This window comes from Colwellia sp. 6M3, from assembly GCF_014077595.1.
In the GTDB taxonomy this organism is placed as follows: Bacteria; Pseudomonadota; Gammaproteobacteria; order Enterobacterales; family Alteromonadaceae; genus Cognaticolwellia.
Map to the genome: position 1 here is coordinate 1 of NZ_JACGWF010000024.1, position 51,102 is coordinate 51,102.

A 51,102-nucleotide genomic window follows, 5' to 3' on the forward strand; every position below is an offset into this window, starting at 1 on the left:
TTGACCTGATCATGATTTTCCCTGCATGGGGTACTGGTAATGGTGCAGAGTTTAGTGTTGATAACGTAGTGTTTAATATTGATCCTGATGCTGTAGCTACTTCACCAGGCGATTCAGGTGATGGTGCAACAACAACAACCGCTATGGGTATTGATTTTGAAGGGCCACAACTAACTTGGGGATCTTTTGATACTAATCCAGTTCAGTATGTTGATAACCCAGCTACCACTGGTATCAACACCTCTGCTACTGTTGCTTTATTAACGGTCCTTCAGGGTGATGGCGAATGGGCTGGAGCTAGAACTGAAGGCATTGATACATTTGCATTAGATGCAACAAACTGTACAGTTAAAATGGATGTTTACCGAGATACCATTGGTTTAACCCATGTTAAGTTTGAAAAAAATAATGGCGATGGTTGGGGATCTGCGGGTACAGTAGCTGTTTCTAATACCGTTATTAACCAATGGGAAACGTTAACTTTCGATACTTGTGGTTGGATTGGTCACGCCGAAACGGGTGTTATTGATGGCTTTGCTATTCATATTGATCAAACAGCAACTAGAAGTCAAGATACCCTGAACCACTTTGATAACATCATGTTCTCGGCACAAGAAGGTAGTGGAACTGCTCCTGATACGGCTCCAGCGATTGCAGCACCAGCACCAACAGCAGCTACGGCAGATGTTATTGCTGTATTCAGTGATAGTTACACAGCTGTTACCGGTGTAAACACAAACCCAAATTGGGGACAAGCAACAGTTACTACTGAAGTCGATATTGAGGGTAATAACACCCTGAAAATGGCTGGTCTAAACTATCAAGGTATTGAGTACTCTGTACAAGACGTATCGGGTAAAACTACCTTGCACCTTGATTATTGGACAGCAGATGCAACCACGTTTGATGTATTCTTAATCAGCGAAGGTCCAGCAGAAACTTCACACACAATCACGACAACTCAGAGTGGCTGGCAGAGTGTTGAGATCCCTTTAAGCACGTATTCAGGCGTAGTAGATCTAACCAAAGCATTTCAATTTAAATTTGTTGGTGCCGGTACCATTTATCTTGATAACTTGTACTTTTATTAAGCGTTGTTATTAACCTTGATTGATTAGTTAAATAGATAAATTAATAAAATAAAAAGGGTTTGCAGTGTTTACTGCAAACCCTTTTTTTATATGTTCATTATGCTATCTGTATGCTTAATACCAATTCCAATAAGTTTCTTCCCACTCAGCGAGATTTAAAAGGCTTAGAGGCACAGGTTCATTGTTCCAGACTGAACCTAAGTACCTACATCCATGTAGGCAAGGCATTGATTGTAGAGAATGGTTATTCTCGGTAACTGCTCCTGCGTTACCCTAATATCCTTCATCCATGTAGGAACCTTATCAAAATCAATAACGCTGACTGTAAACCTTTTAAACTCGCCCTTCGGGAGTTTTCCAGTGATTCGATAACCGCCTATAATTTCTTTCATATACGACTGCATGGATGCAGAAGGTAGAGCGACTCAGGAGACAAAGCCGAGAATAACTATATGCAAAAAAATTTAAACTTGTTCTCAAACCGCTGGCAAGCTCTGAGTGGGAACTAACTTAATGGATTTGGTATAAGGGTATATTTTAAAAACAGTGTATACCCATAAAGAATCATTATAAAAAAACAATATAAAGAACCATCGTCAGTTTATGGAGGTGGTTTTTATTTAACCTAAAGTTTTTAAGTTAAAGTTTTCACTTAATCAACTTACTTTGCAGAACTATTCAATATAGGCAACCAATAACCAAAGCCCCAAAGCATGGTTTGTCCAAAGTTCATTGCTAAGCCACTTTGGCTTTTAAATTTAGTTTTCATGGCAAAAAACTCAACAAAGTGCACCAAAAGAGTAATACAAGCTAGTAGTGAAACATAAAATTGAACTTCTGTTGGCAGTGGTGACAAGGACAATAGACCTAGTATTGCGAAGATCCATAACCCGGTCAGTAAGGCTTTTAGACTAAATACAACTACATTAAACATCTGTAACTTCCTAAACTAATGCGCCAAAATCATATCTGCAGCTTTTTCGGCAATCGCCATCGTGGGCGCGTTTGTGTTACCACTAACAAGCGTTGGCATAATAGAAGCGTCAACCACTCGAAGATTTTCAATACCATGAACTTTTAGCTGATGATCGACCACAGCCATATCATCATTACCCATTTTACAGGTGCCAACCGGATGATAAACCGTACCTAAACGCTCTTTTGCTTTAGCAAAAATTTGCTCATCGGTTTCAAAAGCGTTGCCTGGATGAACTTCGTTATCATAATGTTGGGCTAATGCTGGAGCGGTTAATATTTTACGTAGCTGACGCATACCATTAGTTAATACTGCCTGGTCTTTTCCTGCAGCATCAGAAAAAAAGTTAAAATCGATCTCGGGGGCATCTTTGTAATTAGCTGATTTTAGCGATACTGTACCTGTGCTTTCTGGGCGAAGCACACAAACATGACATGAAAAACCATGCTGTGATAAAAGTTTTAAATCTCTGCCATTATCGTCATATAACAAAGGCAACATATGTAATTGAATATCAGGTCTTTCTATATCATCATTTGATTTAATAAAGCCACCCGCTTCAAGAATACTGTTGGCAAGCTTACCTTTTTTACCTGTAATATATTTAATCACGTCTGGCAGCATTTTTAGTAAACCTGAAACCGATGTGGTAAAGCCGTCTGTTTTTTTACTTTTGACTAACACGCAAGCATCTACATGTTCTCGCAGGTTTTTGCCAACCCCTTTAAGTTCATGTAAACATTCAATACCATGCGGTAAAAGTTCATTTTTGTCACCAATACCTGAAAGCATTAATAACTGAGGCGATGCGATACTACCCCCACTTAAAATCACCTCTTTTTTCGCGGTTATTGTGTTTAATTCACCTTTAACAAGCACATCGACACCATGGGCTTGTTGGTCTTTTATTAGCACTTTTCTTACCTGCGCATCGGTAATTACCGTCAAGTTTTCTCTCGCTAGTACCGGCAATAAGTAAGCATGAGCGGCAGAACAGCGCTTGCCATCTTTTATCGTACACTGGTAATAACCAACACCTTCTTGATCACTGCCATTAAAGTCATCGTTAAACTTAAAGCCAGCTTGTTGACCCGCCTCAATATAACGCTTACTAATATCATAGAAAACCGGTCGGTCAGTAACTTGCAATGGTCCGCTATCGCCATGAAATTCACTTTCTCCGCGTTGATTAGTTTCAGATTTCTTAAAATAAGGCAAAATATCATCAAAAGACCAACCCACATTACCTAACTCGCCCCAATGATTGTAATCTTGTTTCTGACCTCTAAGATAAAGCATGGCATTGGTAGCGGAGCTACCGCCTAATCCTCTACCACGCGGCACAAATAGCGCTTCACCATTGCGAATATCTCGCTTAGGCTTAGCATTGAAGCTCCAATTGAATTTCTTCAAAAACATAAAGGCGGCAAAAGCGCCTGGAGTATTAACTAACATGCTGTTGTTATCACTACCTGCTTCTAATAAACAAACACTATGTTTGCCACTTTCACTTAATCTATTGGCGAGTACACAGCCCGCAGAGCCGCCACCTACAATAACGTAATCATATTCATTATTTGTGCTTGTTTGAGTTTGCATAAAAAGCGCCTCTATTATAACAATCGACTAATTTATTAGGTTACGGAGTAACAACATTAAACCAGAATGGAAATTCATCCATCATCATTAACAGTTGCCCAAAGACTTGCCCGTTCCCATCGAGCTGCACTTTTCCTGATTCAACTAGTTGCTGAAATGACACTTGTTTTAGCAATAAAAAGTTTAAGTCTTTTCGGTTAATCGTTACGGTTAAGTCTGCTTTTTTGTCTTGTACGTTTTCAATATTATTTAAATGCGCGTTCTTAAGTTCTAATAAGAATTTTTCATTGCGGTCAGGAAAAATAACATTAATTTTAAATTGATGAGCCAAGGCTTTATCGCTATTTAAACGTACACCAAGGTAATCAAAAATAAGCTCACTGCTCATTGCTTTGATCATATCTGGTCCACCTTTCGTAGCTTTTGCTGTTTTAGGAATTCCGTGACGTAATTCAAAAGCTGCAGCTAAATAACTATTACGCCAGCCCGCATTTTCAGCCTGATAACCCAACTGTTCTAAGGTATCGGCTTGTAAGTTTTTTGCTTGTGTATTGTCTGGCTGAGCAAAAACCAAATGATTTAATAACTCAGCTACCCAGCGATATTCACCTTTTTTAAATGCTTTTTTCGCCTGAGTTAATACATTTTCTGCCCCACCCATTAACTCAACATATTTCACTGACGACTCAGTTGGGCTCAGTTTATTAAGGTTAGCGGGGTTTGAATCATAAAAGCCTAAATATTTATTGATAATGCCTCTTACATTATGAGAATAAGTGCCATGATAACCACGGTTGTACCACTGATGTGCTAAAACATCAGGTACCGCGAGTTGGTTATGTATCTCATTAATGGTGACACCTTTATTGGCAAGATTTAAGGTTTTATCATGCAAAAAACCATACATGTCGCGCTGTTTTTCCAATACTTCAACGATGTACTCTTTCCCCCATCTAGGCCATGAATGTGAAGCAAACATTACATCGCTGTCATGAGCAAAACGGTAAATAACTTTATTGATAAATTTACTCCACGCTTGCGAATCTCGTACTTCAGCGCCTCGTAAAGTATAAACATTATGTAATGTGCCAGTGACGTTTTCAGCCAACCATAAAGTTTTAAATTGCGGAAAATAAGTATTCATTTCAGCAGGTGATTCAGTACCCGGTGTGTTTTGCATCACCATTTCAATACCATCAACAACAAGGGTTTCTTCATCAGCCAAAATTTCTCTAGTTGGCGTGATCAAACCGATGTAACCCGTTGATAAGCCTTTACCAATTGCCGCATCAACTTGCCCTCGAGCACCTTTTGCTAGCGCATTACCATATTGATAAGTGGCGCGACGTGTCATGGCATTACCGGCTAATACATTTTCTTTAATGGCATGTTCCATAAAACCACGAGGTGCAATAATTTCGACTTCACCTGAGTCAACCTGTGCTTGGCTAACCACGCCTTTTACGCCACCAAAGTGATCAGCATGAGCATGACTGTAAACCACAGCCTTGACTGGAAATTCGCCTAACTCTTGCGTTACTAAAGCCAATGCAGCTCTGGAAGTCGCTGCCGTTAAAAGAGGATCAAAAATAATCCAACCACTATCCCCTTTTATAAAAGTAATATTGGCTAAGTCGTAACCTCTTACTTGATAAATACGGTCGGTCACTTGATACAAGCCATAAGCCATATTTAACTTAGCTTGGCGCAATAAACTGGGATTTACTGTATCAATGTTCTTGTTATCAAGTAAAAATTTATAGTTGCCCAGCTCCCAAACTACATTACCGGCTTGGTCTTTAATAATGAGTTTTTCAGGTCGCTTAATTAAGCCTTTTTCAGCCAAAGTAAAGTCAAGTTTATCGCTAAAAGGTAAGTTTTTTAATAACTCGGCTTGATGAGCAATAGTATATTTACTGGCGGGCTTTAGCTCGGTATTTGTATTGGCATTGGCCGTACTCATCGCGGCTAACAAAATACAATATATAACTCCAAGAAAGGGTAAACGAGGTTTTAACATGCTATTTCTCTTAAAAAAGTGGTAAAAAAAGCAAAAAAAACTGATTAATACTATTGAACATATATTCAACAATATTAATCAGTAAGGTTTTATTTTTGTTATCTACCTAGACGTCTCAGTGCAGAAGTAGAAAAATCAGTACGTTTAACTTTTTCGCCAAAAATCATAAAGGTTGGCTCTTCATTACTTAAACCAGTCACTAAATAACGTCCTGAGTTTAAGTCATGTAAAGTTTCAGCAACCATCCAAGGTGTATCTACATCATAAAACTGAATATTATGTGCTTCTGACAACTTCCAAAGTTCACCGCGACCATCGTATTGATCGATCACTGACGCACCCCAAGTATCTTCGTCAATAAAAAAGGTACGTTTAGCATAAATGTGTCGTGCGCCCTCTTTTAATGTTGCTTCCACTTGCCAAACACGATGTAACTCATATCTTAAGTAGTCAGCATTTAAATGACCTTCTTGTATCAAGTCTTCATATTTTGCGTTGGTATCAAGTAAGTTATAAGAGTTATATGGAATATAAAGCTCTTTTTTGCCAATTAATTTCCAGTCATAACGATCTGGCGCACCATTGTACATATCATAGTTATCTGAAGCTCTTAAGCCATCAGTACCAGCGCCTGGACCATCATAAGCAACATTAGGTGCACGACGCACACGACGTTGGCCTGCATTATAAACCCAAGCTTTACGTGCCTCTTTAACTTGATCAATAGTTTCATGCACTAATAATGCTGTACCGGTTAAACGTGAAGGAGCAGTAATTTCTTGTAAATAATAGAATAAAATATTGTCATCTTTATCGGCATCACGGCCCTCTTTTAAAAACTCAGGCCAAACGAGTTGATCATTCATTTTTACGGGCACAAATGAACCATTTGATTGCACAGGAATCGTGGTTAAAAAGCGCTTAGCCGTGCCTCCTCGATAGCGAGTAATATGATTCCAAATGACTTCTGAACCATTTTTAGCAATTGGAAAAGGGATAGCAGTATCGAAATTTATAATCCCATTGCCCGATTGTACTAACTCGGCAGTAGTGGCATTTTTCTTTATTACACCATATAAATCATCTGAATATGCCGCTGTACGCTTTGTTTTATAAATAGGCATTTTATAATCAGCATATTTTTCAAACATAGCGATTTGGCCAGGGCTCAAATTATTTTTGTAATCACTATAATTTGCAGACGTAATGACCATCAAAGGCTTATCTGCTGAGAAAGGATGTGCAGGTCGTCCTGAGTCTTCACTTTTTGTTGAGTTTTTACTATTTAATCCACCGGTCCAAGCAGGAATAGTGCCTGCGGCATTTGCAGACATTACAGCACCTAACGGTGTTAATGTTGTACCTAACTTGGCTGCTTCTTCTGGGCTAACTTTTGCTAAAACTGAGCTTGATGCTATGGTTAACATCAGTAAACTTGCTGTAGTTATATATTTTTTCATTATAATTCTCTTTTATTAACTTATCTCAAACCTTCATAAGTAAAGGGCCTAGATTAGTATGAAATGCCGAAAGCCAACGAGATTAAATCTTTATCTTCTAAAATATTGTGGCTACCACCTGAGTAATTGTTATAACCCAGTGTTACTGTATATTTTTGCTGATATGCGGCTTGTAAAGAAAAGCCTAAGTTTTTCCGACCTTCATGAAATTGTTGCCCCGGATCAGGTGAATAACCGCTAACATCGTGCGACCAAGATAAAGTCGGCTTTAACGAAACGCCAGCAAACACATCAGAATATTCCCAAACACTACGCAGACGATATCCCCACGCACTATCCGTGGTGTAACCATCACTACGACAGTCGCCAGATAAATTGCCGGCAGCAACTAAGTTAGTACAATTTATGCCTCCACCGGCATCAAAATCGCCTAAACCAAACACTGAATTTCTGCCATAATTTTGGTTTGAATCTTCAACACCATCAGTTAAAATTACGCCGAATTCTGCGATAACAGTAACACGTGAGGCTCCCATAGCATTATCAAAGAACTGAATTGCAGTCACTTGGAATTGGGTAACATCAAACTCGTCCCAACCTTTTGCTTCTTGACCATACCCTACACCTGTAACTCTTGAGGTGTAACGTAAAAAAGGCGCTTCAGATAACACACCATTGAGAATTTCAGGACCACTGATTTGCACTGGAGTATCTGGTTTGTAAGAAAGCTCACCTGATAAGGCAAAGCCAGAAACATTAGTAGCGAAACTTAAACCATAAAACTTTAAATCTTCAGGAAACTCAATATTGTAAGCTGGGTTTAATGCCGCTAACGCTCCACCAGTAGGATCAAATGCCTTAGGGACAAAAACAGGGGTAGCGTCACCAGTGGCAAGTGGAATACTGGTTCGTATAGCATTAATTAACGGTAGGCGCGAATGAATGTTCATATAATACAAACCAAATTCAGTATCATTTAAGGCTTCTGAATAATAACGTGCAGCTAAGCCATATTGACCTCCATCATCAGGTTCACCATCGGCTTGTCGCTCTGCAGCTAAACCAGCGGCTAAACCCGCTTGATCACCTAATGGGCCAACGGAAACAAAGTTACAGCCTGTAGCGGCAAAATCTGCTCCTGAAAAATAGGTACCACAACCATCAATTTGAGTTTTTTCCCACTCATATTGATAAAAAGCTTCAACACTGAGGTTTTCGGTTAAACCAGCATTGACGTAAAGCATACCGACCGGAAGAATACCTTCTTTTAAATCAGCACCTGGGCGTCTTAAAGCAGCGACATCAAATGGGTTTGATGAATTCATACCACCTTGTATAAATGTACTTTCTCCCCAACTAACCACTTGTCTACCTAAACGAACATCAACTGGGGCGTCACCTATATCAAATGAAGCATATACGTAAGCATCTAATAAGGTTATACCTGAAAACTTAGTGTTATCTTCAAAGCCATCATCACTTAAAGGGGTATTAGGCGTGTAACCATTATTAGAGTTACCATGAGGAACATCTTTATCTTTAAGGGCATAGTCATACCAATATTTTACCCGGACAAAGGCACCAAAATTATCTTTGCTTAGCTGAATATCATGCACACCTTTAATTATCTGCGAGTATGCATCACCTTTTTCATAGTTTAAATTACCGTCATCGGTCGTCGATGTACCACCAGTTCCACCATTGGTTTTACCAATAAAGCGAGGATCTGCATCGCCAAGACGCCAACTAGATCCAATATCTAATTGTGAGTTTATTTGCAATAAAATATCTTCGTTTTCACCTAGGTTAAAATCAACAGCATGCGCTGAAGACGTCCCCAAAACCAAGGCAACCATCAAAGCTATCGGCTTGATTTTATAGTTATTTTTCATCATATTATTCGCCTGTTTATTGTCTAGTAAAACATAATGTAATAGTAGTCTCACAATTACATTACGCCAATGATTTAAATAATATTTCGCTAAATGTGCCAACCTATTGTCATTTCGTGCAAATCTCGTAGAATGGGAAACCTTCAAAAATTTGGGCAATGTAGTGCAAGATTATTACTCAACATTAACTGGCTGGATGATCCCCATTTCAAGAGTTATGGACGCCCATAACATTGATATTGCTAACGCGTTAAAAGAATGTGATATTTCGCAAGATGTAATGACAGATCAAGAATCTCGTATTGCTGCTGAAAAACTTACCCATTTACTTGAATACTGTAATAAAGCACTCAATCGTCATGACTTTTCTGTATTAGTGGCGGAACAATTTCATCCGGGGATGTTTCACGCCTTGGGTTACGCTATGATGTCGTCAAATACCCTTTACGATGCCCTAGAACGTATAGCTCACTATAAGCGAGTCGTGTCAAATACATGCCAATTATTTAATCATGAGCGCAATGAACAGTTGATTTTCGAAATGGATGTTTTCACTTATGAATCAACTAACCGCCCTATTTTATCTCAAACAACTGTAGAGACATTTTTAGCCACAATTATTCGCTTTGCGCGTGAGCTTGTTTCGGCAGATTTTGCACCATTAAAGGTTTGTTTCTCGTATCCAACCCCAAACCACGACTTAACATACTTAACTGACTTTTTTAACTGTGAAGTTGAATTTGATAGTAGTCAAACCTCGATCATATTTGATTTAAAGCAAAGCCAAGAAAAATTACTTTGTGGCAACCCTTTAATAACGCATAGCCATGAGAAAATGCTTGACGAGTTTATGGCCAGAGTCGATAAAAATGATTTAAGCCATACAATTAAAAACAAAATTTTTGAATTATTACCACTTGGCGCACCATCACAAACTGAAATTGCAGAATACCTTGGTATGAGTTTGCGAAATTTACAACGTAAGTTGCATGATCAAGGTACAAGTTATAAAGAAATTTTAGAAAGTACACGTAAAAAGTTAGCGATGAATTATATTATTCAAAAACATTTAAGCTTAAGTGAGATTGGCTATTTAGTAGGTTTTTCAAGTGTCGGTAATTTTAATCGTGCTTTTAAACGTTGGACAACTCAAACCCCTGGGGACTATCGACAAGGTAGTAACTCTCCTTAAAAGCCCAAGAAATAACTAACTCAGCGACACCAACGCTAACAAGCTAAATCATTGAAGGTAGTAAATATAAATTAATTTATTACTCCCTTCTTCCACATCTATAGTTCAAAAAAGCCGCAGATAAAAGTATCTGTGTTGCAAAGATAATCATTTGGCACGTTTAACACCTCTCAATTATTTTTTTTTCATCAATACTAGTAAGTAGACATATTCAACTTATTAGGATTTTTATGCGTTTATCCCATATTACGTTCGGCGTGATAAATTTGTTTTTGCTAACTCATATTAATCTCGCCGTGGCAAATAGCAGCTTAGATCTACTTGAGCTTCCCGCAAAACAAAGTTCTTTAGCAAGCAAAAGTGTTTTAATGGCGATAACACCAGCGCAAGGTGCCGTGTTAGCCGTTGGCGAGCGTGGACATATTATAAGTTGGAAAAATAAAGACGACTGGCAGCAGCAGCAATCACCTGTTAGCGTTTCTCTCACCAATGTAACGATTCTATCTGATGGAAGTAAAATAGCGGTTGGCCATGATGGTGTTATTCTAAAAACTGAAAATAACAGCAATGTATGGCGTAAGGTCTTTACAGGCGCAGAGTTAACAAAATTGAAAATAGCGCAACTCACTAAGCAGCAAGCAGCTTTAAAACTAGTAATAAGTGAAACACAAGATGAAGATTTATTAGAAGAGCTAACCTTCCAACTTGAAGACTTTGTCTTTGCACTTGAAGACAACCAAATTGAATTAAAATCTGGACCAAATAAACCGCTATTATCTGTAACCCGAACCGCTAACAATGTAATTTTTGCTAGTGGGGCATACGGAACATTACTGACCAGTAAAGACCAAGGTAAAACTTGGACTTTAATCAATAAACGACTCGATAACCCCGACAACTTTCACCTTAACTCCATTATCTCCACTACCAATGGTCAGCTTTATATTGTTGGCGAAAATGGCATGGGCTTTCACTCTGCTAACCAAGGTGAAACATGGTCTACGATGGTTATGCCATACAACGGCAGCCTTTTTGGCATTATTGCTAACCCTGAAATACCTGAGCAACTTGTTGCATTTGGTCTGCAAGGTAATTTAATGATCTCACTTGATGGTGGCGAAAATTGGCAACACAAAAAGCTACAGACTAGCGCTAGTTTACTGGGGGGCGATTTTTCTAAACAGGGTCAAGCCTATTTAGTAGGTCATGGTGGGTTAATTGTTGATTTTTCACCTGAAAGCCTACAAACATTGCGTATTAATAAACACCCCTCAGGCGCAGCACTTTCAAGTGTATTAGTACAAGAAAATTCATTAGTTCTCGCCGGACAATTCGGAATTTCAACTTGGTTACTTAAGAAGTAAGGGCAAGCTTATGTCAGAGAATAAAACCGTGCATTCACCGACCAAACTAGAGCAGCTAATAGAAAACTTTGTTTTTGGTCATCGTGCATTAGTGATGGCAATCGTTGTGGTTTGTATCGCTTTGTTAACCATACAAGCCGTTAAAGTTAAGCCTGAAGCTAGCTTTACGAAAATGATCCCTGGCGACCATCCGTTCGTTAATAATTTTTTAACCTACCGAAAAGAACTGGCGGATTTAGGAAATGTTGTTCGTATTGTGGTTGAAACTAAGCAAGGTGATATTTTTAATGCTGACTTTCAACAAACCTTAAAGCAAGTCACTGACGAAGTTTTCTATATCCCCGGCGTAAGTCGTGACGGCCTCAAATCATTATGGACCCCTAATGTGCGTTGGCAAGAAGTCACCGAAGAAGGCTTTGTCGGCGGCGCTGTTATTCCAGATGGTTACGATGGCTCTGCCCAAATGATTGAACGGGTTAAAGCGAATATCTTTAAGTCAGGCCAAATTGGTGTTCTGGTGGCTAATAACTTCCAGTCAGCGATTATTTTAGCGCCCTTACAAGATATTAATCCTGAAACCGGCTTGCCACTTGATTATCGAGAGCTATCTTCAATTTTAGAAGAAAAAATACGCGACAAATACAGTAGTGATACGGTCACTATTCGTATTGTTGGCTTTGCAAAAGTGGTGGGCGATCTAATCGATGGCGCTTTACAGGTTGTCGCTTTCTTTGTTTTAGCCGTAGTTATTACCTTTGTATTGTTGTGGTTTTATTCACGCTGTATACGCAGCACAGTTTCGGTGTTAGTTTTCTCAATTTTTGCCGTATGTTGCCAACTCGGTATCCTAAATTTACTTGGTTTTGGTATTAATCCATATTCAATGCTGGTGCCCTTTTTAGTCTTCGCCATTGGTGTTAGCCATGGCGTACAAATTATCAACTCAATTATTCACCATAGCGTTACCGGCGCTAATAAAATTGATTCAGCCAAACTTGCTTTTCGTTCACTCTACATTGCCGGTATTACCGCTTTAGTAAGCGACGCTATTGGTTTTACCACTTTAATGGTAATTGATATCGAAGTAATACGAGAATTGGCCATCGCGGCGAGTATTGGTGTTGCTATTATTATTGTTACCAACTTAATCGCACTGCCTATCCTCATGAGTTACATCGGTGTTTCACCTGCCGGTTTAAAATACGCAGAAAAGTCTGCGCATAAAACAGGGATTGTTGAACGTTTGTTTAAAAACTTTGCCAAGCCTCCACTAGCAAAAATTGCGATAGCGATTGGCATAATCCTTTTTGGCTTGGGACTTTACTTCTCTCAAGCCATGCAAATAGGTGATTTAGACGCAGGTGCACCGGAACTAAGACCTGATTCACGCTATAACTTAGACAATGCCTATATTGTTGATAATTACAGCACCAGTACCGACCTATTTGTCATCATGGTGAAAACTGAAGTTGAGCAATGTGCTCAGTATCAGAATCTAGTGTGGGTTGATCAATTCCAATGGCACTTACGAAACGTACCCGGTGTTCAAGCGGTAAAATCTGTTGCTGATGTATCTAAATTTGGTCTATTTGGTATGAATGAAGGTTCACTAAAATGGTATGGCTTAAATCGTAACCAATTAATGACCAACGCTTCATTATCAAAAACACCGCAAGGCTTGATGAACAAAGATTGTTCAATGGTGCCGGTACTGGTGTTTCTTAATGATCATAAAGCACAAACTCTCGACAATGTTGTCAAGGCTGTCGAAGAGTTCAAAGCTGAAAACCCAGTTGATAATATCGAATTTCTCATGGCTGCAGGTAACGCAGGGATAGAGTCCGCCACTAATATGGTGATTGAAGATGCACAAACTGAAATGCTAGTTTGGGTATATTCAATCGTTATTATTATTTGTTTGATCACTTTTAGAAGTGGTCGCATTGTGATTTGTATTATCACCCCACTGCTCTTAACTAGCATTATGAGCCAAGGTTTAATGGGCATTTTAGGTATCGGCGTAAAAGTTGCCACCTTACCCGTAATCGCTTTAGGTGTTGGTATTGGTGTTGATTACGGCATATATATTTTCAGTAAGGTTAAAGAAGCGCTAAGCCAAGGTAAGTCGTTATACATGACCTATCGTTACGCGTTAAATCAAACAGGTAAAGCCGTTGCTTTTACCGGCATAACCTTAGCTATTGGTGTAGCTACCTGGGTATTTTCACCAATAAAATTTCAAGCTGACATGGGTGTATTACTCACTTTCATGTTTATTTTTAACATGTTAGGTGCGCTAACTCTCATTCCAGCAATTGCATGGCTACTCAAGATAGGTTCTAAAAAGGATAAGAAGTAATGACAGAAATAATAACAAAAACGGCACTAACAGATACTTTTTTACAACAAAGAGAATACTTTGCCAGTAATACTTATCCAAGTTATCAAGAGCGTATAAACGACTTAGTAAAATTAAAGGCAATGTTAATCGATAACCAAGAAGTCTTTATTAATGCTATGAGCCAAGATTTCGGCCATCGCAGTGCAGCGGATTCAAGAATAGGCGATATTCTCACTACGGTTATGGGTATTAACTACGCGATAAAAAAATTAAAAAAATGGATGAAACCTGAAAAGAAGCATATTGGGATTTTATTTCAACCCGCTACAGGGCAAGTGGTTTATCAACCGAAAGGCGTTATCGGTATTATTGCTCCATGGAACTACCCTTTGTTTCTTACTTTAGGGCCATTAACAACAGCACTAGCCGCCGGCAATACGGCGATGATCAAGATGAGTGAATATACGCCTAAAACCAACACCTTGTTAGCCCAATTAATTGCTGATATTTTCCCCCGCAACAAAGTAGCGATTGTTTGTGGCGAGTCTGATATGGCGGCAGCTTTTTCAAGTATCACTTTTGATCACCTATTTTTCACGGGATCTACATCGGTAGGAAAATTAGTGATGAAAGCCGCTGCTGAGAATTTAGTCCCTGTTACCTTAGAATTAGGAGGTAAATCTCCTACTATTATTGATAACGATATTGATATAAAAACAGCTGTTAGCCGACTGATTTTAGGTAAAACCCTTAACGCCGGACAAACCTGTGTTGCACCTGACTATATTTTTTGCCCTGAAAATAAAGTAGCTGAACTAACTCAAGCTTTTCAAACGGCTTATCAAAGCATGTACCCTAGCATTGATAAAAATGACGATTACAGCTGCATAATCAATGACGGTCAAAAGTCACGTTTAGATGGCTTATTAGCCGATGCTAAAGCGCAAGGGGCAACCATAACACCTTTATCAAAAGGCAGTGATGATAGTACTTGTAGAAAAATGCCTTTAACGCTTATTACTGATGTTAATGATGATATGACCGTTATGCAGCAGGAAATTTTTGGTCCGCTATTACCTATTATTGGTTATAAAAATATTAGCGATGCTATTGCTTATATAAATAGTAAACCACGCCCACTTGCGTTATATATTTGTAGTTTTAACAAGTCATTTCAACAACAGGTTTTATTGAATACACATGCAGGTGGTGTTTGTATCAACGACGCTGCGTTTCATGTGGCCGTTGACGACTTACCTTTTGGTGGCATTGGCGCTTCAGGCATGGGGCAATATCACGGCGATGAAGGTTTTAAAACTTTTTCACATGGAAAGGCCGTTTTATCACGCGGAAGAATTAGCTTCGGCTCATTACTATTCCCACCTTTTGGTAATAAAATTCATCAGATTTTATTTAAATTTTTCATTCGTTAATTGACTTAGTGAATAATAAATTATTTACTCAGCTTTAAGTTTTAACTTACTTTGCTTGTTCAACTTACTTTCAATCTAATACGCAGATAGTTGCTAAAGGAAATGACATGACTAAACCTTGGATGAAAAATTATCCAGAAAACGTAGCGCACGAAGTCGATTTAACTCGCTACAGTTCTTTAATAGATTTATTTCATAAAACAACCACTAAGTATAATCAGAACGTTGCCTTTAGTAACTTTGGTGCTGAGCTTACCTACAAGCAAGTCGACGAACTATCACGTGATTTTGCTGCTTATTTACAACAAAAACTGGGTATTGCTAAAGGTGAGCGTGTCGCCCTAATGTGCCCAAATACCTTATGTTTTCCAATTGCTATGTGGGGCATATTACGCGTCGGTGCGGTACAAGTTAATGTTAACCCTTTGTACACCGCTAGAGAATTAACCCACCAACTTAACGATGCTCAAGTTGAGACTATTATTATATTTTCTCAATCAGGTAAAATGCTAGCTGACGTGCTTGATAAAACCCCTATTAAAAACATTATAACCGTAGATTTAGACGACTTAGTGGGTAAAGGCTTGCCTTGTCCACCTATCGACCCACGCTTAACAAATATCACGAAGTTCACTGACGCTTTAACACAAGGTGAACAACTTGAATTAACAGAGCCAGTCCTAAACCATAATGACCTATTGTTCCTACAATACACAGGCGGCACAACAGGTTTATCAAAAGGCGCAATGCTGAGCCATGGCAACTTAATTGCCAATATTTTGCAATACCAAGAGTTTACTAAAAATCATATCGACTATGGTAATGACATTGTTATCACAGCAATTCCGATGTATCACATCTTCGCATTGATGGCGAACACGCTAGCATACTTCTGTTTTGGCGCTAAGAATGTTTTAGTGACTAACCCTCGCGATATGGAAAGCTTTGTTGAAGTTTGGAAAAACACGCGCGCAACAACATTCACAGGGGTAAATACCTTATTTAACGGTTTATTACATACCCCAGGATTTGATCAAGTTGACTTTTCAGCGCTGAAAGTATGCGTAGGTGGTGGTGCAGCAGTGCAACAAGCTGTAGCAGATAAATGGCAAAAAGTTACTGGTGCTAGATTATACGAAGGCTATGGTTTATCTGAAACATCACCGGTCTTAACCTTAAACTTTGGTAATAGTGATCAAAGCGAATATATTTCAGGTATTGGTGTTCCTCTTCCCGGTACTGATATTTCAATCCGAGATGACTACGGCAATATAGTCGCCGATGGCGAGTCTGGTGAATTGTGTGCAAAAGGTCCACAAGTAATGCAAGGTTACTGGAATAATGCTTCAGCAACTGATGAATGTATGACATCTGATGGCTATTTTAAAACTGGCGATGTGGCTTTACTAGACGATGGCGGTTTCTTCCATATTGTAGATCGTAAAAAAGACATGATTAATGTTTCTGGTTTTAATGTTTATCCTAATGAAATTGAAGCAGAAGTTGCCAAAATGCCTGGGGTATTGGAGTCGGCTTGTATAGGTGTACCTGACGATAGAACAGGCGAAGCTGTTAAGCTTTTTGTGGTGAAGGCTGAACAAAGTATTACTGAGCAAGATATTATCGATTATTGTCGTACTGGGCTTACCGCTTATAAAATACCAAAACATGTAATATTTATTGATGAAATACCCAAGTCTACTGTCGGAAAATTATTACGAAGAGAATTAAGATAAAGTGTATTTATATTAAAAACTTACCTGTAGTACTTGTTTTTTACGGGATGAATTTTTTTCACCTGTTAAATGAATTTATCTCGTTTGCCGCTGGAAATAAATAACTCTAAGATGAACTTGTTTTTGGATCTTCCCCGATTCGACACAACGTTTTTACATAGTTAATTTGTTTCATTTCAAGGACATCTTTTGATGTCCTTTTTTTTATGCTTTTTTTGACGTTAACTTTAGGTGTTAACTGCTTCGAGTAAATTTCATCGAATACCTCCCATATACATATAAATATAAATATCTAACCCATTCAACTTTCCTGAGTAATTTAGTCAAAAAAACATGGTAAAAATAGACCGTAATTATTTGTTTTAGCTAGATTAATATAATTCACCTGTAAGATGAAATTATCTCGTTTGTCGACAGTAAAAAATGCCTCTAAGATGAACTTGTTTTTGAGTCTCCCCCGATTCTACAAAACGTACTTTACATAGTTAATTTGTTTCATTTTAAGGACATCTTATGATGTCCTTTTTTTTATCCTTTGATTAACGACAATATTTTGGTGCAGGTACACTATTATGGTGCACGCAAAAGCCTCATTTAGATTCACAATAAAAATAAACTTTTTATATACAACAACTTAAAAGTCGGCTTGAGTTTTGCATTTAAGCGTTGTCTTAATTAAAAAATGTAAACTATGTCTATCCAAACTCCTATACGGGGTCTTCGCTCATTTTGCGTAGCCTCAAAATGTTTAAGCTTTAAACATGCAGCATCACAATTATTTTTAACACCTTCAGCCGTTAGCCATCAAATAAAGCAGCTTGAAACACAATTGGGTATCGTTTTGTTCAATCGAGGTACCCGAACTATCGAGCTTACCAGTGCAGGAAAACAATTTTATCAATCGATTCAGCCGATCATTACTCAATTAGAATCGACTATAACCGAATTCACCCAAAAGCAACAAAATCAAACTATTGTCATTAGTTTGCCTGAATTTTTTGCGAGTGAGTTATTTATTCCTCGCCTTTCACAATGGTCTGAAAGCAACCCCACCATTAATTTACAACTTGAAACGGTCAAGTCAGGAAGTGAACCATCACAGTCTGCAGATTTATCAATCGTACTTGCTAATGGCAAACCCAACGCAAAAGTAGTACAAGAGCTATTTCCTATTCGGTATGCTCCTGCATGTAATAAAAGATTGTATAAGAAATTAAAGAACACCGGCTTTGCCGCCTTAAAAACCACACCATTAATTTTACATAGATCTCGCCCTTGGTCTTGGCATCAATGGGCTGATAAAAATAACATTGATGATTTCGATCCTAAGCAGATCATTCAGTTTGATAGTATGTTTGGTGTCGCAAGAGCTGCACAACAAGGAATGGGCATAGCACTGGTGCCTTTGCCAATGAGTAAAGCCTGGTTCAGCGAGGAACTATTAGTAAAATTATTTGACGAAGAATTAAATACCAATGATAAATATTACCTTATTCAGCATGAAAATATGGACAACCATACAGAGCTAACTTTATTTGCCAAATGGGTAAAGGAAAATTTTTCAATTTAACATTTACACCAAACACTCAAGTGTTGAACGCCACAAATAATGATAGGCGTGTCAGGGAGCAAGGAATTTAACATCTTGGTTACTATTCATGACGCGTCTACTATTTAATAATATTTTTTGCCACAATAACGGTCATAGATACTTTAAAGTAAGGTGGCTGATCCTCCGGCAAAGCAGTCATTAGGGTAAATGTATTTAAAGACAACAACTGCCACTTTGAAGACGTTAGCTTTTGCTAGTTTTTACTGAAAAATTCGGTATCTTTTGATCTACAGCGGACATAGTTGAACAGTCAATCGTGTGGATTTTTGCCTTTTGTAATTTTTTAACTTTTTAACAGCATGGCTGCTTATCTCTTATGTTGATAGGCACAAGTTACTGTTGAGTGAGTGGTTTGAGCAACCGATTAGATTGTTGGATTGTGAATTACAGGCAATAAAAAAGCACCAATGAATGGTGCTTTATGGTATTCAAAATAACTAAATACTATTTCTTAAATCTTCTTGATGCTAAACCCATAATACCTAATGCGAAGATGGCAAGGGTTGAAGGCTCTGGGACTTGTACTGAATTGTCAAATAATGCGAATGGAGTATCACCAGAAATAAAACTAGAGTTTTGGTAAAATCCATTTCCAGATGAGACATTTGGTATTCTAAAGTCCATACCAAGACCATAAAAACTCAACTCATAATTACCAGCAGATAAATCAAGCGATGGAATGTCAAAGTTAATATCATAGAAAGGCCCGGAAGGGTGCGATGAAATACTATTTAATGACGCTGAATAATCGCCACTGTTCAATGTCTGAGTGTATAATTGTGCTCCAACACCAGATCCTGCTAAAAAGTTAAAAATAGTGAAGCTAAAACTTCCGTCAAAATTTCCAGAAGTTAGTCCCATCTGGAAGAATACATCTGTTATTGTACTGTCAGAGGCTAGAGTGAAGTCATCATAAATCTGAAATGATCGAACATTACTTGTATAATAACCAGTATCAGCATTGTTTACACCGACACCATTATCATAAATCAAGCCCGCATTAGCAAAACCACTAACACTTAAAACCAAACCAGCAACTGCTGCTTTTAACATTTTTATATTCATATTTATTTCCCTTGTAATACATTCCTTGAAATAGAATGGTATTGTTTTTGTTGTTTCTAACTGTATATAGCACAAATTATACCAAATCATAAAAACCTTTTTTTTTCAGTGTGATAGCTGTTTTTTAGGGTTTATGTAATTCAAATATGTAAAATTATCTGACAATTTTAGAATCATAAGCTATCGGGTTGTTTATATTATTTTAACAAGTAGCAATTACTACCTCGCTCTCAAACAATCTTGTATAATCCGTACACTAAAAAACACCTGTAACACCATTGATTCTCAGAGACGCATATGACCGTAGAACAATTCGACCCCAGCACCAGCAATTCAGCCGCAAGCCAAACAACGACTTTAGACATTCCATCTAAAATGATTTAAGAGCAACATCAAGAAGTTGTTACCTCAGCTAATGCAAGCCATGAGTCATATCGCGCTGCAAAGATAGGCTTCGTCAGTCTCGGCTGACCAAAGAATTTAGTAGATTAAGAACGTTTGTTTATTTATGGCAATGACCACTAGGGCTTAATTAGCCAAATCTCCCTCAATTATTCATTACCATTAAGGTCAGCTATACAACATTAAGCTGACTGTAAATAATCCTGATATTTGAAATAGTTAATGTCGCCTCTGCGCACAAAGTGATCTTTAAATCTAGTAATTCCAACGACAGTACTAGGCTCGAAGCTGACATTATTTTCTTTCAATTTGTGACGTTATTTGTAATTTTTTCACGGCTTTTCAATCTTATAACTATAATTTTTTCCCCAAATCCAGCTACAACATCGAAAATAATTAATACCTCTCATCATTTGTGAAGGTTTATATTAGGTTTTTATAAAACCTTATTCGCTCACCCATAACCTGTGAACTAACCCTTCATTGTCTAAATTAATAGCTGCTTTTTCCATCGAAATAACGGGTTAAACTTGCACCTTTAAACTATTGAAGTACAAGTGAATTTTATTCACTTGATGGGTGTATTCTAATCGTTTGTCAGTAAGGGAACAGATCTTTATATTTATGCTGTATCAACTTGATACGCAACTAATATAGAGAAAGCATTATGAAAAAGACTATTTTAACAAACACACTATTAGCCACTTTATTATTAAGTACTAGCCATGCAACTTTAGCCAGCGACTCGATATTTCAAGTTGCGGTTGTTAAAGGTGCTACCGGCACTACTGACTTAACTGAAGGTAAAGTAGAATCTGGAATAAAGAAGTTAACCGCTAGTGAAAAAAACCAAGACTTTTATGCTAATAAAATGAATTTATGTGTAGCTTACTTGCAATCAGATTTTGCGCATAGCAATAAGTCAGAGTCAGCCTGCACTGAAGCTATTTCTAGCTTGGAGTCGGTAAAACGCCAAAGTAATAAAGTTCGTTACTTAACTGCATTAAACTATAGTAACCGTGGTGTAGCTCGATATAGAAAAAATCAATTAGAAGCGGCATTAACTGACTTTGAACTTGCCGTTAAAATTGATAACAACGAAATTACAGTAAGTAACTTACGAAAAATAAAGCGACTTTTACCACTTGAGCAAGTTGAGTCTACAACAGAGTTATCTGATTAATACTCACACTTCACATAATAGGAGTTTTACATGATTGTTAATTTAACAAACACACTCAACGAAACCATAAACTTTTTAATTGACATAAAACATATCTCAATTAGTCAGTGGGACGTTGAATAATATAAAGACATTATTCATTATGATAGCTTCTCTACGTATCAGCAGTTTAATGAATAATGTCACCCTTTCATTAACAATGCAGCTAAGTAAAAGCCACAATTGATAGCTTAGCTGACGTTGATATCGATAAAAAAACAGCTAAATATTCACATTGACAAGACAAGTAAAAAATATAAAGAGTAATTCATACCTCCGCCTAAAAAATCAAAGCTGACAAAGCATTGGGTATTCAACGTTTTTTTGTGCATAATGAACACCCTTCAGGTTTATTTTCAAGTTTCTCAAGGCTCAACAAGTCCGCTATATGATAAAAGACATTTCTAATTTACAGGTAAAATTACAAACCTTAATCGCAGGCCAACAAGGCTTTTATTCTCAGGGAAAAGTCGCTGACTACATTCCGGCCTTGGCAGAGGTAAGTGCAAAAAAAATGGGGGTTTGTGTCACCACTATTGATGGAAAAACGGCGGGAGCAGGTGACTACCAAGAACCCTTTTCGATACAAAGTATTTCCAAGGTATTTGGTTTGGTGATGGCAATGAACCGTATTGGCGATGACTTATGGCAACGCGTAAATATGGAGCCATCAGGACAGCCTTTTAATTCTATTATTCAATTAGAATGGGAAAAAGGTATTCCAAGAAACCCGGTAATAAACGCCGGCGCATTATTAGTTGCTGATGTACTAACAAGCCATTTTTCTGCAAGTAAATTAGCTTTTTTAAGTTTTATGCGAAAACTAGCACATGACGATACTGTATTTATTGACAATCATGTTTACCAATCTGAATTAGCACATGGCAATAGAAACGCAGCATTAGCTTATTTGATGAAAAGCTTTGGTAATATTCAAGCTGAAATACCTGAACTATTAAGTCATTACTTTACCCAATGTTCGGTGGCAATGAGTTGTGAACAGCTAGCAACTAGTTTACTTTTTCTAGCAAATAAAGGCGTTGATCCACTGACTAATACAGTCATTTGCACTCCAAGAGATGCACATCGTGTTAATGCTATATTATCAACTAGCGGCATGTACGATCAATCGGGTCAATTTGCTTTCTCTATTGGTTTGCCAGCTAAAAGTGGCGTCGGTGGTGGCGTTATTGCCATTGTGCCTAATTATGGCGTTATTTGTACCTGGAGCCCCCCTTTAAACTCTTTTGGTAACTCTGTTATCGGCACAAACTTAGTAGCGAGTTTGGCTGAAGAGTTGGGCTTGTCTATTTACCATTGATTTGCATGGTTGTATTTTTTGGCAATAATTCAAACACTAACTCAGCAAGATTTTGTGTATAGTACTGATAAGCCGTTGGATGATAGTTACCCGATAACTTATTCATAAAACCATGCAAGTATTCGCTTTTATCTAGAGTAACCGTTGGTTTTTCTTGCAACAGTAAAGCCATTTCCTCAACTGAAAAATGCGACTCTTTGCTAGGCAAAATTAACGTCATGGGTATTTTCGGTGTTAATTGGGTCATATGCCGAATTTGGCTACTATAAAAACAAAAAGCGGCTGAGCAATGATCAATTTTACTTTGAGAGCATAATTGCCAAACGGCGCTCCCCCCAGCACTAAACCCCACCAATATTTTAGAACCAGAAATAGCTGAAACTTGCTGTTCAAGCGCTTTTACATAACCAGCTAAGGTAACATGTTGAATAAAATACTGATATGCCGCTTGTTCACAAAGAAATTTGCTCATGCCATGTTTATAAGGCCCAATTAGGTGATATTTAACATCGAGTGAGTGATTTTCGTTTAATAGCTTTTCAATATTCGCGCTAACCTGTCGACATAAATGGTTAAACTCATCGGTAACGCCAAAAATATCGGCGACAAAAATTATATTCAACACTCTCTCCAATAAGCTCCGGCATTAATTTAGCTAAATATTTACATGTTATTTTGCAATTTGAAAGCTCAAATGGGCTCAGCACTAGAAATAGCAGACGCTACCCGTTAGAATCTAACGCATAGAAATTTTAATCATCAGCTACGAGACGAATTCAGATGGGCAGAGCATACCAAAACCGTAAATTATCAATGGCTAAAACTGCGGGCCAAAAAACTAAAGTTTATTCAAAATACGGCAAAGAAATCTACGTATTAGCGAAAAATGGTGGTGTAGACCCCGATGGTAACCTTTCTTTACGTCGCACTATTGAAAAAGCGAAAAAAGATCAAGTTCCTACTCATGTTATTGAAAAAGCATTAGAAAAAGCTACAGGTGTTGGCGGCGAAGATTATGTTGAATCACGCTACGAGGGCTTTGGCCCGGGCAATTGTATGGTAATTATTGATTGTTTAACCGATAACGGTAACCGAACTATTAAAGATGTTCGTCAATGTTTTACCAAAACTTATTCGAAAATTGGTTCATCAGGCACAGTTTCTCACATGTTTGACCATCAAGCTGTTTTCGCTTTTAAAGGTGAAGATGACGAAGTTATTTTAGAAAACTTAATGATGGCAGATATCGACGTTACAGATGTCGAGCTTGAAGACGGCATTATTACTGTTTATGCACCGCATACTGAGTTTTTTAAACTGAAAACTGAGTTTGCAGAAAACATGGCTGATGTTGAACTTGAAGTAGAAGAAATTACCTGGGTACCTCAAACTTATACTGAAATTTCTGGTGAAGATGACTTAGCTAATTTCGAAAAATTCATCAATATGCTTGAAGATTGTGACGATGTACAAAATATTTATCACAATGCTGAGCTTCCAGAAGAATAAGCACAAGATAAATAACTAAAATAAAGGCATCAACATGATGCCTTTTTTATATTCAAAATAAATGGTATTACAGCACGCTATTAAAGTTCTGTTTATTTCACATTAATTAAAAAGGCTAGTTATGATTGATTTTCGTTCTGACACGGTAACAAGACCCAGCAAAACAATGCGTAATGCGATGGCAAACGCAGAAGTAGGTGACGATGTTTACGGAGATGATCCTACCGTTAATGAACTTGAATCTTGGGCGGCTAAGCGCCACGGCTTTGCCAGTGCCATGTTTTGCAGTTCAGGCACACAAGCAAATTTATTAGCCTTGATGGCACATTGTCAACGTGGTGATGAATATCTTTGTGGCCAACAGGCACATAACTATATGTTTGAAGGTGGTGGTGCGGCGGTTTTAGGCTCAATTCAGCCACAGCCAATCGCTAATGAAAAAGACGGTACGCTATGTTTTAAAAAACTGGCGGTAGCAATAAAACCTGATGATTCTCATTTTGCTCGCACCACATTACTGAGCATTGAAAATACCATTAATGGCAAAGTGCTACCTTTAGAATATATGGCCAAAGCACGCACATTTACGCAACAAAATAACTTAGCATTACATTTAGACGGTGCCCGCGTTTATAATGCTGCCACGGCATTAAATGTTGATATTACTGAAATTTGCCAACATGTAGATTCAATGTCGATATGCTTGTCAAAAGGCCTTGGTGCACCAATAGGGTCAATATTATTAGGTTCTGAGGCGTTAATAAAAAGTGCTAAACGCTGGCGGAAAGTACTTGGTGGAGGCATGCGCCAAGCCGGTATTATCGCCGCAGCTGCCAAAATAGCACTACAACAAAACCCACAAAAATTACAACAAGATCATGATAATGCAAAATATTTGGCTAACGCTTTAAATCAACTGCCTAATGTCTCAGTTAATCTAGAGCACGTTGAAACTAATATGGTTTTTGCAACCTTTGCTCAAGAAGTCGATATAACAGGCCTAGTGGCACAGCTTAAAATGGATGGTATATTACTAACCACTGGCAACCCAATGCGACTCGTGACACATCTAGATATTGATAAAGTAGATATAGATAATTTTATTGAGCACTTGATGAGCGCTTTAGCATAGGTTTTCAGCTCAAAAAAGTTAATTTATTACAATTTGAGTGATAGAGTTTATATTAAGAAATGTCGGTGAAACTTCTGTTCAAGATTTTAGTGTTAGCTTTAATTTTTACAATTCCACCGATATAACCTTATTTTGTCAGTTTCTCAATCATGGTATTTACGGCTGTTAAATGCTCAGGGTTGTTATGACACATACCCTGAAATACAGCGCAAATATCAAGAAAATCAGGTAATTCAGTGCGTTGTGCCAATTTCATTAAACGCTTTGTTAACCTTAATGAAGCGACAGGCTTAGCGGCCATTTCATTGGCAAGTTGGTTCACTTTTTCGATGAGATCTTCCGGTTCGACAACCTCTAAAACAACACCTATTTCTTTAGCTTCTTGTGCATCAATAACACGTCCAGTAAAAGTTAGCTCTGCTGCTTTTTGATATCCAATTAAGCGTTGCATAAACCATGCCCCACCATCACCTGGGATAATACCTAAATTAACAAAAGTTTCACCAAACTTGGCTTTGGTTGAGGCAATTCTAATATCGCACATATTGGCAATATCGAAGCCTGCGCCAATTGCAGGGCCGTTTACAGCCGCAATCACCGGAACTTCCAGTTTATGTAGTGCTAAAGGTATACGTTGAATACCTTCTCGATAACGTCTTTCTAGTGCTTGTACATCACCAGAAAAATCGCCAGCGCGCTCAGCCATATCTTTTATATTGCCGCCCGAAGAAAAAGCAGAGCCAGTACCTGTGATGATCAGCACTGCTATGTCAGGGGTTTTATTAATCCATTCAACCGTGTTAACAATATCATCTGCTATTGCGGTGCCCGTTAATGCATTACGCACATCGTGACGATTAAAGGTCAAAGTAACTACGTTATTACTGAGCGTTAGTTTACAGTCGACCAACTTAGGATGTGTATTCATTTTTACCTCATGATGCAGTTTTATAAATGATTGCAGTACTATAATTTTTCAGACACTTTGACTTGTTGCCAAAACGCTTCGAGTTCATCTAGCGTGTGTTGCTCTATACTTTTATCGGCATTATTCACTTGTGCTTCAACACCATGAAAGCGTTTAGTAAATTTATTATTCGCTTGGCGCAATAACGCTTCTGGATCTTGTTTAGCATGACGACATAAATTAACCACGGCAAACATTAAGTCACCTAACTCTTCAGCTAAAGCGTTGTCATCACGATGCAATTCAGCTTTAACCTCTAAAACTTCTTCTTCTACTTTAGCAAAAACATCATCAATATTGTCCCAATCAAAACCGACATGCGAACAGCGTTTTTGAATTTTTGCCGCTTGTGATAACGCCGGTAAATTACGTGGAATATCAGCCAATATACTTAAATTAGTGTCTTTGTTTTTTTGCTGACGCTCTTTGGTTTTCTCATTTTCCCAATTGGCTTTAACTTCGACATCTGATTGAAAGTCACTGTTGGCAAAAACATGTGGATGACGGCGAATTAACTTTTCACAAATAGCACTGACTACGCTGTCAAAATCAAAACGTTTTTCTTCCGCGCCAAGTTGGCTATAAAACACCACTTGAAACAGTAAGTCACCCAGCTCTTTTTCCAACTCAGTAAATTCTTCTTGTTCAATGGCGTCAGCTACTTCATATGCTTCTTCAAGCGTATGAGGAATAATAGAGGCAAAAGTTTGCTTTAAGTCCCAAGGACAACCCGTTTCAGGATTACGCAATTCAGACATGATCCAGCGCAGTTTTTCTATTGAGGGTTTATCGTTCAACATTATTTAATATCCTGATTATTTACCTTAAAGGTATGTACGTATTACTTTTTGTAATTAGCGTAGCATCCAACTTCATCATAATAAGCAACTATATTACATTCATTAGCGTTTACATATTGGCAATTCGTGATTGTTCATTTTTTGTACTAAGCTTGTAGGGTGATTCAAACATGCAGTAGAAACATAAACTTTACAAAAGGAATATAAAGATGAATAAAGCTATCATTGTTAGTTTAGCTTTTGTGTTAACTGTATTGCCGTTTATAGCTGATGCAGAAGAACGAAAACCTAAAAAGTTAGCAAACGTTGAATATCTATCTATCACTTATACCGATTTCAAATCCGGAAAAGCCGATAGAGCGATGGAAATTATCAAAGAGCATTATTTTCCAGCATCTAAAACAGCTGGAACTCCAGTACCTTATATTGTCAGGCTGCAAAGTGGCGAATGGGATATGATTACAGCATGGACGTTAGAAGAGGGTTATTCATCCATGGAGTGGGAAATATCTGCTGATGGGATCAAGTGGATGCAAGCTTTTAACAAACAAGAAGGTAAAGAAAAATCAAAAGAAATTAGAGATGAATTTAATAGTTTAATCCAAAGGAGCAATCACGTAATAGGATATCATCCTATTGATATTAAATAATTAATTTACTGTAAGTTCATGCCCATCTTTACTTTACATAAAGTTAGATGGGCGATATTAAGGCGTTCATTTATTTCATAGTTTGATAGTTTAATAACTGACTATAAGCGTTTAACTTCAGTAACATCATCTAACTGATTCAATTTCGCTAATAATCGCATTAACGCTTCATTATTGGCCACTTCTACTTTGATTGTCATGCTCATACTTTGCTTGGCGTTATCAGTGTTACTTTCAATACCAATAATACTGACTCTTTCATTAGAAATAATCGTCGATATATCTCTCAGTAAGCCCTGGCGATCACCGCCAATAATATTAATGCTAACTTGATAATTTTTATTGCTGCCTCCGCCCCACTGCACTTCAACTTCACGCTCAGGTTGTTGGTTAAGCGAGTTGGCAAGTTGATCACAATCAACCCGATGCACTGAGATACCTCGACCTTGGGTGATAAAGCCTAAAATTTCATCGCCTGGTACTGGCTGGCAACATTTAGCCATATGGGTCAACAAGTTACCAACACCTGACACGGTAATACCGTTGCTATCGCCGGCTTGTGTATCTGTTTGTTGCGGTTGACGAATTAAGCTTTGTGGATCAATTTCCACTTCAGGCTTTGACTTTTCATCTTGCTGTTGTAAGCAATGAACCACTTGCAACAGGCGAGTATTTCCGGATCCTATCGCGGCAAAAAGGTCATCGTTAGTGGTTAAATTAAAGCGCTCTGTCGCTACTGACAAATCAACTTTGGCTAATGACAAGTGTAATTTACCTAGTGCTGTTTCTAGCATTTCTTTACCCGCAGCGAGGTTTTTATCTCGGTCGAGTAAACGAAAAAAATGTTGAACTTTAGCGCGGGCTCTAGAAGTATGAAGATACTTTAAGCTCGGGTTTAACCAATCACGACTAGGATTTAAAGACTTACTACGAAGTATTTCAACTTTATCACCGGTACGTAAGGTGTGAGTAAAGGGCACTATGCGACCAAATACCTTTGCACCAATGCAGCTATGACCAACATTAGAATGAATATAGTAAGCAAAATCTAATGGTGTTGAGCCACTCGGTAAATCGACTACGTCACCACTGGGAGTAAAAACATATATACGGTCTTCGAACACTTGGCTACGTAATTCATCGAGTAACTCGCCACTTTCTGAGACATCTTCTTGCCACTGTAAAATTTTTCTTAACCAACTCACTTTTTCGTCAAAGCCTGAAGTTTTGCCGCTAGCATTACCTTCTTTGTAACGCCAATGTGCAGCAACACCTAACTCGGCATCATCATGCATTTGTTGGGTTCTAATTTGTATTTCTATCGCTTTGCCTTCAGGGCCAATTACTACGGTATGAATCGACTGGTAACCATTGCTTTTCGGCGTAGCTACATAGTCATCAAACTCTTTCGATAAGTGATTCCAGCTAGTATGCACTAAACCTAATGCGCCATAGCAACCCTGTAGTTCATCAACAATAATGCGCACCGCTCTCACATCAAATAGCTGTTCAAAATCCAACGACTTTTGTTGCATTTTTTTCCAGATACTATAAATGTGTTTAGGTCGTCCATAAACACAACCTTTAATACCCGAAGATTTAAGCTGCTCAGATATATTATCAACAAAGTCAGTCATGTACTGTTCTCTGTCGAGCCTCTTCTCATCTAGCTGCTTAGCTATTGTTTTATAGACTGTAGGGTGTAAATAGCGAAACGAGAGATCTTCTAATTCCCACTTTAACTGCCCAATACCCAGACGATTAGCTAAGGGTGCATAGATATTACTGGTTTCTTTCGCTGCTAGCACACGGGTTTCTTCGTCGCTATTTTTCACTAAACGTAAATGACATAAGCGTTCTGCCAATTTAATAACAACAGCACGAACATCTTCAACCATAGTCAATAACATGCGGCGCACATTATCAATTTGATTAGCGCTAACTTGGCTTGACTGTGATTGCTGTAAGGCTTTAATAGCCTCCATTTGGCTCACGCCTTTGCAAAGCAAGTATATTTTTTTAGAAAAATTTTCTTGGATGTACTCTAGACTAATACAGTTATATTCATACAAAGGACAAATAAAAGCGGCACAGAGTGAGTCTGTATCAAGGTTTAACGCCGATAGTATTTCAACCATCTCTAAAGATTTAGTTTGACAGGGAGTCGTATCATCAAATAAACCGTTGACTTTCAAATACAACTTTTCTAATGCTGCTTTCTTGTCATTATCTAATTCAAGCGCATCAAGCCATTGTTCAAAACTAGCTTTTGACATGTGATGCGACTTACGTACAGAAACCATGGAACTCCCTACCTCTGATTCAATTTTTATACTTGCGTTATAAGCTAAACATTACCATAGTTTCAACATGCTTTGTTTGTGAAAACATATCCATTAAGGCAATTTTTTCAATTTTATAACCGTGTTCAATAAGTAATTTTGCATCACGCGCTAAAGAAGCAGGGTCGCAGCTAACATACAATATCTTATCGACTTTAAAAGTAAGTAATTGTACTAACGCTTGATAGCCTCCTGCACGAGCTGGGTCGAGTAAAACCTTAGTATATTTTTGTTTTACCCATGACTGGTTTTGCCAATCGCTATTTAAATCGGCTTGGTAAAAGTGACAATTACTAAGGTTGTTTTTCAGGGCATTTTCTTGCGCCTTTTCAACCATAGATTCAACTCCCTCAATGCCAACAACGCTATTAACTTGTTGTGCTATCGGTAAACTAAAGTTACCTAAGCCACAAAACAAGTCTAGCACCACATCGCTTTCATCAAGTGCTAACCAAGCTTGAGCTTGCTCAACCATTTGTTGATTAACCAGATGGTTTACTTGAATAAAGTCATGCACAGTAAAACCAATATCTATGGTATCTGTCAAAGCGTAGTTTAAAGCTTTATTTTCGAGTAATGGCAAAACGTTTTTACCGTCATCAAAGTATACTAACCAGCCATTTTTGTGAGCAAAGCTCTCCCAGTGTTTTTTGTCTGCCATGGTAATGTTAACTAGTTGTCGAACGACCACTACCTTTTCATTGGCGGAAATAACTTCAACATGACCCACAGCATTCTTACCTGACACTTTGGTTAAAACAGCTTTGAGCTCGACAAAAATATCAGTAAAAGCTTCAACCAATACTGGGCAAGACTTAATTTCGGTTAAATGGCTACTTTCGCGCTGACGAAAACCAATAATAGGCTCTCCGCGCTTATTGTATTGCACACCTATTCTTGCTTTGCGTCGATAATGCCAAGGTTCGCTAACAATAGGAGGTTGCCAAGGTAAATGATCATTCAGTGTCTGACGTGAAAATAATTGCGTTATTTTGTCTTGTTTATAAGCGAGCTGTTGCTGATAAATCATATGTTGCAAGTTACAGCCCCCACATTGAAAGTAATGACGGCATTTAACTTCAGCGCGATCTGCACTCGCGGCAATTACATTTAATAACTTCGCTTTCGAAAACTTACTTTTTTGCTCAAAAACTTTCACTTCAACCGTTTCATTAGGTAAAGCACCTTCAATAAAAATAGGTTTTTTATCATATAAAGCAACGCCGCAACCTTGATGATCTAAATGACTTACTTTCAAAGTTATGTGTGATTTAATATTTGTTTTTTTGGGGCTTGCTTTAAAAAAATTTGCCATAGCGATCTTAGTTTGCCATTAAAGAACAGCATAAATTAGCTTTTAGCTGTCATAGTGAACGATTATCTATTTGGTATTAGTCTCAATTGTGCCATTATAGCGTTATTAACTTAAAGATTTCACACTAAAGTTCAGCAAAAATATGCATAAAATAAGCCTGAAAGAATGGGTAATTTTACTTACAGTCTTTCCGACGGTCATACTCAGTTTAATTATTGCCGGCTACTTGTCTTATAGTCGCTATAGCGAACTTGACCAGTTTATTTACCAGCGTGCCACCAGTATTATTTCTCCACTTGCTATCAGCAGTGCTGAAGCATTAAGAGAGAAAAAAAGAGACAACCTAAGAACTTTAATCGGCTTTAGTCATCGTAGCCAATCTGACATTATCAAAAGCATTGCCATATTTACAAACGACAACCAAGTTTTTGTTACCAGTGCATATCACGGAGATACGCATACTTTGCGGGTAAAGCCAGGACAAGGTTTACCCAAACGAATACAGTATGACGATTACGATAATTATTTAATTTTTCGCGCCCCTATTATTGATGAATTCACCACTCAAAACCTTGCCACAGCTTCCAACATGAATATTGTGGGTTACATCGCAGTTCAAATTGACACCAGTACCATTAAATATGCACAGCAACAGTTGTTAATTACGGTATTTTTTATTTTACTCGTTGGCTTTATTATTAGCACACTGTTTGCATTAAAACTCGTTAACAGTGTTACCCGCCCAATTTCATCAATGGTTTTAGCCATAGATCGTATAAGAGAAGGTAAAATCGAAAGCCGTATTAGCGGTCAACTTGTAGGAGAGCTAAACTTTTTAAAAAATGGTGTTAATGCCATGGCTCAATCACTTGGTGATTATCAAGATGAAATGCAACGTAGTATTGATCAAGCCACGATAGACTTACGTGAAAGTTTAGAGCAGTTTGAGATTCAAAACGTCGAGTTAGATATTGCCAAACGCAAAGCTCAAGATGCCAACAAAGTTAAATCTGAATTTTTAGCCAATATGAGTCATGAATTACGCACCCCGCTTAATGGTGTAATAGGCTTCACGCGACAGGTATTAAAAACACCACTGAGTGATACACAGCGTGATCATCTGCAAACGATAGAACGTTCTGCGGCTAGTTTGCTCTCAATTATCAATGATATTTTAGATTTCTCTAAGCTTGATGCAGGTAAGATGATTATTGAAAACATTCCTTTTTCAATACGTGAATCTGTTGAAGAAACGCTGACCTTACTCGCGCCTAGTGCTCATAAAAAGAACATTGAATTATCGTTGCGTGTCAGCCCACAAATACCCGACTCGCTTATTGGCGACGCCATGCGAATAAAACAAGTCATGGTTAACTTAGCCAGTAATGCCATTAAATTTACTGACAAGGGCGCGGTTGATATCAATTTAGAAGGTAACGTTATTGATAATAATCTTTATAAAATCAGAGTGACAGTTCAAGATACCGGTATCGGTATTCCTGGCCCTCAACAAAACTCGATTTTTGAAGCGTTTGGTCAAGGTGATAAAAGTGTTACACGAATTTATGGTGGTACAGGCTTAGGATTGGTTATATCACAACGTTTAGTGTCAGAAATGCAAGGCAATATTGGTTTTGAAAGTATGGAGAGTGAAGGTTCTACCTTTTGGTTCACCTTCCAGTGTGAGTTAAACACAATACCAACTATGCAGTTATCAGCACCAGAGAGCCTCATCGGTAAGTCAATACTATATTATGAGCCACATGCAGCAAGTCGCTTAGCAACTACCGAAATATTAGCAAGCTGGCACATGCAAACAAAATCGATTAACCAGCGAAGCGAATTAGACGAAATACTAAAAGATAAAACAGCCCTCTCTTCATTTGACTTTGCATTAATAGGTCACGATGTTACTCCTGTGGCACTTAATGAAGCGAAAAGTTTATTATTTGCCCTTAAAGATATTATTCCATCAGTGCATCTAGCGATAAATAGTAATTCACCAAGCCTATATGAAGCCCTAGTTTCAAGTGGCGCTAAAACCTGTATTAGTAAGCCGATAACAGTACAACGTTTAAGTAAAACATTGGTACCTTCAGCAACTATTCAAGGTCATAATCTCATTGAAGTATCAGAGCAAAAAGTACCGATCAAAGTACTCGCAGTAGATGATAATGAAGCCAATTTGAAGCTAATAAAAGAACTATTACTTGAACAAGTTAGTGATGTAACTACCGCGATTGATGGCGCTGAAGCGGTAGCTTTATGCCAAAATGAAAAATTTGCTATCATCTTCATGGATATACAAATGCCTGTACTTGATGGTATTTCCGCATTAGGTATTATTCGTCAGCAAACGCTTAATGAACAAACCCCCATAATAGCGGTTACTGCTCATGTATTTGGCGAAGAAAAAGATAAAATACTCAGCAATGGCTTTAACTCGTTTATCACCAAACCAATAGATGAAGCCATGTTGCACCATAATATTTATGAGTATTGTGATTCGACTCTACTTGCTAATCGTCCAAAGCCGGTTATACCAAGCTTTGAACCTATCTCCAGTGCTAGACCAAAAATTATCGACTGGAAACTCGCCCTACAAAGAGCAGGACAAAAACAAATATTAGCCAAAGACATGTTTGTTGGTTTGGTTAATAGCTTACCTGAGAGCAAACTCAATATATCTGAAGCACTTATATCTCAAGATATTGAACAGTTGAAAGTGCTGATACATAAGCTTAATGGCGCATGTTGTTATTCTGGAGTTCCCAGTTTAGGAAAAGTAACACATGAACTTGAAACAGAATTAAAAAGAGGAATTGGCTTAGATGATTTACAGCCAGAATTTTTTGAATTTTTCGAACAAATAGATTTGGTTTTAGAGGATGCTGCAGACTTTATTAAAAAAATATAATACTTATATCAATGATAAAAACATAAAAAACAGCAGTAAATAAATTATCTAATTTTTATATCGGGAGAGGTATTAATATCACCATCTTCAGTAATAACAGCCACGCCAGAATTACACATTAGCACCGCTAAGCTGTGACCTTCATTATTGCGAACGAAGCACAACTCATATCCATATTTTCCAAGACTACTCGCTGAAAATTTTTGTGCTAAAGATAGCTTCGACCACCAGACTGATCGCTCAGGTGGTTCTTCACGTCTATCTACAATTGGGTACTTTTGCGTCTCCATTTTAACTCCTGAATCTACAGCCACTGCTCAAAAAATTCAATCTGCGTAATTAAAGTATAGAACATTAATGATTGCAAAGACTAAATTTATTCTCAAGTAAGGTAAATACTATTCTAAATTGCGCTCTGGTCAGTATTTATTTTGATAGCACAACAAAGGCAGTAGCATATTTAACTTCATCTGAAAGTGAAATATGCCACGAACTTGCCTTTAGTTCATTGGCTAACGACAATGCTTGTAAAGTAAGTTCAAGAGTAGGCTGACCCGATGCTAACGACACGATTTCAAAATGTTGAAACGACACACCATTAGCGATACCAGTCCCCAATGCTTTAGCTGCAGCCTCTTTACCTGCCCAGCGCTTAGCAAGAAACCGTTCAGGTTGTTTCAAGGTTAAATAATGGTGATACTCATTATCGGTCAAAATCCGCTTAGCTAAACGTTGCTGTGCATTGCTAGACATTTTAGCGATGCGACGAATATCAACAATGTCAGTTCCAATCCCAACTACTGACAACTTAGTAACCTCGACAGTAATACATTAAGACAAACCACGCGCTTCGAGCATTAATTTTTTCATATCTCGAATAGCTTTGTCTAAACCATCAATGACAGCTCGAGCAATAATGGCGTGACCTATATTCAGTTCAATAATTTCAGGTATAGCGGCAATAGGCTTAACATTAAAATAATTTAGGCCATGTCCAGCATTCACTTTTAAGCCTAAACCATGAGCGTACTCAATGCCTTCGACTAAACGCGCAAGTTCTAATTGCTGTTCTGCTTCAGTCGCAGCTTCTGCATATTGTCCTGTATGAATCTCAATATAAGTTGCCTTACTGAGCAGCGCTGCATCAATTTGATCTTTGTCTGCATCGATAAATAAACTCGTTTGAATACCTGCGTCGGCCAAACGTGCAACAGCAGCGTTTATTTTATCTTGTTGACCAGCAACATCTAAACCGCCTTCTGTGGTTAATTCTTCTCGTTTCTCTGGCACTAAGCAGCAAAAAACTGGTTTTACATCACAGGCAATATCCAACATTTCATCGGTAACTGCCATTTCAAAATTCATACGAGTATGCAAGGTTTGCTTTAATACATAAATATCACGGTCTTGAATATGGCGACGGTCTTCACGTAAGTGCACTGTAATTCCATCGGCACCGGCATGTTCAGCAACTGAAGCCGCATAAACAGGATCAGGATAGTTAGTGCCACGCGCTTGTCGTAATGTGGCAATGTGGTCTACATTTACGCCTAATAAAATATCATTCATATTCAATCTCTTCTTATATTCTGGTTTATATTTGAGCATTTGAAATTGCTAAATGTTTCATGCCTATACTTTACATATTGTTAGGTTTTTTTACTAAATAATTTTCGACTATTTAAGGGGACACCGTTAAGTAAATGATTTATAACCTGCCGCATTAATCCTTTAAATGTACTCAGTATTTCAGGACTTGATAAGTCGTTTTGGGCAATAGCTAATAAGTGTAAACGATCATAACAAGGTTGTTTTAAAGCAGTGTACGCGGGAATGAAGCCTTCATCAGGCAAATAATAAAAGCCTTTGGCGCTATGTTCAAACACTAATGAAAAATCAAAAGAAACACCTAACTCTTCCATTAGCATCAATTCAAATTCTCGTAAACAAATCTCAATATTACTCGACTGGGCTAAAGCCTGCAGGCTAGATTTATATTGATGAAAGAGCTCATCACAAGCAATGTTTTCTCCCAGTAATTTAACCAATAACTCGTTAATATAAAATGCACTGAATAAGGCATTTTTTTTCAACAAATAAGACTTTCCTATTGGCTCTACACGAATTAAATTTTTAAGGTTATGTTGCCCTTTTAAGGTTACATTAATTGGCAAAAATGGCTGTAGTAAAGCCTTACGACTAGATTTAGTTGAATGCCCCACATAACTCAGCGCCGCTAACTTACCATCGTGCTCGGTTAACAAATCAACTAATAGCTGGTTTTCTCGATAAGGGCGTGTATGAAGTACAAAAGCTGACTGGGTAATTTCTTGCATCTACATTCCAAGTTGGTTCAATGGGATCGAACTGAGCACTCAGTGAGAATTTTGAGGTTGAAAACAAAAGTTGCTTAGTACCTGAATGAGCCTAAGCAACTATTGTTTATTGATAATAACTCATGACAATGAAAACTATAGTAAGCCAAATTGTTTAAAAGCTAGCCTGAGTAATCGTCACCGTAACCTAAACTTCTAAGAGCGCGTTCGTCATCTGCCCAACCTGATTTAACTTTGACCCAGGTTTCTAGAAAAACTTTGCGTTCAAATAAATTTTCCATATCGCGTCTTGATTCTTGGCCTATTACTTTTAGCTTCTCGCCTTTATTACCAATAACCATACGTTTTTGCGTTGTTCTTTCAACTAGAATTAACGCATTGATATGCAAAATACCTTTATCGTCAATCTTAAATTGTTCAATTTCAACCGTAGTTGAATAAGGTAGTTCATCACCGGTGAAACGGATCAGCTTTTCACGAACAATTTCTGAAGCCATAAAGCGGCTTGAACGATCGGTAATATAGTCTTCAGGAAACCAAAAATCGCCTTCAGGTAATGCCTTGAAACAAATCTGCTTAATAGCATCAACATTCTCACCTTTACTGGCTGAGATAGGCACAATATCAGCAAAGTCATGCATGGCACCTAGTTTTTGTAGGTGAGGCAGTAAAGTGTCTCTGTCTTGAATATTATCAATTTTATTGACCACTAAGACACAAGGCGCGCCACTGTTTTTAATTTTTGTTAGTACCATTTCATCATCAGAGGTCCAATGCGTACCTTCAACTAAAAACACGACGGTTTCAACTTCTGCTAAGGTAGAGCTTGCCGCACGATTCATCAAACGGTTAATGGCACGTTTTTCTTCTGAATGTAGACCTGGGGTATCAACTAAAACCGCTTGGTTATTACCTTCAGTTAATATACCTAATATACGATGACGTGTAGTTTGCGGCTTACGCGAAGTAATACTGACTTTTTGGCCAAGTAAAGTGTTAAGTAATGTCGATTTACCAACATTTGGGCGGCCAACAATGGCAATAAGACCGCAATAGGTTTGTTCTGTAGTCATGATTAAATTATCAACTTTATTGTCAAAAAAGCTACTTAGCTTTTTCGATTAATGTTAGCACCTTCAAAGCAGCTGATTGCTCAGCTTTACGTCGGCTAGTGCCTTTAGTAATCACTTCATTTTCAAGTACACTGGTTGTGCAGCGCACCGTAAATTGCTGATTGTGTGATTGCCCTGTGGTATTAATTACATCATATTGCGGCAAAGGAATTTTTCGTCCCTGCAAGTATTCTTGTAAACGTGTTTTTGGGTCTTTTTGTTCATTGCCGGGTTTTATATCGGCTAAGCGCTGTTCAAACCAACTAAGAATAAGTGCCTGACAAGTTGGTAAATCTGAATCTAAGTAAACAGCGCCTAAAATAGCTTCAATAGCATCTTCAAGTATAGAGTCTCGTCTATGACCACCACTTTTAAGTTCGCCAGGACCCAATATCAAGTATTGACCTAAATCGAATGCACGTCCAACTTCAGCTAAAGTGACTCCTTTTACTAAGCTTGAGCGCATACGTGTTAAATCGCCCTCTGCTTGCTTTGGAAACTTTTGAAACAAAGACTCAGCAATAACAAAACCTAAAATCGAGTCACCTAAGAACTCCAGTCGCTCATTATGAGCACCTTTAGCACTTCTGTGTGTTAACGCTTGTACTAGTAATTTTGGCTCTTTAAAACTGTAACCAATTTTTTTTGATAGCCGCGCAATGGCGTCAGGAGTATGTAGCACAGTTATTCAATTCCACCAATTCGAGAAAAACGCACATTGGTTGGTATCCAACTTGGTAAAAAGCTATCAGCCGGGCGATCAAAATCAAAACTCATCCAAATAGCTACAGCTTCTCCAACTAAGTTTTCCTCAGGAACAAAACCCCAAAAACGTCCATCTAAGCTGTTATCACGATTATCACCCATTACAAAATATTGACCTTTAGGTACAACAAATTCATTATTTTGAGTGCCACTTTGTCTAAAGTAGTGTTGAACACGCGGTAAAATCTGCTCATTCACTAATAAGTCATGTGTTTTTTCACCCATGGTTGAGGTGTAGCGCGATAACGGCATACCTTGATCGTTATAATCGGTTTTGTTTTTAAATGTTTGCACTATTTGTTCAAAATCAGGACATTTATCATCTGTCGCTAAACAAGAAGGCTTGATATATAAAATTTTATTTTTATAAATTATTCGATCACCCGGCAAACCAACGACACGTTTAATGTAATCAATTTGTGGATTTTGTGGATATTTGAATACCACAACATCGCCACGGTCCGGCAGACCAACTTCAATAAACTTATTACGCGCTACAGGATCACGTAACCCGTAGTTAAATTTATTCACCAAAATAAAATCGCCATCAAGTAAAGTTGGCATCATAGAGCCAGACGGAATTTGAAAAGGTTCATAAATAAATGAACGCAAAATAAGAACAAAGGCAATAACCGGGAAAATTTGCACTGGGGTATCAATAAAATAAGGCGCTTCAAGAATTTTATTTACTACGTCATCACTTAAATCACCATCGCACTGGGCTTGAGCAGAGACTAAGTTGAGCTGTCTTTGTGGAGCAAAATAAAATTTATCTGCTAGCCATACAATACCGGTAATTACGGTAACTATGACTAAAAATATTGAAAAGTAAACTGCCATATCATTCCTATCTTTTAGTTTTTAAACTCAGTTCAAACTAACTCAGTAAATGACTTACTTTGACATTTTTATTTTGAAAAATGGTCAAGTAAGTCATGAATATTCTTAAATTAATTATCCAATTTAAGTACAGCTAAAAACGCTTCTTGAGGTACTTCTACGTTACCCACTTGCTTCATTCGTTTTTTACCGTCTTTTTGTTTCTGCAATAGTTTTTTCTTACGCGAAATATCACCACCATAACACTTTGCCGTTACGTTTTTACGCAACTGCTTAACTGTTGTACGAGCAATAACATTGTTGCCAATTGCTGCCTGGATAGCGATATCAAACATTTGTCGATGGATTAATTCTTTTAATTTCTCAACCAACATACGGCCACGAGGAACTGAATTAGCGCGATGCGTGATCATAGCTAAAGCATCAACTCTATCACCGTTAATCATGACATCAACACGTACCATGTCTGCTGATTGAAAGCGGATAAAGTGGTAATCTAAAGAAGCATAACCGCGACTGGTTGATTTTAACTTATCAAAAAAGTCCATCACCACTTCTGCCATCGGTAATTCATAAGTTACCGCAACTTGATTACCGTGATAGATAATATCTTTTTGCACGCCACGCTTTTCAATACATAAAGTAATAACATTACCTAAATGTTCCTGCGGGACTAAAATATTGGCTTGTACAATTGGCTCACGAATTTCTTCGATATTGTTAGTCGCAGGTAAATCGCTTGGGTTATCAATAGAAATAACGTCGCCGTTAGTACAAGCAATTTCGTAATTCACGGTTGGAGCAGTAGTGATCAAGTCAAGGTCATATTCACGAGCTAGTCGCTCTTGAACAATTTCCATGTGCAACATACCCAAGAAACCGATTCGAAAGCCAAAGCCTAATGCAGATGAGTTTTCAGGCTCAAAAAATAACGATGCGTCATTCAAGCTCAGTTTGTTCAATGCATCACGGAAATTTTCATATTCGTCTGAACTGATAGGAAAAATGCCCGCGTAAACTTGTGGCTGAACTTTTTTAAACCCTGGTAAAGCTTTGTCAGCTTCTTTTTTTAGAATGGTAATGGTATCGCCAACAGGAGCACCATGTATTTCTTTAATGCCCGCAATAATAAAGCCTACTTCGCCAGCTTTTAATATACCGGTATCTTTTTGTTTAGGCGTAAAAATACCAACTTTGTCGATAATATGGTTTTGTCCAGTCGACATAACCACCATTTTATCGCCTTTTTTAACTTGCCCGTTCATGATACGAACTAAAGACACTACGCCTTGGTAGTTATCAAACCATGAATCAATGATAAGTGCTTGAAGTGGTGCATCAGGGTCGCCTACCGGAGGGGGTATATTTTCAACGATCGTTTCTAATACGTCTTCAATACCTACGCCAGTTTTAGCTGAACAAGTCACAGCACCCGTTGCATCAATACCAATAATATCTTCAATTTCTTCACTAACGCGTTCAGGGTCAGCTTGTGGTAAATCTATTTTGTTCAAAATTGGAATGACTTCTAATTCCATTTCTAGAGCAGTATAACAATTCGCTACAGTTTGAGCTTCAACACCTTGACCAGCATCAACAACAAGCAAAGCACCTTCACAAGAGGCCAAAGATCTTGATACTTCATAGGAAAAATCAACGTGACCTGGTGTGTCGATAAAGTTAAGTTGGTAGGTTTCACCGTTTTTAGCTTTATAGTCCAAAGTAACACTTTGTGCTTTGATGGTAATACCGCGCTCACGCTCGATATCCATAGAATCAAGTACTTGCGCTTCCATTTCACGTTCTTGTAGACCACCACAATGTTGTATTAGGCGATCTGATAGCGTTGATTTACCGTGATCAATATGGGCGATAATAGAAAAATTTCGAATATGTTTCATAAATGGGAAGTCAAATAAGCTTGTAGTTAATTCAATAATGGCGAGATTTTAACGAATTTAGAGCGTTGGGGCTATCTTTTGTTGCGAATCAATCGGTGATTTCTGTAATTGCGATGTTTTGATATTCTCGGCGAAGAATTTTTGGAGCAAGTTTTTCACACATTGCACTTTTTATTTGTTGCTTTTTCGCTAATAAAAAACCCGAAAAACCACCAATAATACCGAATATAATGGCGAAGATTTCATGAGGTAATACGGCGTTAATCACAAGCCACTGTCCAAACCAAGAAGCCATAATCAAGCCTAATAGCGGCCATAAATAAACTTGCCAAGCCGATTGTAATAATGCGCTTTCATTTAACCCTAAAATAACATTATCACCGAGCTCTAACGCTAAAGGTGACTTCAGCGTTAAGGTAAGTTTTTTTTGTGGAAATGCTTTGGCGACTTGGCCACTGCCACAATTGTCAACTTGCTGACAACCGCCACAGGCTGACTTAATTAAACTTGTGACAGTTACATTATCATTGTCGATGTCAACAACAGTCGCTTTTTCTTCAATCATGGTGCAGCTTTTGGTGTAAAAACAACGGAGTCAGCAATCGCTTTGGCCGTTTTCGCTGGGATTTTACCCACAACGCTTATTTCAAAATTATTAACCACTTGGTTTAACACAACGGTTGCGCCGTCCATTACGTAATCTGTTGCTCGCTGCCTTTCTTCACTTTGGCTGACATAAACTGAAACATCGACTAAGCCATCGTTAAAAAGCATAAATTCAACCGGTATTTTAGTCGCTGACATGCGATGACGATTAGCGTTCAATCGTGTAAAACCTTCAGGTAACCATTTTACTTGCCATTGCAGAACTTGCTCTTGATAACCCTCAGGTATTTCGATCACTGTCGGTAGTGTAGTTTGCTGCAACTGCATCAAGCTTTCACTTAAATCATCGGTTATATCTAAGTGTGTAAATTGTATTTGTTCTAAAAGCTGCCCGGTACGATTAGCTAACGCTAGTTTAAGCAACATACCCGTTTTTTGATCCAACCAAAGCCAGTGGCCATAGCGATAAACGTCTTTAGATACAATACGAATTAACTGTGCTGGTCGCCCTAAAACTCGACTACGTCCTACTGAAATAAAATCGTAGGTTTGTGCAAGTTGAGTTACACCTTCTCGTAAAACAGCAGGTATTGGGCCCGTTATTTGTTGTGAAGAAACCGAATATGGAGGTGATTCTGGCTCAATATAGCTAACAATATTGTGTTTACGTAATACATCTCGACGTGGGCCATTTAAAAGTGACAATACTTCTAATTCATTGCCACTTTCATCCACGCCATGAAACCAATGGTAGGGCTCGGCTTGATTATTTTTAACTACAACAAAAGAAGTGCTAAAGTTAAGGGTTTGTAAGGATGTTGCGAGGCGTTCAAGCCATGGTTCAGCTTGTTCATTTTCATTGGCTGCTACTGATGTGCTAATGGTAACCAATAGCAGCAGACTTGATATTAATTTCATTTAGCTGATTCTTCAGCCTTATCTTCTTGAGTTGATGAAGTGGCATCAACTGAGCTTAATTTAACTTGTTGATGATGATCAGACAATAGTGCTTGAAAACGTCTTTGTTGTTCAATAAAAGCTTGTTTTTCACTGGTACGGCTAGTTTGTTGAAAATTTAAACTTACCGGTTCTGCAATACCACCAAACGGCATAGTTTTTACAACCTGACTAGCGGGTAGTAAAACATCACTGTCTGCAGAGTTTTGCTGAACACCCATAACCATTAGACCGGCAGCAGAAGCTGCAATGGCCATTTGACCAAACGGTTTAGCAAACTGAACAACTTTCGCTTTTAGCTTGCCAACAACATTATTACTTAAACGAGGGGCTAAAATTGTAGGTTCATCTGCAATAGCTGAAGCTATATTTGACGATAGGTCAAGATTGATAACATCAGAAGTTTCTCCGCGCATGACATCGCCCATTAAATGGTAACGTTGCCATGTTGCTGACAAGTGTGAGTCATTGAGTATTTCGTCAAATAATTCATCTGCTTGCTGATAACTATCAACAACCGACGATACATTCTCAAATTTATTTTCACTCATAAATATACCTTCAAAATATAACTTCTCATTTATTACTCAACAAAAATCATTAAGTAAAACTATATTTGCTATTGTCGCAGTAATTATTCCTGCAGCAATGGCCTGATTTTTTTATCTACTGCGTCACGTGCCCTAAATATTCTAGAGCGTACGGTACCAACAGGACAATCCATAACCGTTGCTATTTCTTCGTAGCTCATCCCCTCTAACTCTCTTAGGTTGATTGCAGTGCGCAAATCTTCCGGCAATTGTTCAATGGTCTTAAACACGACACTTTTAATTTCAGCGGTTAATAATAATTTTTCTGGTGAAGCATTTTCCCGTAAGGCTTCACCTGAGTCATACATTTCTGCATCTTCAATTTCAATATCTGAGCCAGGAGGTTTACGTCCACCAGCTACTAAATGATTCTTCGCACAGTTAACAGCTATGCGGTATAGCCAAGTATAAAAAGCGCTATCGCCTCGAAAATTTGGTAAGGCGCGATAAGCTTTAATAAATGCTTCTTGTACTATATCAGGTACATCACTATGGTTTTTAACATAGCGTGAAACCAAATTTGATACTTTATGTTGGTACTTAGTTACCAGCAGGTTAAATGCGTTTTTATCACCACGTTGCACCCGCTCAACCAACTTTTGGTCAACGTTCTGTTCGCTCATTTGAGCCGTATCTCCTACTCACCATTATTTAACTTATCTACAACTGGTTTACATCTGGCTCGTGGCAAACGCTACAAGTAGGACTAGCCTTGTGCTAAAAAGTTCGATAAATATTAAAAAAAACTAATTTTTATTTATAAAAATAGTTTAGTACTGTTTTGTAACTGCAATAAAAGCTAATATTGAGCTATCAATTATTGTACCCCAATTTCAAGAATATATGAATCAACAACACAATTGTGACGTTTTAATTATTGGTAGTGGCGCCGCTGGATTATCTCTGGCACTTCATTTAGCAAAAAATGCCGATGTTATCATCCTAAGCAAAGGGCAAATCAATGATGGCTCAACCTTTTATGCTCAAGGTGGGGTTGCTGCTGTATTCGATGAAAATGACAGCGTTGCTTCTCATGTTGCGGACACCTTAATAGCTGGTGCTGGTTTATGTGATGAATCAGCGGTGCAATTCACGGCTGAAAATGCCAAAAAGTGTTTGGAATGGTTAATTGATAAGGGCGTAAATTTTGATCAAGAAATGCCTGCTGCTAATGGTGAAATAAATTATCATTTAACGCGTGAAGGTGGTCATAGTCATCGTCGAATTTTGCACTCAGCCGATGCGACGGGTCAAGCGATACAAACTACCTTAGTTTCTCAAGTAAAAAATCATAGCCGAATTCGTATATTTGAACGTTACAATGCCATTGACTTGGTTTATCAAGAAAATAAAGCGATAGCCAAACGCGAATGTATTGGTGCCTATGTTTGGAATCGCAATGACGAGCATGTTGAGCGTGTTTTTGCCAAAAAAACCATTTTAGCCACTGGTGGCGCCAGCAAGGTTTATCAATATACCTCTAATCCTGACGTGGCAAGTGGCGACGGCATTGCCATGGCATGGCGTGCAGGTTGCCGTGTTGCAAATATGGAGTTTAATCAGTTTCACCCCACTTGCTTGTTCCACCCTGAAGCCGGTACATTTTTGTTAACAGAAGCATTACGAGGTGAAGGTGCTGTACTTCTTCGCCCAGATGGCAGCCGGTTTATGCCTAGCTTTGACGAGCGAGCAGAGTTAGCACCACGCGATATTGTAGCGCGAGCAATTGATTTTGAAATGAAACGCTTAGGCGCTGATTGCATGTATTTGGATATAAGTCATCAATCAAGTGACTTTATTAAGCAACATTTCCCAACTATTTATGAACGCACGTTAGCCTTAGGTATTGATATAACCAAACAACCTATGCCGGTTGTACCAGCAGCCCATTATACTTGTGGTGGCGTGATGATTAATCAACAAGGTAAAACCGATATTGAGCATTTATATGCCATAGGTGAAGTTGCTTATACTGGTCTACATGGCGCAAACCGTTTAGCAAGTAACTCGTTATTAGAATGCCTTGTTTTTGCACGTGCAGCAGCCATTGATATTGAACTGACATTAGATTTAACCAAGCCATGCATAAAATTACCACCGTGGGATGAAAGCCGAGTCACTAACTCTGATGAAGAAGTTGTTATTCAGCATAACTGGCACGAACTGCGTCTATTTATGTGGGATTTCGTTGGTATTGTAAGAACCACAAAACGTTTAGAGCGTGCCTTGCACCGTGTTGAGTTATTACAAAGTGAAATTGAAGAATATTATTGTAACTTTAGGGTGAGCAATAACTTGTTAGAGTTACGTAATTTAGTGCAAGTGGCTGAATTGATCATACGTTCTGCGTTAGACCGAAAAGAAAGCAGAGGCTTACATTATACCCTTGATTTTCCAGAATTATTGTCTGAAGCGAAAATAACCATACTTACCCCCGAGTAAAATCGATCATTTTAAAGCTTTAACTCAGGTGCGTTTTTCATTCGCAAAATAGTGCGAGCAATACGCGCCTGATCTTCACTAGATAAGCTGTCTTTAAAAACAAAGTATTGCTTTAAGCCAGCCTCACTTTTTGTAAATACCAACCAATATCCCCACAAATTAATCTGTGAGTTTGCAGATAGCTGCAAAATATTTTTATGACTAAATTGGCATTCACCCGTATCAGATAGAGTAAAGTTGTTAGTTATGCAGGTTTTTATTGAGGGTTTTAAGTTAAAGAGTTCTTCGGTTATTACAGCGATATACGGATGACAATAGTGTGATAAAAGTAACACAGTACATAAAATCCCAAGCCAAAGTTGAAAGCCTAAAAGTACGGTTAGGATTAGATAAAAGAAAAGCGTGTAGAATGAAAATATAAAAGTCGCCCTGTGTTTAGAGGGCGACACACGAACGTTATACTTTAACGCGCTGTAATATAAGTTGGACCATGGCGTTAAGATCTTTGTCTTCACAAGTTTCGTGTCCCATAAACCAAGCAAACAGCTCAGGATCTTGGCAAACTAATAAACGTTCGAAAATTGCTTTATTTTCTGCCGAAAGATCATCGTATGCATCTTCAACAAAAGGCATAAATAGTACATCTAACTCTAGCATGCCGCGTCGACAAGCCCATCGTAATCGAGGTTTATTATCTGTTAATGTCATACATAACTCTAATTAGGAATATTTTTACGTATTCTAGCAAATCCAAGGTAAAAATAGCCACGAATTGATCATTAAATTAGACAAGGTTGTATTATCAAAGTAGCAGAAAAATAGCACATGTGGTTGTAATTCGAATAAATGTCCTCATTTTAGAAGTTAATAGACTTTTTCAGCCTTTTTCAGGATGAACATCATAATGAATAATAACTTACCCAGTTATAACGAATTACCCGAAGTATTTGCCATAAACCTAAGTAGTATTGGTGCCATTACCCTAACGGGTGAAGAACAAATAAAATACCTACAAGGCCAAGTAACTTGTGACGTTGCGAGCTTAGAACAAACAAAGTTACTTAACGGGGCTCACTGTAATGCTAAAGGTAAAGTATTTTCTGCATTTCGTTTACTTGAACGCCAAAGTAAATTTTTTCTTATCCAGCCAATCAGTTCAATTAAGCAATCATTAGCAGAATTGAAAAAATTTGGTGTATTTGCCAAAGTTGAAATAGCTGAAGATGTTGAACAAGCCTACTTAGCCATTGCAGGCCAACAAGCCGCCGTAAAAATGGCTACGTTGTTTAAACAAGTTCCTGATGAAAAAACACCCGTAATTCATGAAGGTGATACTACCTTAGCTTATATTGCTGGTAATATTGATCGCTACCTTATTATTGGCAATGCCGCGCAGTTATCAACTTTTGCATCAACATTAGACTGCACTGTTTATAACGATTCTGTTTGGAACCTACTTGAGATTGTTGAAGGCTTCCCACAAATTGCACAGCAATATATTGCCGAATATGTACCGCAAATGCTTAATTTACAGGCGATTAATGGTATTAGCTTCACTAAAGGCTGCTATTTAGGTCAAGAAACAGTTGCCCGTATGCAGTATCTAGGTAAAAATAAGCGCGCACTTTTTGCACTAGTAGGCGATAACACTCAAGCCAAAGTGGGTGATATTATCGAGAAAAAGCTCGGTGATAACTGGCGTAAAGCAGGTGACGTGTTAGCATCTTATCAAGCAAGTAATCATCAAACGTATATTCAAGGTGTGTTAGCTAACGATATTGACGATGCCACCGAATTAAGAATTAAAGAGCAGAGCTCGAATTTAACCATACTCCCATTACCTTATAAAACAAATATAGACTAAGCATAGGACTTAATATGAAAATTACCGATAACAAAGTGGTTGTACTACATTACGCCGTTTCTGATAGCGAAGACACCTTAATTGATAGTTCATACGATCACAGCCCATTAGCGGTAATTCAAGGCTCAAACTATCTTATTTCTGGCTTAGAAGAAGCCTTAGTTGACCACCAAGCCGGTGATAAATTTGAAGTTGAAGTAAGCGCAGATAATGCTTACGGTCAACGTGAAGATGGCTTTGTACAAACCGTACCAAAAGCAATGTTTGGTGGTATTGAAGACTTAGCCGTGGGCAGTCAATTACGTGCAACTACTGACGATGGCGAGCAAACTGTTATCGTAATCGACGTACAAGATGATGAAATCACTGTGGATGGTAACCATCCTCTAGCAGGCATCGATTTAAAATTTGATGTTGAGGTTTTAGAAGTTCGTGATGCAACTGAAGAAGAGCTAGCTCATGGCCATGTGCATAGTGAAGGCGGCTGTGGTCACAGTCATTAAAAAGTTTTGATTAATGCAAAACACAAAGGCACCAAACAGGTGCCTTTATTATTTTATTTCGATAAGTTAATAACTTGCGCCTTTATTTCTGCATATCGCATGGCCTGACAAACACCGAAAAAACTTAACTGTCTAACTTTTGCGCGGGTAAATAATGGTACCGTCATACCTGACAAAAAACGGCATAGCGTATCAATAGATAAATCTGCAGGTGTTGAACCCGCAGAGCTTTTCATTGTTGAAAAATGTTGCTTCAGTTGCGTAATAGCTAGCTCAATAGTTTGTATGCTCACCGGTAGATGATTATTTGAATATTGTAATTTAGCCACCTGCCCACGACAAACTGAACAATGCCCACAGCTTTTAGGTGCTTGTTGATCATCAAAGTAATGGCAAAGCTCTTGGGTTAAACAATGCTGACTTTGAAAGAATGCCACTAACTTATCAATACGCTGAATTTCTGACTGCTCTTTTTCATGAAAATAATGAAACAGTCGGTCCACTAAAGTAACATCGCTTAATGCGGCTATATCCACACTAAACACTTCGGTAGCTTTTTTCGTTTCTAACACAATGTGCTGCTGTTCGGCTAAATACTCAAGTGCAGCAACAATACGTTTTCTTGGTGCTTGAAAGCGAGAATACATTAAATCAAAGTCTGGCTCTCCCCAGATTTTTTTCATTTTTGCCGCGCTAAAAACCTGTGCTAAAAACTCATTTCTTTCAGCATTAAAGCTACGAATAATATTTGCTTTTGGTGTGACGAACTTAAACTTAAAATCAGCAAAATAACTGAACTTAGCGTTGATAACGCCCAATAGTTCTAATTGAACCAACAGCGTTTTTAGTGCTAATTGTTTAATATTACTCGCATTTGATAAACTGAGTACTTGCAGTTCCCATTGACCACTGTGCATTTCGTTACGAATATTTTCTAACACATACTCAATACTGCTTCTTTCGGGGGTGTCAGCATAAACAAAGTTTTCTACCGTATGAATTCCATCAAGGTTAGCTAAGGTATAACAGGCTGCATTGCCTTTATCTCGCCCTGCTCGACCTATTTCTTGGCTGTAGTTTTCAATGGACTTAGGTAAGTCGTAATGTATTACAAAGCGAATATCTGATTTGTCTATTCCCATACCAAAGGCGATGGTTGCTACGATTACCGGCGTTTTACCTTGCATAAAGTCTTGCTGGATTTGCTGACGTACATCATCTTTAAAACCGGCATGATAAGCTTTTGCTGATATACCTTGTTGCTGCAAATAATTCGCAACTTTTTCAGCACTTTGCTGCAAAGTAACATAAATAATACCGCAACCTTGATGATGTTGAATTAAATCGACTAAGGTTTGATTTTTTGCAACTTCCGCGACTGGCAAAACCGATAAGTCTAAGTTACTGCGATAAAAGCCTGTTTGTACTATATGCTTGTCATCGATACTAAACTTTTTCGCCATATCTTGCTTAACGTGTTTAGTAGCGGTTGCGGTCAGTAATAGCACTAAAGGAATATTTAGCTCTTCTCGATAACGTGGTAATTTTAAGTAATCAGGTCGAAAATTATGCCCCCACTCAGATATACAGTGCGCTTCGTCAACGACTAACATTGATATGGCTATTGACTCAATAAACTGTCGAAAACGCTCATTTTTAAAGCGTTCAACCGACACCATTAAGATTTTTATTTTACCGTCGCGAACATCACGCGTGACTTGTTGGCTCTCTTCAAACGATAACGTTGAATCAATGCTAGCCCCAGCAATACCCTTGGCATGTAAAAATGCTAATTGATCTTTCATCAAAGCCAACAATGGCGATACCACTAGAGTTAAATGCGGTAAATTGATTGCCGCTAACTGATAACAAAGCGACTTTCCTGCACCTGTGGGAAATATGGCAAGTGAAGATTCACCATTAAGTAATTGCGATATCGTTTGTTCTTGCCCGATTCTAAAATCGTCAAAGCCAAAGGTAGTTTTCAAAGATTGTTGTAGTAACGACATATCTAGCCTAATTATTTAACTCTATGCACTAGTTTAACGAATTAATATTATTACAGTATAGATAAAGCTTAATAATTTAACTTATATGCCTTTAAACCAATCAGGCACAAAAAAGCCTTACTCAGATGTAAGGCTTTTTATTGGTCATATGTCCCGTCCTGAAAAGTGTTTACACATTGGGGACTTTAAAATGAAAAATTATTTTTTAAATTTACGACGACCAACAATACCAAATAAAGCCATACCTAATAAGGCAAGAGATGCCGGCTCAGGTACACTAGTAGTTTGTGTTACATTAAAACCAAGGCCTCTAACATTTGCTAAATCTTCGCCTGAAATATCAAAGGCGTAATTCGACGTACGGCCGTTAAAGTCTGTTGGGCCAGCGTTAGTCCAATTACCTTGAAATAAGTCACCTGACTGATAATCACTATTATACTGTGTTAATACTGCAATGTATGAACCTATATTTAAACTACGCTCAATTAAAGAATCCCAAGATCTTTCGCCAAATGCTGAACTGACATTTGAGTCATCATCATCACTTTCGATTAATGAACCCGTTGAATTAAATAAGAATAATTGAGGATCAAAACCACCATCTTCAATCGTTGTACCAAATAAGTTTACGCCACCAGCATAACCCAAAGTAATTAATTCAACATCGGTGTTATCAGCCGTTACATCGAATGTAATGTAATAGCGCGCATCGTTATCATCAAAATTACCCGTAAAAGACTGTGTTATCAAACCAGCGTTAGCAGCAGTTGATAGTCCAAATGCAAGAGCAATAGCGAAAAGTTTTTTCATTGTTCTTCC

The 51,102-nt window shown here is 38.0% G+C and carries 42 protein-coding genes and 1 pseudogene; 16 read left to right on the top strand and 27 right to left on the bottom strand.

Annotation, left to right across the window (positions count from 1 at the left end; translation table 11 throughout):
- Positions 1-1,091: pseudogene (locus tag H4J50_RS07330) on the top strand (hypothetical protein); the annotation flags it as partial.
- Positions 1,092-1,752: 661 nt separating this feature from the next.
- On the opposite strand, the gene H4J50_RS07335 reads toward H4J50_RS07330, so the two are convergent.
- The 5 genes from H4J50_RS07335 to H4J50_RS07355 all read right to left on the bottom strand — a co-directional run bounded on the left by H4J50_RS07335 (position 1,753) and on the right by H4J50_RS07355 (position 9,041).
- Entirely contained in the window at positions 1,753-2,025 is a 273-nt protein-coding gene (locus H4J50_RS07335; protein WP_182255405.1) for a DUF1145 domain-containing protein, read from the bottom strand.
- 15 nt (positions 2,026-2,040) lie between these two features.
- Positions 2,041-3,666, bottom strand: a complete 1,626-nt coding sequence (locus H4J50_RS07340; RefSeq protein ID WP_182255407.1) for a GMC family oxidoreductase — start codon at positions 3,664-3,666, stop codon at positions 2,041-2,043.
- Between the two features lie 40 nt (positions 3,667-3,706).
- The gene (locus H4J50_RS07345) at positions 3,707-5,686 is read right to left on the bottom strand and encodes an alkyl/aryl-sulfatase (protein ID WP_259366194.1); all 1,980 of its coding nucleotides are present in this window, start codon (positions 5,684-5,686) and stop codon (positions 3,707-3,709) included.
- A gap of 98 nt (positions 5,687-5,784) precedes the next feature.
- Positions 5,785-7,146 (bottom strand): DUF1329 domain-containing protein, encoded by a 1,362-nt coding sequence (locus H4J50_RS07350; protein ID WP_182255409.1) that lies wholly within the window; start codon positions 7,144-7,146, stop codon positions 5,785-5,787.
- 53 nt (positions 7,147-7,199) lie between these two features.
- Positions 7,200-9,041 carry a DUF1302 domain-containing protein gene (locus H4J50_RS07355; protein WP_182255411.1) on the bottom strand — a complete coding sequence of 614 codons (1,842 nt, stop codon included), beginning with the start codon at positions 9,039-9,041 and terminating at the stop codon, positions 7,200-7,202.
- A 103-nt stretch (positions 9,042-9,144) separates the two neighbouring features.
- Here H4J50_RS07355 and H4J50_RS07360 point away from each other — a divergent pair, with 103 nt between their 5' ends.
- The 6 genes from H4J50_RS07360 to H4J50_RS07385 all read left to right on the top strand — a co-directional run bounded on the left by H4J50_RS07360 (position 9,145) and on the right by H4J50_RS07385 (position 18,674).
- The gene (locus H4J50_RS07360) at positions 9,145-10,230 is read left to right on the top strand and encodes an AraC family transcriptional regulator (RefSeq protein ID WP_259366195.1); all 1,086 of its coding nucleotides are present in this window, start codon (positions 9,145-9,147) and stop codon (positions 10,228-10,230) included.
- Positions 10,231-10,460: 230 nt separating this feature from the next.
- A complete protein-coding gene (locus tag H4J50_RS07365; RefSeq protein ID WP_182255413.1) occupies positions 10,461-11,594 on the top strand; it encodes a YCF48-related protein in 1,134 nt (377 codons plus the stop codon).
- Between the two features lie 10 nt (positions 11,595-11,604).
- The gene (locus H4J50_RS07370) at positions 11,605-13,953 is read left to right on the top strand and encodes an RND family transporter (protein ID WP_182255415.1); all 2,349 of its coding nucleotides are present in this window, start codon (positions 11,605-11,607) and stop codon (positions 13,951-13,953) included.
- A complete protein-coding gene (locus H4J50_RS07375) occupies positions 13,953-15,368 on the top strand; it encodes a coniferyl aldehyde dehydrogenase (protein ID WP_182255417.1) in 1,416 nt (471 codons plus the stop codon). Before H4J50_RS07370 ends, H4J50_RS07375 begins: the two co-directional genes overlap by 1 nt.
- Positions 15,369-15,475: 107 nt before the next feature.
- Positions 15,476-17,104: an AMP-binding protein gene (locus H4J50_RS07380; RefSeq protein WP_182255419.1), complete on the top strand. Its 1,629-nt coding sequence runs from the start codon at positions 15,476-15,478 to the stop codon at positions 17,102-17,104.
- 697 nt (positions 17,105-17,801) lie between these two features.
- Complete coding sequence (locus H4J50_RS07385) at positions 17,802-18,674, top strand: LysR family transcriptional regulator (RefSeq protein WP_182255472.1); 873 nt, start codon at positions 17,802-17,804, stop codon at positions 18,672-18,674.
- Between the two features lie 486 nt (positions 18,675-19,160).
- Here H4J50_RS07385 and H4J50_RS19625 read toward each other — a convergent pair whose 3' ends face one another.
- Positions 19,161-19,781 carry a PEP-CTERM sorting domain-containing protein gene (locus tag H4J50_RS19625; RefSeq protein WP_259366196.1) on the bottom strand — a complete coding sequence of 207 codons (621 nt, stop codon included), beginning with the start codon at positions 19,779-19,781 and terminating at the stop codon, positions 19,161-19,163.
- Positions 19,782-20,850: 1,069 nt separating this feature from the next.
- Between H4J50_RS19625 and H4J50_RS07395 the strand changes: the two genes are divergently transcribed.
- Together H4J50_RS07395 and glsB are read left to right on the top strand one after the other, a co-directional pair.
- A complete protein-coding gene (locus tag H4J50_RS07395) occupies positions 20,851-21,366 on the top strand; it encodes a hypothetical protein (protein ID WP_182255421.1) in 516 nt (171 codons plus the stop codon).
- 427 nt (positions 21,367-21,793) lie between these two features.
- Positions 21,794-22,726 (top strand): glutaminase B, encoded by a 933-nt coding sequence (glsB, locus tag H4J50_RS07400; protein WP_182255423.1) that lies wholly within the window; start codon positions 21,794-21,796, stop codon positions 22,724-22,726.
- Here the strand turns inward: glsB and H4J50_RS07405 are convergent.
- Positions 22,713-23,348, bottom strand: coding sequence for a hypothetical protein (locus tag H4J50_RS07405; RefSeq protein WP_182255425.1), 636 nt, complete (start codon positions 23,346-23,348; stop codon positions 22,713-22,715). The two genes, glsB and H4J50_RS07405, sit on opposite strands and share 14 nt — an antisense overlap.
- 158 nt (positions 23,349-23,506) lie before the next feature.
- On the opposite strand from H4J50_RS07405, the gene H4J50_RS07410 reads away from it, so the two are divergent.
- Both H4J50_RS07410 and ltaE read left to right on the top strand, forming a co-directional pair.
- Positions 23,507-24,235, top strand: a complete 729-nt coding sequence (locus tag H4J50_RS07410; protein ID WP_108457049.1) for a YebC/PmpR family DNA-binding transcriptional regulator — start codon at positions 23,507-23,509, stop codon at positions 24,233-24,235.
- A gap of 121 nt (positions 24,236-24,356) precedes the next feature.
- Positions 24,357-25,367 carry a low-specificity L-threonine aldolase gene (ltaE, locus tag H4J50_RS07415; RefSeq protein WP_182255427.1) on the top strand — a complete coding sequence of 337 codons (1,011 nt, stop codon included), beginning with the start codon at positions 24,357-24,359 and terminating at the stop codon, positions 25,365-25,367.
- Between the two features lie 127 nt (positions 25,368-25,494).
- Here ltaE and H4J50_RS07420 read toward each other — a convergent pair whose 3' ends face one another.
- Together H4J50_RS07420 and mazG are read right to left on the bottom strand one after the other, a co-directional pair.
- Positions 25,495-26,295 (bottom strand): enoyl-CoA hydratase-related protein, encoded by an 801-nt coding sequence (locus H4J50_RS07420; RefSeq protein WP_182255429.1) that lies wholly within the window; start codon positions 26,293-26,295, stop codon positions 25,495-25,497.
- Positions 26,296-26,333: 38 nt separating this feature from the next.
- Positions 26,334-27,134: a nucleoside triphosphate pyrophosphohydrolase gene (gene mazG, locus H4J50_RS07425; RefSeq protein WP_182255431.1), complete on the bottom strand. Its 801-nt coding sequence runs from the start codon at positions 27,132-27,134 to the stop codon at positions 26,334-26,336.
- A 209-nt stretch (positions 27,135-27,343) separates the two neighbouring features.
- On the opposite strand from mazG, the gene H4J50_RS07430 reads away from it, so the two are divergent.
- Positions 27,344-27,784 (top strand): hypothetical protein, encoded by a 441-nt coding sequence (locus H4J50_RS07430; RefSeq protein WP_182255433.1) that lies wholly within the window; start codon positions 27,344-27,346, stop codon positions 27,782-27,784.
- Positions 27,785-27,885: 101 nt separating this feature from the next.
- On the opposite strand, the gene relA is transcribed toward H4J50_RS07430, so the two are convergent.
- Complete coding sequence (gene relA, locus H4J50_RS07435; protein WP_182255435.1) at positions 27,886-30,087, bottom strand: GTP diphosphokinase; 2,202 nt, start codon at positions 30,085-30,087, stop codon at positions 27,886-27,888.
- Between the two features lie 37 nt (positions 30,088-30,124).
- Complete coding sequence (rlmD, locus tag H4J50_RS07440; RefSeq protein ID WP_182255437.1) at positions 30,125-31,441, bottom strand: 23S rRNA (uracil(1939)-C(5))-methyltransferase RlmD; 1,317 nt, start codon at positions 31,439-31,441, stop codon at positions 30,125-30,127.
- A gap of 142 nt (positions 31,442-31,583) precedes the next feature.
- Between rlmD and barA the strand changes: the two genes are divergently transcribed.
- Entirely contained in the window at positions 31,584-34,358 is a 2,775-nt protein-coding gene (barA, locus tag H4J50_RS07445; RefSeq protein WP_182255439.1) for a two-component sensor histidine kinase BarA, read from the top strand.
- Positions 34,359-34,402: 44 nt separating this feature from the next.
- On the opposite strand, the gene H4J50_RS07450 is transcribed toward barA, so the two are convergent.
- From H4J50_RS07450 to rpoE, 12 genes are all read right to left on the bottom strand, one after another.
- Positions 34,403-34,648, bottom strand: a complete 246-nt coding sequence (locus H4J50_RS07450; RefSeq protein WP_182255441.1) for a hypothetical protein — start codon at positions 34,646-34,648, stop codon at positions 34,403-34,405.
- Between the two features lie 136 nt (positions 34,649-34,784).
- On the bottom strand, positions 34,785-35,165 hold the full coding sequence (gene acpS, locus H4J50_RS07455) for a holo-ACP synthase (RefSeq protein WP_182255443.1): 381 nt from the start codon (positions 35,163-35,165) through the stop codon (positions 34,785-34,787).
- 24 nt (positions 35,166-35,189) lie between these two features.
- Positions 35,190-35,927, bottom strand: a complete 738-nt coding sequence (gene pdxJ, locus H4J50_RS07460) for a pyridoxine 5'-phosphate synthase (protein ID WP_108457059.1) — start codon at positions 35,925-35,927, stop codon at positions 35,190-35,192.
- Positions 35,928-36,007: 80 nt separating this feature from the next.
- Complete coding sequence (recO, locus tag H4J50_RS07465) at positions 36,008-36,694, bottom strand: DNA repair protein RecO (RefSeq protein ID WP_182255445.1); 687 nt, start codon at positions 36,692-36,694, stop codon at positions 36,008-36,010.
- 161 nt (positions 36,695-36,855) lie between these two features.
- Entirely contained in the window at positions 36,856-37,767 is a 912-nt protein-coding gene (gene era / locus H4J50_RS07470; protein WP_182255446.1) for a GTPase Era, read from the bottom strand.
- A gap of 31 nt (positions 37,768-37,798) precedes the next feature.
- The gene (gene rnc, locus H4J50_RS07475; protein WP_204100628.1) at positions 37,799-38,488 is read right to left on the bottom strand and encodes a ribonuclease III; all 690 of its coding nucleotides are present in this window, start codon (positions 38,486-38,488) and stop codon (positions 37,799-37,801) included.
- 2 nt (positions 38,489-38,490) lie between these two features.
- Positions 38,491-39,411, bottom strand: coding sequence for a signal peptidase I (lepB, locus tag H4J50_RS07480; RefSeq protein ID WP_108457062.1), 921 nt, complete (start codon positions 39,409-39,411; stop codon positions 38,491-38,493).
- 110 nt (positions 39,412-39,521) lie between these two features.
- The gene (lepA, locus tag H4J50_RS07485; RefSeq protein ID WP_182255448.1) at positions 39,522-41,312 is read right to left on the bottom strand and encodes a translation elongation factor 4; all 1,791 of its coding nucleotides are present in this window, start codon (positions 41,310-41,312) and stop codon (positions 39,522-39,524) included.
- Between the two features lie 88 nt (positions 41,313-41,400).
- Positions 41,401-41,877, bottom strand: a complete 477-nt coding sequence (locus H4J50_RS07490; RefSeq protein WP_182255451.1) for a SoxR reducing system RseC family protein — start codon at positions 41,875-41,877, stop codon at positions 41,401-41,403.
- A complete protein-coding gene (locus H4J50_RS07495; RefSeq protein ID WP_182255453.1) occupies positions 41,874-42,836 on the bottom strand; it encodes a MucB/RseB C-terminal domain-containing protein in 963 nt (320 codons plus the stop codon). Before H4J50_RS07495 ends, H4J50_RS07490 begins: the two co-directional genes overlap by 4 nt.
- A complete protein-coding gene (locus tag H4J50_RS07500; protein ID WP_182255455.1) occupies positions 42,833-43,426 on the bottom strand; it encodes a sigma-E factor negative regulatory protein in 594 nt (197 codons plus the stop codon). The genes H4J50_RS07495 and H4J50_RS07500 overlap by 4 nt, the downstream gene beginning before the upstream one ends.
- 83 nt (positions 43,427-43,509) lie before the next feature.
- Positions 43,510-44,088, bottom strand: coding sequence for an RNA polymerase sigma factor RpoE (gene rpoE, locus H4J50_RS07505; RefSeq protein WP_108457067.1), 579 nt, complete (start codon positions 44,086-44,088; stop codon positions 43,510-43,512).
- A gap of 220 nt (positions 44,089-44,308) precedes the next feature.
- Between rpoE and nadB the strand changes: the two genes are divergently transcribed.
- Positions 44,309-45,907, top strand: a complete 1,599-nt coding sequence (nadB, locus tag H4J50_RS07510; protein ID WP_182255457.1) for an L-aspartate oxidase — start codon at positions 44,309-44,311, stop codon at positions 45,905-45,907.
- An 11-nt stretch (positions 45,908-45,918) separates the two neighbouring features.
- Here nadB and H4J50_RS07515 read toward each other — a convergent pair whose 3' ends face one another.
- On the bottom strand, positions 45,919-46,242 hold the full coding sequence (locus H4J50_RS07515) for a hypothetical protein (RefSeq protein WP_182255459.1): 324 nt from the start codon (positions 46,240-46,242) through the stop codon (positions 45,919-45,921).
- A gap of 121 nt (positions 46,243-46,363) precedes the next feature.
- Positions 46,364-46,615, bottom strand: coding sequence for a succinate dehydrogenase assembly factor 2 (locus H4J50_RS07520; RefSeq protein WP_182255461.1), 252 nt, complete (start codon positions 46,613-46,615; stop codon positions 46,364-46,366).
- 196 nt (positions 46,616-46,811) lie between these two features.
- Here H4J50_RS07520 and ygfZ point away from each other — a divergent pair, with 196 nt between their 5' ends.
- A complete protein-coding gene (gene ygfZ / locus H4J50_RS07525) occupies positions 46,812-47,771 on the top strand; it encodes a tRNA-modifying protein YgfZ (RefSeq protein WP_259366197.1) in 960 nt (319 codons plus the stop codon).
- Positions 47,772-47,785: 14 nt separating this feature from the next.
- A complete protein-coding gene (locus tag H4J50_RS07530; protein ID WP_108457072.1) occupies positions 47,786-48,274 on the top strand; it encodes a peptidylprolyl isomerase in 489 nt (162 codons plus the stop codon).
- 53 nt (positions 48,275-48,327) lie between these two features.
- Here H4J50_RS07530 and H4J50_RS07535 read toward each other — a convergent pair whose 3' ends face one another.
- Together H4J50_RS07535 and H4J50_RS07540 are read right to left on the bottom strand one after the other, a co-directional pair.
- Positions 48,328-50,283: an ATP-dependent DNA helicase RecQ gene (locus tag H4J50_RS07535; RefSeq protein WP_182255465.1), complete on the bottom strand. Its 1,956-nt coding sequence runs from the start codon at positions 50,281-50,283 to the stop codon at positions 48,328-48,330.
- Positions 50,284-50,481: 198 nt separating this feature from the next.
- Positions 50,482-51,102 (bottom strand): DVUA0089 family protein (locus H4J50_RS07540; protein WP_220466129.1); only part of this gene is annotated, 621 nt, incomplete at its 5' end.

What these genes read in the sequence shown, in the direction of transcription:
- H4J50_RS07335 (WP_182255405.1), bottom strand. Translation starts at nt 2,025, where the DNA reads ATGTTTAATGTAGTTGTATTTAGTCTAAAAGCCTTACTGACCGGGTTA.
- H4J50_RS07340 (WP_182255407.1), bottom strand. Translation starts at nt 3,666, where the DNA reads ATGCAAACTCAAACAAGCACAAATAATGAATATGATTACGTTATTGTA.
- H4J50_RS07345 (WP_259366194.1), bottom strand. Translation starts at nt 5,686, where the DNA reads ATGTTAAAACCTCGTTTACCCTTTCTTGGAGTTATATATTGTATTTTG.
- H4J50_RS07350 (WP_182255409.1), bottom strand. Translation starts at nt 7,146, where the DNA reads ATGAAAAAATATATAACTACAGCAAGTTTACTGATGTTAACCATAGCA.
- H4J50_RS07355 (WP_182255411.1), bottom strand. Translation starts at nt 9,041, where the DNA reads ATGATGAAAAATAACTATAAAATCAAGCCGATAGCTTTGATGGTTGCC.
- H4J50_RS07365 (WP_182255413.1), top strand. Translation starts at nt 10,461, where the DNA reads ATGCGTTTATCCCATATTACGTTCGGCGTGATAAATTTGTTTTTGCTA.
- H4J50_RS07370 (WP_182255415.1), top strand. Translation starts at nt 11,605, where the DNA reads ATGTCAGAGAATAAAACCGTGCATTCACCGACCAAACTAGAGCAGCTA.
- H4J50_RS07375 (WP_182255417.1), top strand. Translation starts at nt 13,953, where the DNA reads ATGACAGAAATAATAACAAAAACGGCACTAACAGATACTTTTTTACAA.
- H4J50_RS07380 (WP_182255419.1), top strand. Translation starts at nt 15,476, where the DNA reads ATGACTAAACCTTGGATGAAAAATTATCCAGAAAACGTAGCGCACGAA.
- H4J50_RS19625 (WP_259366196.1), bottom strand. Translation starts at nt 19,781, where the DNA reads ATGAATATAAAAATGTTAAAAGCAGCAGTTGCTGGTTTGGTTTTAAGT.
- H4J50_RS07395 (WP_182255421.1), top strand. Translation starts at nt 20,851, where the DNA reads ATGAAAAAGACTATTTTAACAAACACACTATTAGCCACTTTATTATTA.
- glsB (WP_182255423.1), top strand. Translation starts at nt 21,794, where the DNA reads ATGATAAAAGACATTTCTAATTTACAGGTAAAATTACAAACCTTAATC.
- H4J50_RS07410 (WP_108457049.1), top strand. Translation starts at nt 23,507, where the DNA reads ATGGGCAGAGCATACCAAAACCGTAAATTATCAATGGCTAAAACTGCG.
- ltaE (WP_182255427.1), top strand. Translation starts at nt 24,357, where the DNA reads ATGATTGATTTTCGTTCTGACACGGTAACAAGACCCAGCAAAACAATG.
- H4J50_RS07420 (WP_182255429.1), bottom strand. Translation starts at nt 26,295, where the DNA reads ATGAATACACATCCTAAGTTGGTCGACTGTAAACTAACGCTCAGTAAT.
- mazG (WP_182255431.1), bottom strand. Translation starts at nt 27,134, where the DNA reads ATGTTGAACGATAAACCCTCAATAGAAAAACTGCGCTGGATCATGTCT.
- H4J50_RS07430 (WP_182255433.1), top strand. Translation starts at nt 27,344, where the DNA reads ATGAATAAAGCTATCATTGTTAGTTTAGCTTTTGTGTTAACTGTATTG.
- relA (WP_182255435.1), bottom strand. Translation starts at nt 30,087, where the DNA reads ATGGTTTCTGTACGTAAGTCGCATCACATGTCAAAAGCTAGTTTTGAA.
- rlmD (WP_182255437.1), bottom strand. Translation starts at nt 31,441, where the DNA reads ATGGCAAATTTTTTTAAAGCAAGCCCCAAAAAAACAAATATTAAATCA.
- barA (WP_182255439.1), top strand. Translation starts at nt 31,584, where the DNA reads ATGCATAAAATAAGCCTGAAAGAATGGGTAATTTTACTTACAGTCTTT.
- H4J50_RS07450 (WP_182255441.1), bottom strand. Translation starts at nt 34,648, where the DNA reads ATGGAGACGCAAAAGTACCCAATTGTAGATAGACGTGAAGAACCACCT.
- pdxJ (WP_108457059.1), bottom strand. Translation starts at nt 35,927, where the DNA reads ATGAATGATATTTTATTAGGCGTAAATGTAGACCACATTGCCACATTA.
- recO (WP_182255445.1), bottom strand. Translation starts at nt 36,694, where the DNA reads ATGCAAGAAATTACCCAGTCAGCTTTTGTACTTCATACACGCCCTTAT.
- era (WP_182255446.1), bottom strand. Translation starts at nt 37,767, where the DNA reads ATGACTACAGAACAAACCTATTGCGGTCTTATTGCCATTGTTGGCCGC.
- lepB (WP_108457062.1), bottom strand. Translation starts at nt 39,411, where the DNA reads ATGGCAGTTTACTTTTCAATATTTTTAGTCATAGTTACCGTAATTACC.
- lepA (WP_182255448.1), bottom strand. Translation starts at nt 41,312, where the DNA reads ATGAAACATATTCGAAATTTTTCTATTATCGCCCATATTGATCACGGT.
- H4J50_RS07490 (WP_182255451.1), bottom strand. Translation starts at nt 41,877, where the DNA reads ATGATTGAAGAAAAAGCGACTGTTGTTGACATCGACAATGATAATGTA.
- H4J50_RS07495 (WP_182255453.1), bottom strand. Translation starts at nt 42,836, where the DNA reads ATGAAATTAATATCAAGTCTGCTGCTATTGGTTACCATTAGCACATCA.
- H4J50_RS07500 (WP_182255455.1), bottom strand. Translation starts at nt 43,426, where the DNA reads ATGAGTGAAAATAAATTTGAGAATGTATCGTCGGTTGTTGATAGTTAT.
- rpoE (WP_108457067.1), bottom strand. Translation starts at nt 44,088, where the DNA reads ATGAGCGAACAGAACGTTGACCAAAAGTTGGTTGAGCGGGTGCAACGT.
- nadB (WP_182255457.1), top strand. Translation starts at nt 44,309, where the DNA reads ATGAATCAACAACACAATTGTGACGTTTTAATTATTGGTAGTGGCGCC.
- H4J50_RS07520 (WP_182255461.1), bottom strand. Translation starts at nt 46,615, where the DNA reads ATGACATTAACAGATAATAAACCTCGATTACGATGGGCTTGTCGACGC.
- ygfZ (WP_259366197.1), top strand. Translation starts at nt 46,812, where the DNA reads ATGAATAATAACTTACCCAGTTATAACGAATTACCCGAAGTATTTGCC.
- H4J50_RS07530 (WP_108457072.1), top strand. Translation starts at nt 47,786, where the DNA reads ATGAAAATTACCGATAACAAAGTGGTTGTACTACATTACGCCGTTTCT.
- H4J50_RS07535 (WP_182255465.1), bottom strand. Translation starts at nt 50,283, where the DNA reads ATGTCGTTACTACAACAATCTTTGAAAACTACCTTTGGCTTTGACGAT.